Source organism: Providencia heimbachae ATCC 35613 (assembly GCF_001655055.1).
GTDB classification, from domain to species: Bacteria; Pseudomonadota; Gammaproteobacteria; order Enterobacterales; family Enterobacteriaceae; genus Providencia; species Providencia heimbachae.
The window spans coordinates 115,344-173,014 of record NZ_LXEW01000037.1 but is presented as its reverse complement, the minus strand read 5'-3'; the positions used below and the strand labels follow the sequence as shown (position 1 = coordinate 173,014).

51 protein-coding genes (1 of these 51 only partly in view) are annotated in these 57,671 nt (G+C 40.6%); 11 read left to right on the top strand and 40 right to left on the bottom strand.

What is annotated here, in order from left to right; genetic code table 11:
• The 3 genes in view from otnC to ltnD are tightly spaced (each overlapping or abutting the next) and all read right to left on the bottom strand, a layout consistent with a single transcriptional unit that may run on beyond the window.
• On the bottom strand, nucleotides 1-632 hold the 5' portion of the coding sequence (gene otnC, locus M998_RS13290; RefSeq protein ID WP_068437660.1) for a 3-oxo-tetronate 4-phosphate decarboxylase. Its footprint begins 10 nt before the window's first position; 632 of the gene's 642 nt are visible here — the first part of the coding sequence; its start codon is at nucleotides 630-632; its stop codon lies beyond the left edge, outside the window.
• Nucleotides 625-1,902: a 3-oxo-tetronate kinase gene (otnK, locus tag M998_RS13285; protein WP_068909292.1), complete on the bottom strand. Its 1,278-nt coding sequence runs from the start codon at nucleotides 1,900-1,902 to the stop codon at nucleotides 625-627. Before otnK ends, otnC begins: the two co-directional genes overlap by 8 nt.
• The gene (gene ltnD / locus M998_RS13280; protein WP_068909291.1) at nucleotides 1,899-2,807 is read right to left on the bottom strand and encodes an L-threonate dehydrogenase; all 909 of its coding nucleotides are present in this window, start codon (nucleotides 2,805-2,807) and stop codon (nucleotides 1,899-1,901) included. The genes otnK and ltnD overlap by 4 nt, the downstream gene beginning before the upstream one ends.
• Before the next feature lie 385 nt (nucleotides 2,808-3,192).
• Here ltnD and M998_RS13275 point away from each other — a divergent pair, with 385 nt between their 5' ends.
• Nucleotides 3,193-3,582, top strand: coding sequence for a YidB family protein (locus M998_RS13275; protein WP_068909288.1), 390 nt, complete (start codon nucleotides 3,193-3,195; stop codon nucleotides 3,580-3,582).
• Between the two features lie 75 nt (nucleotides 3,583-3,657).
• On the opposite strand, the gene metE is transcribed toward M998_RS13275, so the two are convergent.
• A complete protein-coding gene (gene metE, locus M998_RS13270; RefSeq protein WP_068909287.1) occupies nucleotides 3,658-5,937 on the bottom strand; it encodes a 5-methyltetrahydropteroyltriglutamate--homocysteine S-methyltransferase in 2,280 nt (759 codons plus the stop codon).
• Between the two features lie 108 nt (nucleotides 5,938-6,045).
• Here metE and metR point away from each other — a divergent pair, with 108 nt between their 5' ends.
• Complete coding sequence (gene metR, locus M998_RS13265; RefSeq protein ID WP_068909285.1) at nucleotides 6,046-7,002, top strand: HTH-type transcriptional regulator MetR; 957 nt, start codon at nucleotides 6,046-6,048, stop codon at nucleotides 7,000-7,002.
• On the opposite strand, the gene M998_RS19320 is transcribed toward metR, so the two are convergent.
• The 4 genes from M998_RS19320 to M998_RS13250 all read right to left on the bottom strand — a co-directional run bounded on the left by M998_RS19320 (nucleotide 6,887) and on the right by M998_RS13250 (nucleotide 12,692).
• Nucleotides 6,887-7,786, bottom strand: a complete 900-nt coding sequence (locus M998_RS19320; protein WP_074379440.1) for a carboxylate/amino acid/amine transporter — start codon at nucleotides 7,784-7,786, stop codon at nucleotides 6,887-6,889. The genes metR and M998_RS19320 overlap by 116 nt on opposite strands.
• Nucleotides 7,787-7,841: 55 nt before the next feature.
• On the bottom strand, nucleotides 7,842-9,491 hold the full coding sequence (locus M998_RS13260; RefSeq protein ID WP_068437645.1) for a Na+/H+ antiporter: 1,650 nt from the start codon (nucleotides 9,489-9,491) through the stop codon (nucleotides 7,842-7,844).
• Nucleotides 9,492-9,818: 327 nt separating this feature from the next.
• A complete protein-coding gene (locus M998_RS13255) occupies nucleotides 9,819-11,165 on the bottom strand; it encodes an NCS2 family permease (protein ID WP_068437643.1) in 1,347 nt (448 codons plus the stop codon).
• Between the two features lie 336 nt (nucleotides 11,166-11,501).
• Nucleotides 11,502-12,692 carry an MFS transporter gene (locus M998_RS13250; protein WP_068437638.1) on the bottom strand — a complete coding sequence of 397 codons (1,191 nt, stop codon included), beginning with the start codon at nucleotides 12,690-12,692 and terminating at the stop codon, nucleotides 11,502-11,504.
• Between the two features lie 555 nt (nucleotides 12,693-13,247).
• Here M998_RS13250 and M998_RS13245 point away from each other — a divergent pair.
• Entirely contained in the window at nucleotides 13,248-13,805 is a 558-nt protein-coding gene (locus tag M998_RS13245; RefSeq protein WP_082787496.1) for a helix-turn-helix domain-containing protein, read from the top strand.
• Here M998_RS13245 and M998_RS13240 read toward each other — a convergent pair.
• From M998_RS13240 to M998_RS13225, 5 genes are all read right to left on the bottom strand, one after another.
• The gene (locus M998_RS13240; protein ID WP_068437632.1) at nucleotides 13,802-14,464 is read right to left on the bottom strand and encodes an alanyl-tRNA editing protein; all 663 of its coding nucleotides are present in this window, start codon (nucleotides 14,462-14,464) and stop codon (nucleotides 13,802-13,804) included. The genes M998_RS13245 and M998_RS13240 overlap by 4 nt on opposite strands.
• Nucleotides 14,465-14,663: 199 nt before the next feature.
• Nucleotides 14,664-14,948, bottom strand: a complete 285-nt coding sequence (ilvN, locus tag M998_RS13235; protein WP_068437629.1) for an acetolactate synthase small subunit — start codon at nucleotides 14,946-14,948, stop codon at nucleotides 14,664-14,666.
• Between the two features lie 2 nt (nucleotides 14,949-14,950).
• Entirely contained in the window at nucleotides 14,951-16,648 is a 1,698-nt protein-coding gene (gene ilvB / locus M998_RS13230; RefSeq protein WP_068909283.1) for an acetolactate synthase large subunit, read from the bottom strand.
• Between the two features lie 102 nt (nucleotides 16,649-16,750).
• Nucleotides 16,751-16,840 carry an ilvB operon leader peptide IvbL gene (gene ivbL, locus M998_RS19580; RefSeq protein ID WP_111750921.1) on the bottom strand — a complete coding sequence of 30 codons (90 nt, stop codon included), beginning with the start codon at nucleotides 16,838-16,840 and terminating at the stop codon, nucleotides 16,751-16,753.
• Nucleotides 16,841-17,198: 358 nt separating this feature from the next.
• Nucleotides 17,199-17,789, bottom strand: coding sequence for a TetR/AcrR family transcriptional regulator (locus M998_RS13225; protein ID WP_068909281.1), 591 nt, complete (start codon nucleotides 17,787-17,789; stop codon nucleotides 17,199-17,201).
• A gap of 91 nt (nucleotides 17,790-17,880) precedes the next feature.
• On the opposite strand from M998_RS13225, the gene M998_RS13220 reads away from it, so the two are divergent.
• The 4 genes from M998_RS13220 (at nucleotide 17,881) to M998_RS13205 (ending at nucleotide 22,698) form a co-directional block, all read left to right on the top strand.
• Entirely contained in the window at nucleotides 17,881-18,534 is a 654-nt protein-coding gene (locus tag M998_RS13220; RefSeq protein ID WP_068909279.1) for a GNAT family N-acetyltransferase, read from the top strand.
• Nucleotides 18,535-18,834: 300 nt separating this feature from the next.
• The gene (locus M998_RS13215) at nucleotides 18,835-20,406 is read left to right on the top strand and encodes a PTS transporter subunit EIIC (RefSeq protein WP_068437613.1); all 1,572 of its coding nucleotides are present in this window, start codon (nucleotides 18,835-18,837) and stop codon (nucleotides 20,404-20,406) included.
• Between the two features lie 13 nt (nucleotides 20,407-20,419).
• Nucleotides 20,420-21,781 carry a 6-phospho-alpha-glucosidase gene (locus M998_RS13210; RefSeq protein WP_068437610.1) on the top strand — a complete coding sequence of 454 codons (1,362 nt, stop codon included), beginning with the start codon at nucleotides 20,420-20,422 and terminating at the stop codon, nucleotides 21,779-21,781.
• 146 nt (nucleotides 21,782-21,927) lie between these two features.
• Complete coding sequence (locus tag M998_RS13205) at nucleotides 21,928-22,698, top strand: MurR/RpiR family transcriptional regulator (RefSeq protein ID WP_068437607.1); 771 nt, start codon at nucleotides 21,928-21,930, stop codon at nucleotides 22,696-22,698.
• Between the two features lie 285 nt (nucleotides 22,699-22,983).
• Here the strand turns inward: M998_RS13205 and M998_RS13200 are convergent, their stop codons facing one another.
• The 10 genes from M998_RS13200 to M998_RS13155 form a co-directional block, all read right to left on the bottom strand.
• Nucleotides 22,984-23,997: a hypothetical protein gene (locus M998_RS13200; RefSeq protein ID WP_068909278.1), complete on the bottom strand. Its 1,014-nt coding sequence runs from the start codon at nucleotides 23,995-23,997 to the stop codon at nucleotides 22,984-22,986.
• Nucleotides 23,998-24,017: 20 nt separating this feature from the next.
• Nucleotides 24,018-24,569 (bottom strand): fimbrial protein, encoded by a 552-nt coding sequence (locus tag M998_RS13195; RefSeq protein WP_232007556.1) that lies wholly within the window; start codon nucleotides 24,567-24,569, stop codon nucleotides 24,018-24,020.
• An 8-nt stretch (nucleotides 24,570-24,577) separates the two neighbouring features.
• A complete protein-coding gene (locus M998_RS13190; RefSeq protein WP_068437598.1) occupies nucleotides 24,578-25,111 on the bottom strand; it encodes a fimbrial protein in 534 nt (177 codons plus the stop codon).
• The gene (locus M998_RS13185; protein WP_068909276.1) at nucleotides 25,104-25,532 is read right to left on the bottom strand and encodes a fimbrial protein; all 429 of its coding nucleotides are present in this window, start codon (nucleotides 25,530-25,532) and stop codon (nucleotides 25,104-25,106) included. The genes M998_RS13190 and M998_RS13185 overlap by 8 nt, the downstream gene beginning before the upstream one ends.
• A gap of 42 nt (nucleotides 25,533-25,574) precedes the next feature.
• The gene (locus M998_RS13180) at nucleotides 25,575-26,309 is read right to left on the bottom strand and encodes a fimbria/pilus periplasmic chaperone (protein WP_068909274.1); all 735 of its coding nucleotides are present in this window, start codon (nucleotides 26,307-26,309) and stop codon (nucleotides 25,575-25,577) included.
• Nucleotides 26,310-26,317: 8 nt separating this feature from the next.
• Nucleotides 26,318-28,867, bottom strand: a complete 2,550-nt coding sequence (locus M998_RS13175) for a fimbria/pilus outer membrane usher protein (RefSeq protein WP_197713318.1) — start codon at nucleotides 28,865-28,867, stop codon at nucleotides 26,318-26,320.
• A 69-nt stretch (nucleotides 28,868-28,936) separates the two neighbouring features.
• The gene (locus tag M998_RS13170) at nucleotides 28,937-29,515 is read right to left on the bottom strand and encodes a fimbrial protein (RefSeq protein ID WP_068437589.1); all 579 of its coding nucleotides are present in this window, start codon (nucleotides 29,513-29,515) and stop codon (nucleotides 28,937-28,939) included.
• 63 nt (nucleotides 29,516-29,578) lie between these two features.
• Nucleotides 29,579-30,130: a fimbrial protein gene (locus M998_RS13165; RefSeq protein WP_068437586.1), complete on the bottom strand. Its 552-nt coding sequence runs from the start codon at nucleotides 30,128-30,130 to the stop codon at nucleotides 29,579-29,581.
• A gap of 215 nt (nucleotides 30,131-30,345) precedes the next feature.
• The gene (locus tag M998_RS13160; RefSeq protein ID WP_068909273.1) at nucleotides 30,346-30,630 is read right to left on the bottom strand and encodes a helix-turn-helix domain-containing protein; all 285 of its coding nucleotides are present in this window, start codon (nucleotides 30,628-30,630) and stop codon (nucleotides 30,346-30,348) included.
• 1,025 nt (nucleotides 30,631-31,655) lie between these two features.
• Entirely contained in the window at nucleotides 31,656-32,186 is a 531-nt protein-coding gene (locus tag M998_RS13155) for a single-stranded DNA-binding protein (protein WP_068437579.1), read from the bottom strand.
• 398 nt (nucleotides 32,187-32,584) lie between these two features.
• On the opposite strand from M998_RS13155, the gene uvrA reads away from it, so the two are divergent.
• Nucleotides 32,585-35,419, top strand: a complete 2,835-nt coding sequence (uvrA, locus tag M998_RS13150) for an excinuclease ABC subunit UvrA (protein WP_068437577.1) — start codon at nucleotides 32,585-32,587, stop codon at nucleotides 35,417-35,419.
• Nucleotides 35,420-35,489: 70 nt separating this feature from the next.
• Here the strand turns inward: uvrA and M998_RS13145 are convergent, their stop codons facing one another.
• The 3 genes from M998_RS13145 to dnaB all read right to left on the bottom strand — a co-directional run bounded on the left by M998_RS13145 (nucleotide 35,490) and on the right by dnaB (nucleotide 39,448).
• Entirely contained in the window at nucleotides 35,490-36,683 is a 1,194-nt protein-coding gene (locus M998_RS13145) for an amino acid aminotransferase (protein WP_068437574.1), read from the bottom strand.
• Nucleotides 36,684-36,791: 108 nt separating this feature from the next.
• Nucleotides 36,792-37,874, bottom strand: a complete 1,083-nt coding sequence (alr, locus tag M998_RS13140; protein ID WP_068909271.1) for an alanine racemase — start codon at nucleotides 37,872-37,874, stop codon at nucleotides 36,792-36,794.
• A 164-nt stretch (nucleotides 37,875-38,038) separates the two neighbouring features.
• A complete protein-coding gene (gene dnaB / locus M998_RS13135; protein WP_068437567.1) occupies nucleotides 38,039-39,448 on the bottom strand; it encodes a replicative DNA helicase in 1,410 nt (469 codons plus the stop codon).
• Between the two features lie 209 nt (nucleotides 39,449-39,657).
• Here dnaB and M998_RS13130 point away from each other — a divergent pair, with 209 nt between their 5' ends.
• A complete protein-coding gene (locus tag M998_RS13130; protein WP_068909269.1) occupies nucleotides 39,658-40,641 on the top strand; it encodes a quinone oxidoreductase in 984 nt (327 codons plus the stop codon).
• Nucleotides 40,642-40,700: 59 nt separating this feature from the next.
• Here the strand turns inward: M998_RS13130 and M998_RS19665 are convergent, their stop codons facing one another.
• The 11 genes from M998_RS19665 to rbsK all read right to left on the bottom strand — a co-directional run bounded on the left by M998_RS19665 (nucleotide 40,701) and on the right by rbsK (nucleotide 52,710).
• Nucleotides 40,701-40,874 carry a hypothetical protein gene (locus M998_RS19665; RefSeq protein ID WP_166696035.1) on the bottom strand — a complete coding sequence of 58 codons (174 nt, stop codon included), beginning with the start codon at nucleotides 40,872-40,874 and terminating at the stop codon, nucleotides 40,701-40,703.
• A gap of 104 nt (nucleotides 40,875-40,978) precedes the next feature.
• Complete coding sequence (dusA, locus tag M998_RS13125; RefSeq protein WP_068909268.1) at nucleotides 40,979-42,007, bottom strand: tRNA dihydrouridine(20/20a) synthase DusA; 1,029 nt, start codon at nucleotides 42,005-42,007, stop codon at nucleotides 40,979-40,981.
• Nucleotides 42,008-42,288: 281 nt separating this feature from the next.
• Nucleotides 42,289-42,498 carry a YdgH/BhsA/McbA-like domain containing protein gene (locus M998_RS13120; protein ID WP_068909266.1) on the bottom strand — a complete coding sequence of 70 codons (210 nt, stop codon included), beginning with the start codon at nucleotides 42,496-42,498 and terminating at the stop codon, nucleotides 42,289-42,291.
• A gap of 235 nt (nucleotides 42,499-42,733) precedes the next feature.
• Entirely contained in the window at nucleotides 42,734-43,207 is a 474-nt protein-coding gene (locus M998_RS13115) for a DUF6882 domain-containing protein (protein WP_068437553.1), read from the bottom strand.
• 39 nt (nucleotides 43,208-43,246) lie between these two features.
• Complete coding sequence (gene uriH, locus M998_RS13110) at nucleotides 43,247-44,182, bottom strand: uridine-preferring nucleoside hydrolase UriH (protein ID WP_068909264.1); 936 nt, start codon at nucleotides 44,180-44,182, stop codon at nucleotides 43,247-43,249.
• A 385-nt stretch (nucleotides 44,183-44,567) separates the two neighbouring features.
• Complete coding sequence (locus M998_RS13105) at nucleotides 44,568-45,323, bottom strand: phosphoribosyltransferase (RefSeq protein ID WP_068909263.1); 756 nt, start codon at nucleotides 45,321-45,323, stop codon at nucleotides 44,568-44,570.
• Between the two features lie 269 nt (nucleotides 45,324-45,592).
• Entirely contained in the window at nucleotides 45,593-47,752 is a 2,160-nt protein-coding gene (locus M998_RS13100; RefSeq protein WP_068909260.1) for an ornithine decarboxylase, read from the bottom strand.
• A 272-nt stretch (nucleotides 47,753-48,024) separates the two neighbouring features.
• The gene (locus M998_RS13095) at nucleotides 48,025-49,038 is read right to left on the bottom strand and encodes a mechanosensitive ion channel family protein (RefSeq protein WP_068437541.1); all 1,014 of its coding nucleotides are present in this window, start codon (nucleotides 49,036-49,038) and stop codon (nucleotides 48,025-48,027) included.
• Nucleotides 49,039-49,308: 270 nt separating this feature from the next.
• A complete protein-coding gene (locus tag M998_RS13090) occupies nucleotides 49,309-50,325 on the bottom strand; it encodes an aldose 1-epimerase family protein (protein WP_068437755.1) in 1,017 nt (338 codons plus the stop codon).
• 56 nt (nucleotides 50,326-50,381) lie between these two features.
• A complete protein-coding gene (fucP, locus tag M998_RS13085; RefSeq protein ID WP_068909259.1) occupies nucleotides 50,382-51,689 on the bottom strand; it encodes an L-fucose:H+ symporter permease in 1,308 nt (435 codons plus the stop codon).
• Nucleotides 51,690-51,789: 100 nt separating this feature from the next.
• Nucleotides 51,790-52,710, bottom strand: coding sequence for a ribokinase (rbsK, locus tag M998_RS13080; protein ID WP_068437537.1), 921 nt, complete (start codon nucleotides 52,708-52,710; stop codon nucleotides 51,790-51,792).
• A gap of 233 nt (nucleotides 52,711-52,943) precedes the next feature.
• Between rbsK and deoC the strand changes: the two genes are divergently transcribed.
• A complete protein-coding gene (gene deoC / locus M998_RS13075; protein WP_068909257.1) occupies nucleotides 52,944-53,612 on the top strand; it encodes a deoxyribose-phosphate aldolase in 669 nt (222 codons plus the stop codon).
• Nucleotides 53,613-53,780: 168 nt separating this feature from the next.
• On the top strand, nucleotides 53,781-54,560 hold the full coding sequence (gene deoR / locus M998_RS13070; protein WP_068437531.1) for a DNA-binding transcriptional repressor DeoR: 780 nt from the start codon (nucleotides 53,781-53,783) through the stop codon (nucleotides 54,558-54,560).
• A gap of 147 nt (nucleotides 54,561-54,707) precedes the next feature.
• Here deoR and rnz read toward each other — a convergent pair whose 3' ends face one another.
• From rnz to M998_RS20105, 3 genes are all read right to left on the bottom strand, one after another.
• The gene (gene rnz / locus M998_RS13065; RefSeq protein ID WP_068909255.1) at nucleotides 54,708-55,622 is read right to left on the bottom strand and encodes a ribonuclease Z; all 915 of its coding nucleotides are present in this window, start codon (nucleotides 55,620-55,622) and stop codon (nucleotides 54,708-54,710) included.
• Between the two features lie 44 nt (nucleotides 55,623-55,666).
• Complete coding sequence (rtcR, locus tag M998_RS13060) at nucleotides 55,667-57,241, bottom strand: RNA repair transcriptional activator RtcR (RefSeq protein ID WP_068909253.1); 1,575 nt, start codon at nucleotides 57,239-57,241, stop codon at nucleotides 55,667-55,669.
• Nucleotides 57,242-57,353: 112 nt separating this feature from the next.
• The gene (locus M998_RS20105; RefSeq protein ID WP_269451643.1) at nucleotides 57,354-57,482 is read right to left on the bottom strand and encodes a hypothetical protein; all 129 of its coding nucleotides are present in this window, start codon (nucleotides 57,480-57,482) and stop codon (nucleotides 57,354-57,356) included.
• Between the last annotated feature and the right edge of the window lie 189 nt (nucleotides 57,483-57,671).

Sequence of the window (57,671 nt, the reverse complement as noted above, 5' to 3'; positions counted from 1 at the left end):
GGATAACGACTTTCGAGCTCTTGGACTTGCTCTGGCGTCAATGTGGTGAAACCGTGTGGGCGCAATGTAATGTACAAGCGTGCTGTATCTTCTAGTTCTTCAGCATTGAAAAAGGCTTGCCTTAACGTTTTCCCCCCGACAACAGGGCCATGATTGGATAACAAGACTGCATTATGATCCGGTGCTAATCTGGCTATCTCTTCACCAATACGGTCATCCCCCGGTGGCAAATATTTAATCAGCGGTAATTTACCCACCCGCATCACATAGTAAGGGGTAATCGGCGGTAAGCAATTCGCTGTATCTAACTCTGGTAAGCAAGAAAGTGCGGTTAGCCAAGGTGAATGCAAGTGAACAACCGCTTGGCAATCAGGGCGCTGGGAATACATTGCCATATGCATAGAAACTTCTTTCGTTGGCTTATCGCCATCAATCCACTTTCCTTGCGCATCTAACTTACTCAGTCGCTCGGGATCTAAATCACCAAAACTTGAATTGGTTGGCGTGACAATAATGCAGCCATCCGATAATCGTGCACTAATATTACCTGCACCACCGCTGCTATAACCACGGTTGAACATTGACTTCGCCCAATCAGCGAGTTCTTGGCGCAGTACTTTTTCATCAATCATTAAACATCTCCTGTGCAAACTGGAAGAAATTCTCCTGACCGAAATTGCCAGATTTCAGTGCCAACCAGTTACCGCTTGCTAAATCTTGTACCCATGGCACACCGGGCGCAATTGGAACGCCGATGCTTAATTGTTCTGTACCCAGGCTTTGTACCACCTTGCCTGACGTTTCACCGCCGGCAATAATAAACGTGTTGTAACCTTGCGCTTGTAATAACTCGACAACTTGACCAAACACATTCTCTACTGCTGCACTTGACTGTGATGCGCCATATTTTTCTTGAATCTGTTTTAATAATTCAGGTGGTTGCGTCGCATATAATAGCGGTGCTAATCCGGTTATTTGTTGCTCCATTACCCATGTTGCTAGTGATTGAGCGTAATGTTGATTGTGCAAACACTCACCAACATCTAACGCTTTAGCCGGGGCGATTTTTTGGTAATGTTGTACTTGTTTATTGGTCATTACCGAGCAACTGCCGGATAAAATAACACTCTTACGCCCTTGTGCTGATGGCTTTTCACCACGCCCTGCACTTGCGCCCCAAGGGCTGTTAGTCTCGATGTTAGCTAATGCGGCTCCCAATCCAGAGCCTCCCGTTAATAACGGCATGTTTTTTACAGCCGCTGCGATGGGTAATAAATCATTCATCGTTAAAGCGTCGATAACCGCATAACTCATACCTTGATTAGCGAGATCCGCTAATTGCTTTGCAATGATTTCGCTACCTTGCTGGACATCCATCAATGAAACTAACCCAGCCTTACCTTGCGACTGCTTTTCCATCACTCGCAATAAATTCGCATCGGTCATTGGTGTCACTGGGTGATGTTGCATACCACTTTCATTAAGTAGCTGACCATTCACAAATAAATGCCCATGAACAACCGTGCGTCCATTAACGGGAAGTGCGGGACACACTAATGCCAAATCAGTATCGAGTTGTTTCATCAATGCATCAGTAACAGGGCCAATATTGCCTTGCTCTGTTGAATCGAAGGTTGAACAGTACTTGAAGAAAATTTGCTGACACTGCGCTTTTTGCGTTAACCAGTTACAAGCATTGATTGATGTATCAACCGCCTCATCAACAGGGCAAGAACGGCTTTTCAAGCTGATGACGATGGCATCAATGTCTTGAGGTACTGGCGTGCTGTCATTGGGTTCATTCAGTAGTTGAACCACTCGCCAGCCATTTTGTACCATGAAACCTGCAATATCTGTGGCGCCCGTAAAATCATCCGCAATCACACCTAATTTCACCGTCATGCTTTTTTCTCCGGTAAAGAAATTCCTTTAAATGTTTTAATCACTGCGCTGTCATCCTGATGGCCAAAACCTTCATTACTTGCAGAAATAAACATCTGATGTGCCGTTGCCGCAAGTGGTAGTGGGAAATTTAACGCTTTTCCTGTTTCCATGACTAACCCTAAATCTTTAACAAAAATATCGACCGACGATTTAGGCGTATAATCACCGTCAAGCACATGCTGCATACGATTTTCAAACATCCATGAATTCCCCGCGGCATGCGTGACAACATCGTACATAACATCAAGGTCAATACCCGCCTTTGCAGCTAATGCCATACTTTCTGCCGCAACGGCAATATGTACGCCAGCAAGTAACTGATGGATAGTTTTGACGGTAGAGCCTAAACCCACCTCATCACCAACACGGTATAAGCGCTCAGAAATCGCATTAAATACCTCGGCTAGCGATTCAAATAGTACCGGTGAGCCTGATGCCATCACGGTTAATTTACCTTCAGATGCCTTAAGCGCGCCCCCTGATATTGGCGCATCAACTAACGCGAGTTGATAAGCTGAAAGTCGCTGTGCAATGTGTTTAGTCTGCTCTGCGGACAAAGTACTATGTAGAACAATTATGGTCTCAGGGCGAAGTTGCTCGACAAGAGGCGTTTCCCCTGCGAATAAAATCGATTCGACTTGACGCCCATTCACAACCACGAGTAATAGAGCATCTAATTGTTGTGCAAATTCAGCGGCATTTTGACCTGTTGCTTTTGCACCATTGGCCAATAGGCTTTCGCAAGCATCTTGGTTTAAATCAAATCCATAGGTGGGAATATTATTTTTTATAAGCGATTGCGCAATCCCCATCCCCATAGATCCAAGGCCAATAACGCCAACATTCTTAACGAATTTTCCCATAATGACCCCTGATGTTGTTAATCTTTGTGACTGATGTGAATTTTTACATAACAAAATTCACAAACACATGACTATCATCACATTACGAATAATATAAAAAATAACCAATTTAAATGCATTTAGTTGTTTTTAAATGATATTAATCTCACGCACCATTGGGAAATCATTCACACAGTAATGTGATAAAAATTGTGATGTGTATTTACCCAACATAGTGGGCTATTTATACGGTTATCATTTCGTTGCGCTATGCTTAGTTATGACTAAATCATCATTTCTCATTGACGCCCTGCTCAAATTGACCAAAATAGCCGCCTACTATTTTTAAATAATGCTCCATACTAATAATTGAGAGCATCTATTGACATATTGTTTAGGAGTCAACATGGGTCTATTCGAACAAGTAATGGGTATGGTCGCAGGTGACAAAATGCAGCAATTTCAATCCGTTATTGATTGGGTTGAAAATCAAGGCGGCTTAACTGGTGTCATCGAAAAATTTAATCAACAAGGTTTCGGTGGAATTGTTTCGTCATGGATTGGTGAAGGGGAAAACTTACCTATTGATGCTAGCCAGTTAACGCAAGTGTTTGGCAACGTCAATATCCAAGAATTAGCTCAAAGTGTGGGCCTTGATGCGCAATCAACAACAGATTTGATCGCTAAATATCTGCCACAATTAGTTGATGGTGCAACACCTGAAGGTGAAGTGCCTGAGAATGTTGATCTGGCTTCTATTGGTATGAACCTGTTGAAAGCAAAACTGTTTGGTTAAGTTTTGAAGCTGTATCAAGGTTAGCGATAAAACTAAGGCAGGAAATTCCTGCCTTAGTTTATGATGTCACTCGTTTTAATCTGACTGTTCGTTACGGAGTTTTTTCGCCGCTTCCACCATGTTAGCCAATGCTTGACGTGTTTCCGGCCAACCACGGGTTTTTAAGCCACAGTCTGGGTTAACCCATAAACGCTCAACAGGCACGCGCTTCGCCGCTTTTCTCAGCAGGGCAACAATCCATTCAACACTCGGTACGTTTGGTGAGTGAATGTCATACACACCGGGACCAATTTCATTTGGATAATCGAAATCTTCAAATGCATCCAATAAATCCATATCCGAACGCGACGTTTCGATAGTAATAACATCTGCATCCAATGCCGCGATAGAATCCATGATGTCATTGAACTCGCAATAACACATATGGGTGTGGATCTGGGTATCATCTTCGGCAATTGCGGCGCTTAATTTAAACGCATCAACTGCCCACTTCAGATATTCTGCCCACTCATCTTGGCGCAGAGGTAAGCCTTCACGCAATGCCGGTTCATCAATTTGGATGATCCCAATACCGGCTTTTTGTAAGTCATCCACTTCATCACGCAGCGCTAATGCGATTTGTTTCGCAATAGTCTCACGGCTGACATCTTCACGCGGGAATGACCAGCACAATATTGTGACAGGACCCGTTAACATTCCTTTGACCGGTTTTTCCGTTAAGGATTGTGCATATTTAGCCCACTCAACGGTGATGGCTTCAGGGCGGCTAATATCGCCGATAATGACAGGTGGTTTTACACAGCGTGAACCGTAGCTTTGAACCCAACCATTTTGTGTAAACACATAGCCATCAAAATGCTCACCAAAATACTCAACCATGTCATTACGTTCTGCTTCACCATGAACCAAAACATCAATATCCAGCAGTTCTTGTTCCTTGATAGCCTGCTTAATGTGCTCACTAATATTCGTGCGGTAATACGTTTTATCAACATTCCCTTTTTTGAAATCAAGACGGAGTGTTCTAATTTCACTGGTTTGAGGGAACGAGCCAATGGTCGTCGTTGGCCATAATGGCAAATTAAAACGGGCGCGCTGACGCTGGGCACGGCTTTCATAAGGGCTATTACGCTCGACATCACCTTCACGAATTGCAGCTAAGCGCTTAGCAACTGAGGTATTATTGACTCGAGCTGAAGTTTTACGAGCACGGATTGGGGCGCTATATTGCTCAAGTTCGGCGATATTGCGGTCATTGGGTTGGTTTAACGCTTTAGTCAGTAATGCAAGTTCCTCACATTTTTGCAGCGCAAAAGCAAACCAGCTTTTTACTTCTGCATCTAAGCGTGTTTCATCATTTAAATCGATTGGACTATGCAGTAATGAGCAAGAAGAACCAACCCAAAGCGGGCGTTTACCTAATAATGGTTTGATACGAGTAAATTTTTCACCTAAATCACCTTTCCACACATTACGACCATTAATGACTCCCAGTGACAGTACCCAATCTGTTGGCAGTACTTGATGAATTTTTTCGATATCATCAGCTCCTGCGACGACATCAACATGTAAACCTTGAACCGGTAATTGCTTAATTAAATCAAGATGATGACTGATACCATCGAAATAAGTTGTCAGTAATAATTTGGTCTTTCCTGACAAGGTTTTATAAGCTTGTTGATAAGCTTGCTGCCATTCAACAGGTAAATCTAATACCAGTGCAGGTTCATCAATTTGTACCCACTCCCCCCCTTTTTCCGCTAGGCGTGAAAGAATTTCCTGATAAACCGGCAGTAATTCATTCAGTAATGATAAGCGGTCGAATGACTCACCTTTTACTTTTCCTAACCAGAGATAAGTCAATGGACCGATCACCACAGGTTTAACCTTGTGACCTAAGGCAAGTGCTTCATCAACTTCATCAAACAATTGTGTCCATGACAGTGAGAATTTTTGGCCTTTTTGAAACTCAGGCACAATATAATGGTAATTGGTATTAAACCATTTCGTCATTTCACCGGCAGCCGCAGGTGTTCCCGTTGGCGCTCGACCTCGAGCCACTCGGAATAAAGTATCTAAATCAATAGACCCATCTTCATTTTGATGGCGTGGAGGCACGTTTCCCAGTAGTAGACTTGTGGTTAAGACTTGGTCGTACCAAGCAAAATCACCCACCGGCAGTAACTCTACACCTGCATTTTTTTGCTGCTGCCAATGGCGAACACGCAGCTCATATCCGGCCTCAAGAAGTGCAGCTTGGCTAATCTTGCCTGCCCAATAATCTTCTTGTGCGCGTTTTAACTCTCTTTTCAGACCGACACGTGGAAAACCAAGCGTATGATTTATAACAGACATATTGACCCCTTAAAATATTTAGCCGTCTAGATGTTTACACATCCATAATCAACAGGTACTGTATAAAGCACAAGCGCAAATTATTCATCGCCAACGTGAAGGTTTCTCATGATTGAATTAAAACATTTAAAAACATTGCAAGCGCTCAGCCTACACGGCTCATTAGCGGCAACTGCAACATACTTACATCAGACCCAATCGGCGCTTTCGCACCAATTTAGCGATCTTGAGCACCGTTTAGGTTTTAGGCTTTTTGTTCGTAAAAGCCAGCCATTGCGTTTCACACCGCAGGGGGAAGTTTTATTACAGTTGGCACAACAAGTGCTGCCACTGGTAAAAGATGCTATCCGCGTTTGTAATGAACCTGGGGTCTGCGCTTTACGCATTGCCATTGAATGCCACAGTTGTATTCAATGGTTAACCCCAGCATTACAACAATTCAGGCAAGCTTGGCCACAAGTCAGCGTGGATTTCAAATCAGGCGTAACCTTTGAGCCACAACCGGAGTTGCTTTCCAGAGAACTCGATATCGTCATGACATCCGATATCCTGCCTGATCAAGGCTTACACTACACACCCATGTTTGATTATGAAGTCAAATTGATTGTCTCAAATGACCACCCTTTGGCGAGAAAACCGATCATTGAACCTCAGGATTTAGCGGATGAAACCTTGCTTATCTACCCTGTTGAGCGTAATCGCTTTGATGTATGGCGCCATTTTCTGCAACCTGCCGGTGTTTCGCCAAATGTGAAAACAGTCGATAACACCTTGATTTTAATTCAAATGGTTGCAGCTAAAATGGGAATAGCCGCATTGCCGCACTGGGCAGTAGATTCCTTTGAAAAACAAGGACTCATTAAGACAAAAACCTTGGGAAGTGGGTTATGGAGCCGACTGTACGCTGCATGCCGTGAAGGGGAACAGCGCCAGCCAGCTATCGAGGCATTTACTGAGGCCGCGACCGGTCATGCGGTAGAGAATCTTTCTTATGTGAAACAGGTGAAAGGATCCAGCGCCTATGCACCCAAAGAGACGCAATTATCAGGCTCGATCCCATGGTAAAACTGAGCCAATCAGGATGTTGTTGCCAAATCGCAAAATTAACCAATAAACCCGCTGGAACCATCATGTTATTCATGATTGCAAGGGTTCCAGCATCAACTTTGGTTGCACCATAATTCCACATAAAATAGCCAATGCCAGATGCGGCAACACCAAGCCATAGCAAAACGCCCCACTGTACTTCAGTCGTTGGCATCATGGATTTATTGCCAAACAACAGCCAACCAATAAGTGCGACTAAGGTTGCGCCAATATAAAACCACGAAAATGCCTGATGCTGAGGGATTGGATGCACTTCCATCAAGCGCTTATACCCTACCTGACCGATAGCAAAGAAAATATTTGCTAACTGCACAAATAATAATCCTAGCCAAAAGGATTCACTCAGATGGTCATAACGAATAATTGCTGCGCCAATAACCGCAAGTAGCGAGCTAAATAAATAACCTTTACGCAAGCGCTGCCGCTCGAGTAAATCATAAATTAGCGTGACATACAGTGGCGTTAGTACGGTAAAGAGTAAAAACTCAGCGACAGTAAGGTATTGGTAGGCATGGAAAACAAATAAATACATAATGCCAAGCTGACATGCTCCAACCAGCATATACAGCATGATCACTTTCGCGCTAAAGTTGCGCCAACGCAGAAAGGGTAGAAAAACAAAAGCGGCCAGAGATACCCGAATTAAAACTGAAAACCAGCTATCAACCTGCCCTGCTAAATATTCCCCAATTAGACTAAAAGACGCTGCCCAAAGCAGCGTCGTAATCACTAATAACCACATGATTTAACTGGTCTCAATCACAAAAAATATTGATTAGAATACCCGTTTTTTCGCCTTAATGCTCTTTTTCAATTAGCACGGCTTCTAATAAATCGAGATCCATAAGCAGAGTCTGCAAAGTTTCATTGCTGATTTTACGTGTTGCCCGTAAGTGATAGAGCTCACCCCGTTCAGCACGTAGAGCCGTCAAACGGAAGCGACGCTCAAGATCTTCAATCTGCAAACTATGCTCAATTTCATCTTGCCCAGCAGTTCTACGCCTGAGATGCCCCGTTACCCTTGAAGCAACCTCACTAATATCCTCAGAGTCGAGCTTTTCATCCACATCTGCAGATAAACGTTCTTCCATTTTATTCAGGCTGACAATCGCCACTTCTGCCATCGCCGCTTTCGCCATACGGATCTCATTGATATCCGCCTCTTTATCGCCCACTTTAAAATTACGCAGCAACAAGGGTAAAGCGATAACCCCTGCAAAAATGGAGAGCAAAATAACCCCTGCCGCAATGAAAACGAGCTGATAACGGGCAGGGAATGGAGAACCATCCGTCAAGAAGAGCGGGACGGAGAGCACACCCGCTAAGGTAATTGCACCTCGAACCCCCGCAAATGAAGCTAGCCAAAGCTCACGTACCGTATAGTTTGCAAATTGTAATGGCTTTTTCTTCAAGAACAAACGGCTGAACCTTTTCATCAGCCACAGCCAACAAAAACGCAACAGTAGCAAGGCAAAATAGATAATGGCAACCGCAGTAAATAACATCCACGTCTCAACGCTAGGATCGAGCTCTGCTTGGATAACAGACGTTTCCCAAATACCGGGAAGTTGCAACCCTAACATAATGAAAACTAAGCCGTTAAAGACAAACTCAAGCATCGACCATACACTATCGGCACGCAACCTCATCGCCAGTGGTGCATTGCGGATCACGCCCGATTTTGTAATCGTCATACCCGCGGCAACCGCGGCTAAAATACCTGAGAATCCAATATGTTCTGCGATCATATAAGAGGCAAAAGGCAGCAATAACATGAAAACGATTTGTGTTGCAGGGTCGTCGCCACTCCAGCGGCTCATTAAGCGTAGGGATTTACTATAAAGCCATGTCACCACGATACCGGCAAGTAACCCACCAATCGCGACTTTGAAGAACTCAATCGTGACACCCGGAACGCTAAAGGCCATGGTTCCCATCGCAATTGCGACAGCAAATTTTAATGCCACCAGACCGGAAGCATCATTCATTAATGCCTCGCCCTCAAGAACGCTCATCATCCTTTTCGGAATACGCCCTTTGCCGACAATCGAGGAGAGCGCTACCGCATCGGTTGGGGAAAGCACTGCCGCAAGTGCAAACGCAGCAATTAACGGGATACCCGGCATTAACCAATAAATTAAGTAGCCAATACCAACAACCGTCACTAACACTAAAACCAGCACCAAAATGAATATTTCGCGTCCATTTTGGAAAAATTCACGTGTCGGTGTTTTCCAGCCATCAACAAATAACAAAGGCGGGATCAGTAACACCATAAAGAGTTCAGGATCAAACGTAACATGCAGCCCGAATTGAGGCCAAGCAAGCAAAGCACCGATAGCAATTTGAATTAAAGGCAGAGGAATACGGATAGGGATGACTTTGGTCACCACACCAGAGACAGAGACTGCTAAAATCAAAATAAGAATAGTAAAGAAAATTTCCATGTTGCCCTTACTGGTAGACGATATGCATACCCTAAAATAATTCAAAACGCACGTTGTTAAACACCATCAACAACCAGACATTTTAATCTTTTATGGGTAAAATCCAAATTTTGCCTGCCGCCGCATAGTAAGAGATAGCACCGTCCAGACCCTAACTTCAGTCAAGCCAGCAACTCATAGGAAATAGGCGTTTCCACTTAAATCGCCAACTTATCTCTATTCTATCCTTACCAACTATCTGATGGGAAAATAATTTTAATTTTGAGATTAATCGCAATAATACGTTAAAGGGCGGTAATGACCCCCGCCCTATCAATATTTACATCGTTAGATTGCAAGGTCAGCAGCATAAAACGCCACTAAAAGTGCTGCAATTATCACAGTTCCAATATTCAGCTTACGCCATTCACCTGCACAAATACGGCCAATCACCAAAGAAGCAAAGCCCAGCATGATACCGGTGACAATGTTGCAGGTCAGTACGATAAATACCGCACACAACAATCCAGACATCGAATCAACAAAGTCATCGAAATCAAGTTTTGAGACATTACTTAGCATCAACAAGCCAACATACATCAATGCTGGAGCCGTTGCATAAGCAGGAACTAGATAAGAAAGCGGTGATAAAAATAGGATAAATAAGAATAAAACACCGACCACAACGGCCGTTAAACCCGTACGACCACCAGCCGCGGTTCCAGCAGCAGATTCAATATAAACCGCCGCAGGTGATGCGCCGATTGCGCCAGCGAAAATGCTACTGACGGAGTCAGCGGTTAACGCCTTCCCACCATCAATAATTTGGCCATCTTTATCCAGTAAATTTGCCTGTCCAGCAACGGCACGAATAGTTCCTGTTGCATCGAATACCGCAGTCATGACTAACGCAAGTAGACTTGGCAAAACAACCGGCTGTAACGCTCCCATGATATCCATATTAAACATCAGAGAAAGGCCATCTTCACCAAAAGAAGGCAGCTTAAAGAAGCCTTGATATTTTACCGTAGGGTCAAAAATTAAACCGATAATTGAAATGGCGATAATAACCAATAAAACCCCACCCGGTACACGGCGCTTTTCTAAACCAAAAATGACCGCCAAACCGGCTAATGACATCAATACAGGGAAAGAGGTAAATTCACCAAGTGCAACGGGTAACCCAACATTTGGGTTTTTAACCACAAGCCCGACACCATTAGCCGCAATTAACAATAAAAATAAGCCGATACCAATACCCGTACCATGAGCAATTCCCATCGGCATATTACGCAAGATCCAACTACGGATCCCGGTTATGGAAATAATCGTAAACAAGCACCCCATTAAGAACACAGCACCTAAAGCAACGGGTATGCTGATTTGTTGCCCAAGGACTAAGCTAAATGCAGTAAACGCGGTTAATGAAATCGCACAACCAATGGCCATGGGTAAATTTGCCCATAACCCCATTAATAAAGAACCAAATGCGGCCACTAAACAGGTTGCGATAAACACAGCCGTTGGAGGGAAACCGGCTTGCCCCAACATTCCTGGCACAACGATGACAGAGTAAACCATCGCTAAGAACGTTGTTAACCCTGCAATGATTTCGCGACGAACGGATGAGCCACGTGCTGTTATCTTAAAATATGAATCCAATTTACAATTGGATGAAGCCTGCTGGCTTGCCATGGTATACCTCTGCTGTAGATGTCTAAGAACAACCGATTCAGTTATCTAACTGTAATTAACATATGCCTAAGCCATTTTCTCTACGTAAACGATTACGTTTTTAAAAAAGAAAATTAAATTGAGAAAAAATTCCCAATAAAAACAATAGCGCAATCGTTTGGCTTTAATGATAGAGAACGGCACATTATGAGGCGGATAATTATCGTTCGAACATGGGGGGTTAAGCAAGTGTTTTTGAGTATATAACTTCCACTACGAATAAATTTTGTTGTTATAAGGTCATTGAATAACACGATTCCTGTATACCTATACAATATCTAGGCACACAGGAAATGTTTATGCGTTATGGATAACTTGTGCACTATATTTTTCACGGGTAAACCATAAAAAGACACCAGCACTTAAAATCAATAATACAGGTAAACCTAAAGGGGAAATCGTGGTCGCGGCACCAGCCAGCAACGGTCCAGAAAGATTACCAATTCCCCAAAGCATTGCAGCTGCTGCATTGGCAATAATTAGCTCATTACCTTTGAAGTATTGCCCAATTTGTACTAATGCAATGGTATAAATAGCCCCTGCTGTAGCGCCTAAAACAAACAACAATACCCAAATTAAATAGGTATGCGTGATCACAAAAGGTAACAACATACTTGCCCCCAATGTAACAACACCACATATTCTATACAGTTTTTCCCTATTCATGTGATCAGCCAACCAACCAAACGGCATTTGCATAATCGCATCACCCGCTAATATTGCACTGATCATTAAAGCGGCAACAGCCTCTGTATGCCCCATTCCCATACCATAAATAGGAAATATAGAAAGAATGGTGCCATCAAAGAAGGCAAAAAAAAGTATTCCACCACAAATACCCGGAGCAACCTTCACAAATTGAATAATGGAAAAATTAGATTTACTGGCAGTCGCTGAAATACGATCGCCTATTTTTTGATCCATCATTAAAAATAATGCGACCGAAATAAGATGAATTAAAGTACAAATCAATAAAGGTGATTTATCTTCAACACCATAATAAGCAATAAACGAAGGTCCTAATAGCTGGCTGACCGTAAATACGGTTGTATATACCGCTAAAATTCGCCCGCGCTTATTTTCAGAAGAAAGTTCATTAATCCACGTTTCACCTAAACAAATCAATACACCACTCGCAAGACCAGTGATTAGACGTAGCGGGAACAATAGCCACAGGGGTAAGGAACTCAGCAAGGGTAACAGGCTGAGCGCCGAAACGATTGTTGCAACCAACATAGCCTTTCGCTTACCACTCCACTGCACAATACGTTGCACAACCGGTGCGATCAAAAACATACCTAAAGCTGGCGCAGCTGAAATGATACCAATATATAATTCGCTAATACCGTAACTATGTAACCTAAGCGCTACCATCGGAATACTTAGGCCAATAACGATACCAATAACAGCAATACTGGTCGTAATCGTAAAAATAGCAAAGGGAGGCGAACGTCGAAAATGTTGAAAACGCTGATTGCTAGGACTCATCTTGATATTAATCTACTTTCTTAAATAAGAAAAATAGATTTAAGCTCCATAAAAAGGATGTTTATTAAAAATAAAGTTTTTAAAATAGGCAATAAACAGGGTATTGCATCTTTTGATTATAGCATTGAACGATATTACTCACACATCATACTAAATTATTTTGTGTATTTACCTATCTCAACAGATTAATTCATTTAGTTTTTAATTTTGAATTCTTAATTTTCAAAAATAGATACAATATAATATTTCTATATTGGTGAGTTTCTGACATTTCATTTTCAAGATGGTAGAATTCACAGAATATACTCAAAATAATTCACGTTAGCTCAAGGTAACAAGAAAATAAGTCTATACCCTTATTCATTCAAACTGCAGGTTCGTTGGCCGCACTCAGCCAGCCGGGTCACATACTGATGTATGCTCCCCGTCTATCTTCCCTTGCCGCCTTCCTGCATCTTGAATGACGTTGGGTATATAACCTCTGCAAATGCGCTATTTCACACAGAGCAATTTGAAGCATGGCGAGTATAAATCAAAAATCAAAGGAAGATGACAGTGGATAAAAAAATTAATCTAAAAATTGGTCAGAAAATTCGTTTACTGAGGCAAGCTCGAAACCTTTCACTCAATGAACTATCACGGATATCCGGGATCTCAAAAGCGGCATTATCGAAATTAGAATCGGGTGGATCCAACCCAAGAATTGATACCTTAGAATCGATTGCGATTGCATTGCGCTTCCCATTAAGTGATTTGTTCACTCGTCAACATGAAGCCTATCCTTATTTTGTTCAATCAGCACCTTTAGAGAATGACTATTCACAGCAATTTAAATTTCGTATCAATATGGGAAATATTTCTGAAATTTGGCAGCTGAGTATGAAAAGAGGCGCTGTCATTAATAGCCCTGCACACATGAGCGGAACCCATGAACACATTATGATCAATTCAGGCTCTCTCATGTTACGCCTAAATGATGCTCAAACTATTATGTTAGAAGCAGGCGATTTTTATGCATTTAGCGCTGATTTCCCACACGCTTATTTGTGTATGGAAGGTGATATGCAAGCCACTGTCGTGATGACTTACTCCCACCTCAGTGACGGTGTTTAAATATCGATATGCTTAGCATCATAACTAACGCGCAAAATATTTTTCTTATATTTCATTGATTTTATAGAAAAATCATGGATTTCGCCTAATGAGTTCACATGCGTTCCTCCGCAAGGCATTTCCTCCGTTTGGTCAATATAGCTAATACGCATTTCGCCATTTTGCATAATATTCACCTCTCGCCCACTATTAAGGCTTTGGTTAACGACCGACTCTATTTGCTGGCTATCGAGCTGCTCGTAAGGTGTTGCATCATCAGAGAACATGGTAAATTCAACGCGGGATTCATCAGGAAAATGATGCCCCTTTTGTGCCATCCAACCAAAGCGGCGTAACTCCCAATTAAGTAAATGTCCTGCGGTATGTAGAGCCGCATGATAACGGCGCTTTTCGCCATCAATACGAGCATTCACTTTTTCATCACGATCCAAACTCAACGCGTTCGTAAGGTAAGCCACAATTAAACCATTCGCGTGTTTTTTAATTCGAACAGCTTGATCATTTATCCAGCCTGTATCAGCGGGTTGACCACCACCTTGAGGATGAAAAATGTTATCGGTCAGCGCAACCCAATTCCCTTCATCATCTTGCCCTTGATCTATTAAAGTTGTTTCAACATCATATTGATAGGTATCAGTAAGATAGATATTGTTTTGCATAAAATAATCTGCCTGTATTATCTGTTTTTAACTCGATGAAATAAATTTTTAAACATGTTAGTTTATTTGTTATATCATTTTTGTTCGCTTTAAGAAACAAAACAAATCAATAACGAACAAATGTAATTAAATATAGATAAAATAAAACCAGCCCACGAATATTGCAGACTGATTAAAATATAAAATTTTCAGCTAAGATTTACTGCAAATAACTTTGCATTGTCTCAAATATCCGTAAATCATCGCTGAAGCGAACTTCTCTCACGTCTTCAAGTTTTTCAACTTGATTAACCATCTGAGATAAACGCTCATCTTTTTGTACTAATAACCAAATACGGCTTTCATCTTTATCTTTTATTGGCATACAAAGAATGCCGTCAACGTTAAATGCTCGGCGAGCAAATAAGCCACAAATATGAGACATTACGCCCGGATGATTACGAACAATTAGCTCTAATGCGATTGGGTGATGTTCAAAAACCATAATTACGCTCCGATCATATCAATATTAGCGGCACCAGGTGGAACCATTGGATATACCTTCTGATTCACATCGATCAAGGCATGAATTAAGCAAGGTCCTTTTGTATTCATCACAGCTTCAAGCGCCATAGCAGGATCTGCTTCATTATTTAAATCACAGGTCTGCAAACCAAATCCCGCAGCAATTTTAATGAAGTCGGTTTGATAAGGGTAAGCGGCTGCAAATATTCTATTTTCAAAAAATAAATTTTGCTGCTGATGCACCATGCCTAAAGCTTGATTATTCATTAACACAATTTTTATATTTAAATTATGCTCTGCGGCGGTCGCAAGCTCTTGAATATTCATCATCAAACTACCATCCCCCGAAAAACAGACAATTGTTTTATCCGGAGCCGCTAATGCTGCGCCAATTGCTGCGGGTAAACCGAACCCCATCGTGCCTAAGCCCCCCGACGTTAACCACTGGCGAGGGCGCGATAATGGGTAAACTTGGGCTGCCCACATTTGATGCTGACCTACATCGGTGGTAACAATGGCCTCTTCTCCTGCGGCACGAGCCGCCGCTAAGACTAAACCGTAATGGTTTAATGGATTATCGGCATCACTAAGATTCAGTGGATAGTTTTGTTTTAATTCATTAACTTGGGATAACCACTCTTCACGGCTATTTTTCTCAACCAGTGGCAGTAACAGTGCCAAAATTTGTCCTGCATCCGCATTAATTGCAATGTCGGGGCGCTTAATTTTACTGATTTCCGCTTTATCAATATCAACATGAATGATTTTCGCATTTGGGCAAAATTTTTCCGCTTTACCGATGGCGCGATCATCAAACCGCGCACCAATCACGATTAATAAATCAGACTCTTCCATCGCCATATTAGTGCTACGAGCGGCATGCATACCTAACATGCCTAAATAAAGTGGGTGCTGCATAGGCACGGTTCCCAGAGCCATCAACGTCATTGTTGTCGGTAATGATGCCTTTTCAGCAAAAGCGACTGCCGCCGTTGTCGAGTCTGAGCTAATAACGCCCCCACCAAAATAAAGAATAGGACGTTTTGCTTCATTAATCATTTGCGCCGCTTGAATCACTTTTTCCATATCAAAAGTAGGTGCATTGTCTTTCGGTAAAACTGCAGGTAATTCCGTCAATTCTATGGTTGCTGTCTGCACATCTTTTGGAATATCAATCCAAACGGGGCCTGGACGACCTGATTCCGCTATACGGAATGCATCGCAAATAACGTGAGGTAATTCATTGATATCACGAACTAGATAATTATGTTTTGTGACCGGGATTGAAATACCATAAGTATCAACCTCCTGAAATGCATCGGTACCAATCATTGATGAAGGCACTTGCCCTGTAATGCAGACCAGTGGGATAGAGTCTAACTTGGCATCGGCAATGGCAGTCACCAGATTTGTTGCTCCGGGACCACTCGATGAAATACAAACGGCAGCTTTACCCGTTGTTCGAGCAATACCTTGGGCAATAAAGCCCGCACCTTGCTCATGACGAGCCAGAATGTGACGTATTTTTTTGCTCTGGCCTAAAGCATCGTAAAAAGGTAATGCCGCGCCACCCGGTATCCCAGACACTAGCGTAATACCATGCTTTTCTAATAAATAGACAATTAATTCTGCCCCTGTATAACAGCTTTTATGTGGTGATGTTGTTCCCGACTCGCTCATAATTTTATCCTTCACTTGCCTGCGGGTCCGAGTCAAGAGTCATAAAAAAACCCCGCTCGGTTTGCGCCGGCGGGGTTTCAAAATCTGCGTTGATTTGACCCGTTACGGCGCTAAGCCCACGACCACCACCACACGCACGACCACCGCAGCACATGGCGCGGTGAGTAGTAGGTTTGAATGATGAGAAGTCATGTTCACGAGGTCTTCCTGTTTAATTTAGTTCGGTTAAATTATTTGTTTTTGTTTTCTTCACTGCCTTTAAGAAAACATAATTTTTTTATCCTGACAATCATTTTTTTTCTATTTTTATTAATCACTAAGATTAAATGAGATATTCATCACAACCATTTAAATAGCGTAATAATCTTATATTTAATTAAATATCGATATTAATAACTAATAGTGAATAACAAATAAAAAACAGATGACCATCTAACTTATTTCCGCTTGACTTAAAGTCGACTTGAAGTTGTAGACTCCATTTATTAAACCGCATAACAGCAATATATTTTTAAAATTTATTTTTAGTTATTTTATCAAGACTCATACACTATATTTTTGGCGATAACATTTTTTTCATCATATAAATCAATGACTCTAAACTATTTTTCCAATCAAAATTAGGATCTATTAAATAGCGCCCAATAGAACCGTCTGCAATAATCATCAACCAAGATACCGTATTCGTTGCATCCAACTGGCTATCTATCTCACCAGAGGTTACGCCATCAAGGATAATTGAGGTTAGCCGATCCTTTAGCTTTTTATCATTTTCAGCAAAAATACGATTAATTTCAGGGCTGCGGCTAGCTTCTGCAAAAATTTCGATACTAATTCGCACATAAGTAGGATCATTATAGAGCTCTAGCAACCGAGTCATCACTAAAATAACTGACTCGATCGCTGAATCAGTTTCTTTTATTGAATTGAGTATCTGTTCAAAATAGCATTGGTCTTCGATTGCTATTGCTTCAATGATAGAAACTTTGCTTGGATAATAATGAAATAAATTACCTGGGCTCATACCCGCTGCCTTACAAATTTCTGCCGTTGATGTGGCATGAAAGCCTTTCTCAGCAAAGCAATTTATTGCCGCATCAATAATTTGTTTTCTTTTTGCCTTCTGCTTATCGGTCTGCACTAACCCTTCCTATATAACAAAAATAGTGGACATACAAAACTAGACTGATTACTCTATCTAATAATAAATATCGTTCAAAAGAGACTGAAATATGTTGAATAAAAAATCATCACTAGATTTTAACCATTTAAGTATTGAGCCTCTAACTGAGTATTCAATCTTAGCATCGTCAGCACTTTTTTTTCAGTCTTTTGAAAGTAAGTTTGCCAAACTCAACATACCCTCAAAAACTGAACGTCAATTATTAGTCAGCGAGTTATGGAAGTTACAATTTTATTCTCAATCTGAACAACAAGTTGTAGTGATGTACCAAGGAAATGCCATCGCTGCCTTTGGTCTTGCAATAGCCAATAATAAACAATTACCAAAATTCAAATATTGGGAAACCATGTTTAAACTAAGTCGTCAGTTTGGTGTAATTAATACGCTAAAAGCCACATGGATTTGCTCATTATTCAAATATACCCCTAAAGAGAATGAAGCCTATCTTTCCTATATCGGAGTCGACCCTCAATACCAAGGAAAAGGAATTGGTAAATATGTTATCCATTGGATAATTGAGCATGTCAAAAAAAGCAGCCAAGCTAATACCTTGTCTCTGTATGTTGCACAAGAGAACGCTGGCGCTAAAAAGCTCTATGAAAATCTTGGGTTTAACATCGAAAAATATGAAAAATCTAATTTAACTAAATTTAGTATCGGTTTTTATGGCTGGTTTTACATGAGTTATGCAATTTCGTCATAAAATAAAAACAGATTATCATCTTAAATTAATCATCTAATTTAAGATGATTTTAAAATAATCGATAAACTTCCCAATTTAAGCTGATATTCGCCTATTTCACATTTCGAATGAAAAATAATCTTATTTAATAAACAGCATTATTTCTATGGCTCCCCGTGAGCCATATCACAAGATAAAAGGTAACATGTTACCTTTAGGGTAATATATTTTTAAATCAACCAGATAGCTTGATTTTGTCTCAGTGTAAACGCAAGATGCTGCAATGGTATTGAGTGTGAAATAACAATAATGAGACACTTTATGAAAAATATTATTAATGCCTTGCAGGCCTTTGGTAAGTCACTTTATGGCCCCGTATTGATCCTACCCATTGTAGGTTTATATATTGCACTGGGAAATGTCTTTGGAAATGGCAATCTCGCTGAATATTTACCTTTTCTAAATCACCCAATTATTCAAGGAAGTGGGCAATTACTGGCAAAATCCGCTGTATCTATTCTTAGCAATCTTGCACTGATTTTTGCAGTCGGTATCCCTGTAGGATTAGCTAAAAAAGATAAAGGTTACGCTGGGCTTATCGGATTAGTCGCCTTTGTTATTTTCATTAATGCCATGAATATTGTGCTTACCCTTCAAGGCAAATTACTGCCATCCGAGACGATGAAAGCCGCAGGACATGGTTTAGTTCTTGGTGTCCAAGTGCTGGAAATGGGGGTTTTTGCAGGGATCTTAACGGGCGGGTTTTCAGGCTGGTTATATAACAAATATTCAGGCCGTCAATTTAACGGCATTATGGCCATTTATTCAGGCCATTGCTTTGTGGCTATCATTGCCATCCCTTTTATGATCGTGCTTGGCGTATTGATGAGTGAAATCTGGCCATTTATACAAGCAGGGATCACAAAATTAGCACTTGGCATCCACGGTGCGGGGGCTTTTGGCCCGATGATCTATGGCTTCCTTGAACGTATTTTAATTCCAACAGGTTTACATCATCTTGTTTATACACCCTTTCTTTATACTGAACTTGGTGGCGTGCAAGAAGTTTGTGGCACAGTTTATCAGGGCGCTCGTAATATCTACTTCGCTGAAATGGCCTGCCCATCTGTCACAAAACTGAGTGCTACCGTTGTTTGGGATGCTCGCGGTATATCCAAAATGTTTGGCTTAACCGCTGCCGCCGTTGCCATGATTATGGTGGCAAAAAAAGAGAAAAAACAGATCGCCAAAGCTATTTTGATCCCAGCAGCCGCGACATCACTGTTATTAGGTGTTACTGAGCCGCTTGAGTTCTCATTTCTGTTCGTTGCTCCCATTTTATTCTTTGCCCATGCCGTACTCACAGGAATTGGCATGATGCTGTTTTACCTATTCAATGTTCATGCGATTGGTGCAAACGGTGTGATTGATTTTGTCTTATATAACTTACCGTTAGGGACTGAAAAATCCAATTGGCCAATGTATATCCTCGTTGGTTTAATTATGGCAGTGCTCTATTTCTTCACCTTCCGGTTCTTAATCTTAAAGTTCGACCTCAAGACGCCAGGCCGCGAAGCGGATGATGAAGAAACACGCCTATATAGCAAAGCAGATTATCAACAACAACCTAAACAAACGCATCAAGCCACAGAAATAGATTCGGCACAAATAGGTGAGCAAATCATCGCAGGGCTTGGTGGGCGAGAAAATATCGATAGCGTAGACAGTTGTTACACCCGTTTACGAGTCACTGTAAAAGATGTCAATGCCATCTTAGAAGATAGCTTAAAACAGACTGGAGCCAAGGGCGTTGTGCGTCATGGTAATAATGTTCAGGTTGTTTACGGGCTACACGTCAAAAAAATGCGAGAAGCGGTTGAAGCCGTACTTTAATAGGAGAAATAACATGAAGAAACCCCCATTTATTCTGAGCATCGCGGGTGGTGGCAGTACCTACACGCCTGGAATTGTAAAAAGCCTAATGGTGCGCTTAACCGACTTTCCTATTGCTGAAATTCGCTTATACGATATTGATAGCCAGCGTCAGGATGTGATTGCTCCAGTTGTAGAAAAGGTAATCCGTGACCACAGTGATAACATTAAGTTTACCGTTACTGATGACCCTGAAACTGCGTTTAATGGTGCTCATTTTGTTTTCGCTCAAATGCGTGTTGGCCAGTATGCTATGCGTGAACAAGATGAAAAGATCCCACTTCGTCATGGCGTTGTTGGCCAAGAAACTTGTGGGCCTGGTGGGCTAGCTTATGGGTTACGCACCATATTACCAATGGTTGAACTAATTGATTTTGTAGAAAAATATTCAGATAACGCATGGATTGTGAATTATTCCAACCCTGCGGCTATTGTTGCAGAAGGTGTACGCCGTTTGCGCCCGAATGCAAAAGTACTCAATATTTGTGATATGCCCGTTGCAGCAATGCGAAATATGGCTGCTGTTTTAGGTGTGGATCGCCATGATCTAGACGTAGATTACTTTGGTTTAAACCACTTTGGTTGGTTTAGTTCAATTAGAGTCAAAGGGGAAGAAAAACTGCCCCAATTACGTGAGCATATTGCAAAATTCGGCCTATTAACTGAAGATGCTGCACAAACAGACCCACAACATTCAGACCCTTCATGGGTAAAAACTTGGCGTAATATTCAACCTTTAATGGACGCATTCCCTGAGTATATTCCTAACCCATACTTGCAATATTATTTGATGGCGAATGATATTGTCGAGCATCAAGACCCTGAATATACTCGTGCAAATGAAGTAATGGATGGTCGAGAAAAACGTTTGTTTGAAGCTGCTCGTGTCTATAAAGAAACAGGAATTTTACCTGATGCTTTCCATGTAGGTGTACACGGAGCCTTTATCGTTGATGTCGCTTGCTCGTTAGCATTTGACTTACGTCAACGCCATCTAGTTATCGTTGAAAATAAAGGCGCAATTACTGGCTTACCATTCGATGCAATGGTGGAAGTGCCGGCTTATATTACTGCGCATGGCCCAGAACCTATCCGTATTGGTGATATCCCGCGTTTTCATCAAGCGTTGTTAGAACAACAATTAGCTTCAGAGCAGTTGCTTGTTGAAGCAACCCTTGAGGGAAGTTACGAAAAGGCGCTACAAGCCTTTACTCTAAATAAAACAGTCCCATCAGTGGTTCACGCCAAGAAAATTCTTGATGATATGATTGAAGAGAATAAAGCTTATTGGCCTGAATTACGCAAGCAATATAAAAATGGTAAATTGATTGCCTAATCATTTTTGAATGTAATGGCTTAAACAGAGAAAGAACTCTTTGCTTGCACTTCATCTAAAATAGATAAAGAATGCTGGTTAACATTGATTGTAAGCCAGTATTCTTGTCATCCAATGATGAGTGATAACAAGAAGGGAGGATCATAATGTCCAATCGTTTAGCGCCTTTAGTTGCCAAAGCGGGAAATTTAACGAAAGCGGAATATCGCATACTCTCTTTTTTAACTCACCACCCTGAAAAAATAGGGCAAACGACAATTCGCGAACTTGCAGCGCAAAATTATGTTTCTACCACGACAATTATACGCCTTTGTAAGAAATTAGATTTTTCAGGGTATAGTGAACTCATCTATTATTGTAAACAGCAACTTAATACTCCAATTAAAGTCCCGCTGACTGCCATTGCTAATGAAAATTCCGACCCATTATTTACTGAATTTTTGACTAACTATCAACGTACCTTTACGTTGATCCCAGCCGCCACTAAACTTTCATTTATTAAACTAATTAATGAAAAAAATGCATTTTTTATTTATGGCGCGGGCTTTTCGCATATTTTTTCCCAGTACATAAGTAAACGCTTACAACTATTAGGCAAAGAGGCGTTTTTATCCGGTTTGAGTGACAGTAAAAATATCTTTATTAACAATGCGTCACGCTATTCAATATTTTTAGCCGTATCCCGCTCAGGAGAAACCGAGCAGGTCTTAGAAAAAGTCCGTATCGCCAAAAATATCGGTATGACAGTGATTTCCTTCACCCGTGCCAGCGCTAATAGCCTTGCAGCAATATCTGATTTGCATTTCCCTATCTATGACGATGCGGTAAATTACCACAATGACACCATTGACATATCATCATTTGAATCAAATTTGGTGATGATTTTTGATTTATTGCTGTTGCAAGCGCAGCCCTGAAGACAAGTGAGCTCTTGAAACCTACCGGATCAGTTGAAAGCCTCAGGGTATAATTAATCATTAAAGTTCAAGTACTAGAAATGCACTATAATAAAAAGGCTGTATGTCACGCAGGAATGAATTAGCCCAAACATAGACTGCCCCCTACGATTGAGCCGATTGTAGATTTATCGGCTGACCAACCGGATAATAGGTTTCCCCATTATTGGCAAAGATTGGGCATGTACAAATCTCACCTTGGACGCCACTTAAAAAAATATTATAAATTATATAGACTAACCCATATCAATGTATTGTTAATCTTAATACTCCAGCTCCTTGAAACGTCCCAGCATTTACTTTACCATTCATATGAAAAGTAGAGTTGATTATATAATCTTTACTCCCGATAACTTTGGTTTCATCTTTATATTTACCATTACTAAATTTCAACTCACACTCCCCATCGCCACATGTGGTGTAATTGCTATTTTTTCCACTCACTTTATTAGCACCTATAAGTTCCATTGTAATAGGTACCTCTGAGTCACATGAAATATTATATGTAGATAAATTACTCTCATATGTTTCTTCTTTACCTAAAATAATATCATGTTTGAGTGAAATCACATTAGTATTGAAGTTACATTTTGACCTTACCGCTATAACTAAATTAAATGAATCTATTCCACCATAGCCAGCCTTAATTAAATTTGGAATATTCGCTGATGGGCCTTTGTAAGATTCACTGGTGAATTTATTTTCCTCGAATCCATAATAAAACATTACAGGAGCTCGATAAATACCAGGAGCTAATCCACCTGAAACTACTGTTGCTTTTATTACCGCATCACTCCAATGAAAATCAACTGTAGTCACACCCCCATTAGGCCAGCACACTCCAACGGGTGTATTAACTGTTATTTGATTTACTTTAGAAACGTACCCCACATCTTGTGGCTGAGCAGGATACCGCCAACCAGATTGATTTAAAATATCCAATTTAATCAAAGAATTACCAATAACTATACTATCCCTAATAATTAACCAGGCAGTTTTTTCTTGTGTTGAATTTAAATTATTTTGATTTCCTGAACAATTTGAATATAAATTTCTTGCATTATATTCCCCTTTAAAACCTCCAGATAAGTATGATTGCCCAGAATTATTATGGTCATCATAATTTATATATATATCATTAGTTATGATCTTTTTTTCCATAGACCATAGAAAGTGTCGATACTCTTCAGAGATACTTTTTACTGGAAAAAATGAAAGACAAAACACAGTTAATACAACTGCATTTTTTTTAATGGACATATACTTTCCTTTTATTAAAATCAATTATAAGTAATTATTATTTTAGCTGTCGCATCAAATTTACCGGGTGAAAGCTTCGTCGATTTAGTTGCATAAGGCACTGCAGTAATTGTCATAATTCCATGCGACTCGCCATACCCATTTAATCCATTGATAATTTCATTTTTTTTACCATTAGTATTATCACCAATTAATATAGGATACATAGGATTAACAGAACCTCCTTGATAGAGTCCTATCCCTAATCCTGTATCTCCTTTTGTCTTTAATATATTTTCAGGAGCCCCATGAAGTTTTTCCCCCATAACACTTATATAAGGTTTTCCTTTATAGTACTCACAATAAATAGGGATACTCTTAGTAATTGAATTATTATTTCCATCAACACTATCTATTTGAACACTATTAAATGAAAAAAATATTTTTTTATTTTCATTTATAGAGCATGGCGGTATCATAATCGTACCTGATATGTTTATTGGAATATCTACCGCCAACAGTGAAAATGATGAAAAATATATTAATATGAAATTATATTTCATATTTTTAATTATTGTGTTTATTATCTTCATTGTATTCACTACTCATACTCCACATTAAAAGTCACTACTCCTGAAAAATCACCAATCTTTGCCTCTCCCGTTGCCGGTTTACGAACAACCACACCAAAATCAAACTGCTGAGCGTTATCCACTACGCTAACATCACCAAGTGTCATTGGTTTATTCCAAACAATGGGCTTATCATCATTATCAATAATTCCTAATACCACGCCACTCGCACCTTGAGTAGTTAAAAAACTATTACCACCGATATTCACCAATTGGTTGCTCTGCCAAGTTAATTTGATACTTTTCTGTAAGTCGGTAGCGCTACAGTTATCAATAGCAATGGTGAAAGGAGTGACTGCGCTAGTTTTATTTTCATTAATTTGCTGCCAGCGTAAATTATATAAAGTGATTTTTTTATTCAGTGATTCAGTGGCAACTTTACATGCCGTACTGACTAGCTCGCCACTAAACTCAACCTCAAGACCACCGGCCCCCAATGCATTTGATTGATTTAACAGAATAGATATTGGTAAAACCAAAAATAATCGTCCTATCTTATTCATAGTCCACCTCTAAACGCAGTGAGCTTCGGCTTTTCATCAATGCTGGTATGTGAACTTCGTTATTGCCATTGAGTAATGAAAGCGGGTAACCTACAACAGCTTTGCCATCTTGGGTATTATAAAACTGCAATGTGACTGGTGTATTCGCTATCCCATCCGAGAGGTTCATTTCACGGTAGTCGTTCCCTGCACCACAGCCTGTTAGTATTAGTTTTTCCTTCAAATGCAAATTACAAGGTGCAATAAAAATAGCAGCCCTAACCAATACGATGCCTTGGTGTATCGTTTCATGATCTGATTGATTTACAGGTGTGTTCGCAACAGGGCTTGCAGCCATCACCGTATGGCTAAATACGCTGCCAACAATGAGTAATACCGCCCATAAACATCCTGTTTTATCGATGACTTGTTGTTTGCTCATGACATTTACTCCCTGTTGCTTAATACGTTTTTATCAATGTGACTATTCGCCTGTCACCGTACAAGTATCAGCTTGGCAACGAAATGCTAATGTTGGTTTACCGCCATAATCATTAATATAAGTAAGGTAAGGTGTTAATAACCCTTTAGACGGAATATCTTGTGCTGACTTCGGAGCAATCATCACCACATCAAAGGCATTTTGTTCTGATGCCGTTTTGCTATTACCTAACCCAATAACGGTTAAGTGAAAAGGTGTCGTATTATTTAAACGGTAACCCTTTGCCGTTTTTGTTAATGTCACTTTATGCGCCCACTTTGTTTCAGATTCAGACAATATGCTTGTCGGACGATAAAATAGCTTCACTCGAGATTGCAGTGCAATTTGCAGTGTATTGCCATCAGCAGATTTTGGTGGTACTTCACGTAAATTAAAATAAAAAACTGATTCTCTATCTTGCGGTAATTTGCTCAGTTCAGGTGTCACACTTAAACGAACTAAACTATTACTGCTCGGCTCAACACGTTGTAACGGTGGAGTGGCTAAAATCGCCCCTTTGGTTAATTTATTACCTTGTAGATCTTCAATCCAACTTTGAGCTAGATATGCTTCTTCAGAGTTATCGTTAGTAATAGTGACATTTATCGATTTTTCAGTGCCCGGAAAAACAATGCGAGTTCTGTCTAATGTCACCGCGCTATTTGCACTTATTGATACCAACGAGGTAACGCAAAAAAGTGTGCCAAGTAACCCTTGACGTAAACGTAAATTCAACATATTTAACCTCATAAAAACTTTTTAGACGGTGTAGCGCTAACTACGGGTGTCGTTGCTGTTGTAATTGGTGAACATGGCAGTAATAACATGCTCGATAATGATTCTAGTTTTTCAGGTAACAACAATTCACACTGCTTATCGCCGCCCCAAAAAACAGATAAGGTTTCTTTTGGTGAAATCCCGACAAGCCATGTCACACCATCTTCCCCGACAATTCCTAATTCGCGATTATTCGCATTACGTACGCTGGCACCAAATGGCGGAGTTTTCCCACTGGCTAATGATAAAATAGCGAACAGTTTTTCCCCTTTCATCACTGGCAAACTACGATAGCCAATCGCCCCTTTTGTCAGTGTGATATCCGTTGTAGACTCAAGAGTTTCCAAATTATCGGGCAGTTGGCTGGTATTAATTGACGCGATCGATTTGCGGTAGCTATTCACATTTGGAATTACCGCTAAGCCAAAGCGATTTGTTTTAGTCACGCCATTGTCCAGTGGCACGCCACCAATACCTGGAGTTTCAATCATTAAACGGGTATCGCCATTTGCAGAACGGTGTAACGCCACGCCATGAGAAGTTGCCGTAATTCCACTATTAATTGATGCACCTATACTGCGATATTGCTGTGGGACATAACTCGCATTCGCAGAAAGGTTAGCTTGCGATAAATCGCGTGAATAATAACCACTGAGACTTGATTGGCTATCCATATGCTGCCCATGGTTGTAGCCTATATTGAGGCTATAGTTATCACGCTCGTTATAACCGCTATATCCCACATTGTGGTTATAACGAGTGCTTCCAGCAGATCGCGCATACAGTTCTGAGAACGTAATATTGTGTCCGCTATAAAGTGGAACACTTAAATATAAATTGACGGCATCATCTTTATAACCATTCTCACGTTCCGTTCTTGTTGCCGAGATAGAAATATTGGCATCTTGCTGGGACAACCCTGGAATGCTGAGGTTGGTACTGGCATACAGACCATATTGTGTTTGTGGCTTATCCTGCCAATAGGTACTGTATTGGTAATTCAAAGACATATTGAATTTATCAAAGTACTTATTAAGATAAATTTGATAGTTCTCTTTTGGTGCGCGCGTGACATAACCGGTGCGGTCTTCATCCATAAACTGCGTTAGTGTTCGATAATCTTTATCGGCAAAACGGTATCCCGCAAAAGTGACATCAGTGCGTATTTCATCAAACGATTTTGAATAATTGAGGCGGTAAGAACGCCCTTGTAATGTTTGCTTAGTAAAGTGAGCAACAGACTGGGTAATATCTAGAGACAGTGCCCCAAAAGCAAATAAATCTCGTCCAATACCGACTGCAACTGTTTGGTAATCGCCATTGAGTTGTGAACCACCATACAATGACCACGCATTGGATAAACCATAAGATAACTCACCACCAATAACAGGCTTACCTGTCGTATCATGGCCGCTATAGCGTGTTTTACCTGCAACCATTTTATAAACAATTCGCCCAGGACGCGTTAAGTAAGGTAATGATGCCGTATTGAGGCTAAATTTTTTCTCTTCACCATTTTCTTCACGCACAGTTACATCTAGCACACCACGAATACCACTATCCAGTGTTTGAATACGGAAAGGTCCCGGCGGTACTGTTGTTTCTAAAATAACGCGCTCTTGGCTACGGACAATAACCGTTGCATTTGTGTTAGCAACACCAATAATTTCAGGTGCATAACCAACTAATTTAGGCGGTAACATACGATCATCACTCTCAAGTGAAATACCGCTGTATTGCCATGATTCAAAGACATCTGAATAGAAATAGTTCTCCCCTACCGTTAAAATAGAGGCGATTGCCTTTAATGACGTAAATGCATAAAGTCGGCTAAAATCAAAATTATGGGTTTCTTGAGATTGTCCACCACCCTGCTGCTTTTGGTAAGTAGCACTATAATCACCGCGAATACGCCAAGCGCCAAGATTGATACCAGCAGTACCATTAGTCGATAAATAAGAACGTTTACTTCCGCTATTTTCTTCTGTAATAGACGCATTAGCATTGTAATCAATAAAAGCACCTACTAACCCGTCTTCCCATAAAGCCGGCGGCGTCCAGTTAGGATCACGATATTCCATCCAAGTCTGCGGAATAGTAACTTTCAGTGATAATGTTGGTAGTTCTACTTTAACCTGTGATCCTTTAAGCTGGGATAAATCTAAGCACTGACCTTCATTTACGGTAGTGACTTTTTTTATTGCTGATTCTTTCAGACCTAATAAATCAAGAAGTGCTGTTGGAATACAGATTGTTTGAGCTATTTCTTGTTCTGATTGGTTTTGTTCAAAGACAGTAATATCACGAGGCGCACCAAGACGCTGACCGTTAACAAAAACCGTTAACACATAGTGCCCCGGAGGTACATAACCCGCAACGGAAAATTGGCTCATATCAACGTTTTGAATATCTTCTGCATCCAGTACATCAGTATTAAATTCAGCGGCATAAACAGTGCATGCACTGAAGCTAAACGCCAATACGAGGGCCATCCTTATTTTGCTAAGTTTGAACATCATGCTCTGTATCACCCCAAGACCACAAAATGTCACTTCGATATTGTCCTATCGAAAATACCCATTTCTGCTTTATTGATAATCGATAAAAAAACGAACCAACCCTTGATAACGACCTGATTGCAAAGGTTTCCCTGTCAACTCCAGCTGCACAAAATAACGTAAAAAAAGTGTTTGACCTGATTTGCCTTGTCGTAACACACTGTCAAATAACGGATAGGCTTTTCCAGGTATTAATGTATTTTTTGTATTATCCAGAACTGAAACGCCTAAGCCTTGCGAAGGCCCTTCTAATACAAATGCATCAATATTTTCGGCACGCTTCCCATCAAAGCGGATTGTCCATGTCTTACTGTCTATGGAGGTATACACACTGCCGCAATCACGAAGCTCAATGTCAAATGGACGAGCTTCTTGCTCCCTTACCATTGCTGTCGATAACTTCGTCAATGTTAAAGAAGAAAAATCTACAGTTTGATATCGATTCGACATAACAATAGAGCACGGTGTTGAAATTACACTGCCGACAAGCTGGGTAACCCCTTCATGACGCATACCTATCTCTTTTGCGCCTAACCCAGATGCCATGCTAAAGATAAATAAGAGCAGGACCCCTGTTATTTGAAGACTAAAACGTTGAAAAACGGCCACCAGTTTCTCCTTCACTAACGCAAAGAAAACCGCTAGTAATTAACTAGCGGTTTATCAGAGTGCTTACTGATATGTAATACGGAAGTTAGAGATTGCACTGAATTTACCTTCAGCAACATCTTTAGATGCATCAACAGCTTTAGCTAATGCTTTGAATGTTAAGGTATTATCGCCTTTCTGATTAATTACGCGAGGTAAAACATCTTGTTTTTTACCAAACTCAAAACCGTCAATTGCAACACCTAGGTTGTTAGTATTACCAGTAGAGGTAGACAGTAGTGTACTCGCTGGATCTGCATAGTTTTGGCCAGTGAAAACCAATTCCATCGATTTAACTGCAACTGGGTCACCATTAACGTCTTGGCTAAAGCTAGTGAAATCACAACCTGTAAATTTGATGTCAAACTCTGCTTCAGCCGCTTTACCACTTTCGAGTGCTTTACGAGATAACTGGCCAAAATCAACTGTTTGGTTAACTGAAGATTGCACGATATTACAAGGTGTATTTACAACTGAACCAATAAAGTTAATAGTACCTGTATTATCAGCCATTGCGCCAAATGGGATAACAGATGCAGCAAATACAGTTGCAATAGCTACTTGAGATAATTTCATTTATTATTCCTTTATAATAAAAAGATAAATAGAAATCAACCACCATAATATGGATGGCGTTAATTTCATTTTTTGTTGACAATTCAACGTTACACTTCGAATAAAAGTATCATCCGTGACAACATGACTAAATTCCTTATATAAATTCAGACATAACTTTAAGACAATACGGTTAAATAGGCTTAATGCCTAAATTCAAACTTAGATCATTTATTTCATGATAGAAATCTATTGTTTTTTGTTTCATTCATTTCAGCTATATCCTCAGAGTAATTAGCCATAACTGAAAAAAAGAAATCCGACCAATTCTTCCCTAAAACACCTAACATCATATCAAGCGTTTCGATATTAATTCCTGTTTCACCGCGTTCATAACGCGATATTTGCTGCTGGCTAATCTTTATTAATCGGCCAAATTGATATCCTGTTAGCGACTGAGCTATTCTGGCTTCTTTTAGAAAAAGGCCAATATCTCTTCGCATTTTTTTATTTTTTGTCATATTAGAAACCAACACTAAAGTAGTTCACTTACACATCCTAATCACACTAGCTAAAATAGTTTCTTAGGAATAGTAATAGGTAAAAATAATTATTTAAAATTAAAAATACACCTAGATGGTGTAGAATATAGAATTAACATCTTTTGGAGTAAATGCGTTTATATCGATTAAACTGACACATTCAACAGTTAATACCTATTAAAAACAAATTTTTAATTGATATTAATATTCCTTAAACCTTTATAATTTAATTATATCAATCGATTAAAAATATTAACCAATAATTAGGGTATATTAAAAACCAATAATTAGAGTGAGTAAATCATAGATTATATTAATATAATCTATCTTATTTTCACTTTGTTACAATTATTATTAAAATTAAATAACATTTAAATTAAATAATAATATTTAAATTTAACTTAATTAGTAAGCCATCGACTAAATTTATGATGAGAATATTCTTATGCTTGCTATTTTTTAGTTTAAAAAATAAAGCTTTCAATTAAAACCGAAAATAAATACTATTTTTAAAAAATAATTTTTTGTTTTTTAATTATATTTACCTATTCTCTAAATAAAACCACTCACCAATCACAATTAAATGAGAGCATTCTTATTACAAATAAAATCACTTATTGATAAATACAAATACCGAAAGAGTAGGTTGTGTCTGATTGAATAGGGTACATTATTTTTTCCGTATTATTTCATTCCATGTATCCAATAAAAGACAGCCTTTATCTCTAATACCCATCAACATGATAAGCCCCATACTCTATAAAAGAATATGAAATATCTAGCGCATACAGGTTCACTCTATTTATACAAAGAGGTACAACACAATGTGGTTTATGCCATTCTCTCGTCAAAGCAATAAGTCTTGATAGAAGCTATTAAAGATTCAAAAATTAAATGGATTCAGACCTTACCGCCTTCACATATTACCTTTATTAAGATCAAAAAAAGCCCCGACTCTGCGGGGCTTCCAAGAATAATTTGTATATTCTACTCTTTGCTATTCCTTAGAACGGAATATCGTCATCAAAATCGATTGGTGGTTCATTAGATTGTGTCGCTGGTGCAGGTGCTTGTGAGCGAGCTGGTGCGCCACCGCCACTGAATTGCTGAGCTGCAGCTTGAGGTTGCTGAGGTTGTCCCCAACCGCCTTGACCACCACCTTGACCTTGTGAAGGTGCATCACCGCCACGGCCACCAAGCATTTGCATTGAACCGCCAATGTTAACTACAACTTCTGTTGTATAGCGATCTTGACCGCTTTGATCTTGCCATTTACGTGTCTGCAAAGAACCTTCAATGTAAACTTGCGAGCCTTTTTTCAGGTATTCACCCGCGATTTCAGCTAATTTGCCAAAAATAGCAACACGGTGCCACTCTGTTTTTTCACGCATTTCATTCGTTTGCTTATCGCGCCAACTTTCAGAAGTTGCCAGAGTCAGGTTAGCCACCGCGCCGCCGTTAGGCATATAACGGATTTCGGGATCTTGTCCTAGGTTACCGATAAGAATTACTTTGTTTACGCCTCTGCTGGCCATTTATTACTCCTGATGCATTAAATTTTGTCTCTGGATTTAGCCGTGAAGTTTACCACGACCTACCTGTTTTGCACCACGAAATTGAAACCACTCAACGAACTTGCGAAGCCTTTTCCAAAATTCAGTGAAATTCGCAGCACTAATTTTCAGTATAGACCCTAACTAATTCAACTTGTAAACAATCGAGTAACGAATAACAGTTCATGTAAAAGTTTCCCCTCTATATATGTATTGTGCTCAATCTGTATTGTGCTCAAAATAGTGCAAATTGCAGCTAGGCGGCAAACGAAGATATCGCGGGGAGCACACAATACTGTATATCCATTCAGGAAAAACTATGAGATAATATTCGCTTATGCTTAGAATTGTTCACTATCAAATCATCCGGGAAGTGGTAAATGGATAATATAGAAGTACGCGGTGCCCGCACTCACAACCTGAAAAACATCAATATCATCATCCCTCGCGACAAACTTATTGTTATTACAGGTTTATCTGGATCAGGAAAATCATCTCTCGCCTTTGATACCCTGTATGCAGAAGGTCAGCGACGTTATGTTGAGTCTCTTTCAGCTTATGCACGGCAGTTTTTGTCCTTAATGGAGAAACCGGATGTAGACCACATTGAAGGGCTATCTCCTGCGATTTCGATAGAACAAAAATCCACTTCTCATAACCCGCGCTCAACGGTGGGAACCATTACCGAAATACATGATTATCTGCGCTTATTGTTTGCCCGTGTTGGTGAGCCTCGCTGCCCTGATCATGATATTCCGCTTGCCGCACAAACGGTTAGCCAAATGGTGGATAATGTCTTAGCACAGCCTACTGAACGCCGAATGATGCTACTCGCCCCTGTGGTGAAAGATCGTAAAGGTGAACATGTTAAGTTACTGGATAACTTAGCGACTCAAGGCTATATCCGCGCCAGAATTGATGGTGAGGTTTGTGATCTTTCTGATCCTCCACCGCTCGAATTACAAAAAAAACATACCATTGAAGTCGTTGTCGACCGTTTTAAAATTCGTGACGATATCGCTCAACGCTTAGCGGAATCATTCGAGACTGCTCTTGAACTTTCTGGCGGTACCGCGGTTGTTGCCGATATGGATGATCCTAACGCTGAAGAACTCGTTTTCTCCGCTAACTTTGCCTGCTCCATTTGTGGTTATAGCATGATGGAGTTGGAACCGCGTTTGTTCTCCTTTAATAACCCAGCAGGTGCTTGCCCTAGCTGTGATGGCTTAGGCGTACAACAATTTTTCGACCCGGAAAGAGTGATCCAAAATCCTGAAATCTCCCTTGCTGGGGGCGCTATTCGCGGTTGGGATCGCCGTAATTTCTATTACTTCCAAATGCTGATGTCATTGGCAGAACATTATAAATTTGATGTTGAAATACCTTACAATTCCTTGGACCCGGCAATTCAAAAAATTATTCTCTATGGTTCAGGTAAAGAGAGTATTGAATTTAAATATCGTAATGATAGAGGTGATATCACCGTTCGCCGCCACCCATTCGAAGGGGTGCTCAATAATATGGATCGCCGTTATAAAGAAACTGAATCAACGGCAGTTCGTGAAGAATTAGCAAAATATATTAGTAGTCGCCCTTGTATTTCCTGTAATGGAACACGCTTACGTAAAGAAGCACGCTTTGTTTTTGTAGAAAATACGACACTACCTGAAATTGCTGATTACAGTATTGGTCATGCGATGACCTTTTTCCAAAATCTGAAATTAAGCGGACAACGAGCTCAAATTGCGGAAAAAATATTAAAAGAAATTGGCGACCGCCTGAAGTTTTTAGTTAACGTAGGGCTAAATTATTTATCCCTTTCACGTTCAGCAGAAACCTTATCTGGTGGTGAAGCACAACGTATTCGCCTTGCTAGCCAAATTGGCGCTGGGCTGGTTGGTGTAATGTATGTCCTCGATGAACCATCGATTGGTCTACATCAACGCGATAATGATCGTTTGCTCGAAACATTAGTCCACCTTCGAGATCTCGGTAACACCGTCATTGTGGTTGAACATGACGAAGATGCTATTCGTTCCGCCGATCATGTGATTGATATTGGCCCTGGCGCAGGGGTTCATGGCGGGCAAATTGTAGCTCAAGGGACATTAGAAGATATTCTTTCTAACCCCGATTCGCTGACGGGTAAATTCCTCAGTGGCGAACGTAAAATCGAAATCCCGAAACAGCGCGTTCCTTTTAATAAAGAGAAAGTGCTGACCGTGTTTGGTGCTAAAGGTAATAACCTTAAAAATGTTACTTTAAATATCCCAGTTGGCTTATTTACCTGTATTACCGGGGTTTCTGGTTCTGGGAAATCAACCTTAATCAATGATACTTTATTCCCAATTGCTCAACGTCAATTAAATGGTGCTACGGTGATAACACCTGCGCCTTATTTAGATGTTGAAGGGCTAGAGAATTTCGATAAAGTTATCGATATCGACCAAAGCCCTATTGGCCGAACTCCACGTTCAAACCCAGCAACTTATACCGGCATCTTTACCCCTATTCGTGAGCTCTTTTCCGGTGTTCCTGAATCGCGTACCCGTGGTTATAATCCGGGACGATTTAGCTTTAACGTAAAAGGTGGGCGCTGTGAAGCTTGTCAGGGTGACGGGGTAATTAAAGTTGAAATGCACTTCTTACCCGATGTTTATGTCCCGTGCGACCAATGTAAGGGCAAACGTTATAACCGTGAAACATTAGAAATTAAGTACAAGGGTAAAAGTATTCATGAGGTGCTCGATATGACTATCGAAGAGGCTCGTGAGTTCTTCGATGCCGTACCTGCACTTGCTCGCAAGTTACAAACATTAATGGATGTCGGTCTTTCTTATATTCGATTAGGCCAATCAGCTACAACACTCTCTGGCGGTGAAGCTCAGCGAGTCAAATTATCTCGCGAACTCTCTAAGCGCGGAACAGGGCAAACCATCTATATTCTTGATGAGCCAACAACCGGCTTACATTTCGCTGATATCCAACAGCTTTTAGTCGTTCTGCATCAGCTACGTGATCAAGGAAATACCATTGTGGTCATCGAACATAACCTTGATGTGATTAAAACAGCTGACTGGATTGTCGATTTAGGTCCAGAGGGTGGTAGCGGTGGTGGTGAAATTTTAATTGCTGGTACACCAGAAGAGGTTGCCGAGTGTGAGAAATCACATACCGCACGTTTCTTGAAATCAATTTTAGAACGCGGATATTAATATTTTTTCGCCAATGAGAAACAAAAAAACGCAGGGAAGCCCTGCGTTTTTTATGTGTTTTTTTAAATCATTAGTTCACAGCGGCAAATGCTTCGACAATACGTGGAACATTATGACGATTAACGCCCGCCATACAGACACGGCCTGTACCCACCAAGTAAACCGCAAATTCATCTTTTAAACGTGTGACCTGCTCTTGAGTAAAGCCGGTATAACTGAACATACCGCGCTGTTTTAACAGATGCTCAAAGTTTTTCTCTGGTAATGCTTTTTTCAATTCATCCACCAGCACTGTACGCATCTCTAAGATACGCAGTCTCATTTCTTCAACTTCTGCCAACCATTTAGTTTTTTCTTCACTGTTAGTGAGTACTGCTGCAACAATCTTTGAGCCATTTGATGGTGGGCTTGAATATAAACGACGAACACCCGCTTTCAACTGGCCTAATACTCGGTCGCGTTCATCAGTATTTTTACAGATAACCGATAATCCACCCGCTCTTTCACCATAAATCCCAAAGATTTTAGAGAATGAGTTGCTGACGAACACAGGTAAACCCGCTTTAACCATCGCTCGGATAGCATAAGCATCTTCATCAATACCTTCAGCAAAACCTTGGTAAGCAATGTCAAGAAATGGGATCAGTTTGTGCTCAAGTGCGACTTTTGTCACTTCATCCCATTGCGCCGGTGTTAAATCTGAACCCGTTGGGTTGTGACAGCAAGGGTGCATTAAAATGATGCTATCTGCCGGTAATTTCCTAAAAGTTGCCAGCATCTCTTCAAATTTTACCCCTTTGGTTTTTTCATCAAAATAAGGGTAATAATTTACTTTAGTGCCTGCGCCTGAAAAAATTGATGCATGGTTTTCCCATGTTGGGTCACTGCACCAAACTTCGGAATTCGGAAAATAAATACTTAAAAAATCAGCACCAATCTTCAGTGCGCCAGAACCACCGATTGTTTGAATAGTCGCGATACGCTCTTGGGCGATTAAAGGGCAATCCTCACCAAATACCAGTTTTTGTAGCTCGGTTCGATAATCTTTTAAGCCTTCCATGGGTAAATAGAGTGAAGCACCTGCTGGTAGCTTATTTAGCTTGGCTTTCGCTGTACCTACCGTACCAAGCTCAGGGGTTTTACCCTCTCCATCATAATAAAGGCCGATACTTAGATTGATTTTGTTTTCACGGGTGTCTTTATTAAATTCATCCATCAGCGACAAAATTGGGTCGCCCGGGTAAGCATCAACATGTTGGAACACAGGACATCTCCTAATCATTTTTTTGTACCCAAAATAATTCGAGTAACGGCTTGAAGTATGACGGGTATCTTTTTTTGGCTTTGTAACTTGAAAGTAACCCTTTATAACCTATTCGTCTACATATTCCATTGCAACACGTGATGTCAGCTTAGTCAGTAGTTCATAGTTGATGATCCCTGTTTGTGCGGCAATTTCCTCAACAGGCAAATCATTCCCCCACAAGATAACGTCATCCCCCACTTTATCTGCCGCATTTGGCCCTAAATCCACGACAGTCATATCCATGGAAATTCGGCCAATAATAGGCACTTTTCGTCCATTGACTAACACCGGAGTTCCCGATGGAACATTGCGTGGATAGCCATCGCCATAGCCTATCGCAACAACACCAAGACGAGTATCTCGTGCGCTGCACCATGTTTCACCATAACCCACACACTGACCAGCGGAATGCTCTCTTACCGCAATAAGCGTGGATTTCAGTGTCATTACAGGCAATAAACCGAAGTCTTTGGCACTTTTGCCTTCTTGAGGCGATGCGCCATACATCATAATTCCCGGTCGAACCCAGTCATAATGCGCTTCTGGCCAGAGTAAAATCCCCGCTGAGGCAGCAATTGATTTTTCACCTATTTTGCCTGCAATAAATTGCTTAAAGCATGCCAATTGATTGGCGGTTGTCGATAACTCAGGGGCATCAGCCTGACAGAAGTGACTAACAATATTGATGGGGAGTTCAACGTTTTTACAGGCTTGTAAGCGTTGATAAAAAGCTTCTGCATCTTTCGGTAATACACCAAGACGATGCATGCCAGTATCGAGCTTCATCCACACTTTTAATCTACAAGACAACTCAGCAGATTCGAACATTTCAAGCTGTTCAATACAATGGATCACAGTATCAATCTGGTATTCCACCATAAGCGGTAAGTCGTCTTGTTCAAAAAAACCTTCTAGCAACACAATGGGTTTAGTCACACCATGTTCCCGCAATAAAATAGCTTCTTTGAGGCGTGCAACACCAAACCCATCCGCCAACGCTTGAACCGTTGTGCCAACTCCAACTAACCCATGACCATAAGCGTTTGCTTTAACAACTGCAATCAGACGGCTATTTGGCGCCAATTCTCTAACTCGTTGCAGATTGTGTCGCAGAGCGCGGCGGTTTATTAATGCGGTTGCCGCTTTCATTTTTTCCTCGTTCGGTTTTTAATTTAACTCGCCTTTATCCTCTAAATAATTTGAGTTGTAGCAAGGCAGCAAGTGAACTAATCCCGAGGAGCATACGCAAGTATGTGACTAGGGTTAGAGAATGAAGCTAACACCGCTACAGCTCAAAATATGATGAGGATAGATTATTCGTCGCTGTAGGCAGGCCCAGCGTAGTTATCAAACCTCGACCACTGACCATTAAACGTCAGCCTCACACTACCAATCGGCCCATTACGCTGCTTACCCAGAATAATTTCTGCGACACCTTTGAATTCACTATTTTCGTGATAAACCTCATCACGATAGATAAACATAATTAAGTCCGCATCTTGCTCTATCGACCCTGATTCACGCAAGTCGGAGTTTACTGGGCGTTTATCGGCTCGCTGCTCAAGACTTCGGTTCAGCTGTGAAAGTGCGACCACCGGGACATTAAGCTCTTTTGCGAGTGCTTTAAGAGAACGTGAAATTTCTGCAATTTCTAAGGTACGGTTATCAGACAGTGACGGAACTCGCATTAGCTGCAAGTAGTCAATCATGATAAGACTCAACCCCCCATGCTCACGATAAATACGCCGAGCACGAGAACGCACTTCCGTCGGGGTCAATCCTGATGAGTCATCGATGTACATATTGCGTTTTTCCATCAATATTCCCATCGTACTCGAAATACGTGCCCAATCTTCGTCATCTAGCTGACCGGTACGAATACGCGTTTGGTCTACCCGTGATAACGAGGCCAACATACGCATCATGATTTGGTTTCCGGGCATCTCTAAACTGAAGATAAGCACCGGTTTTTCCTCGGTCATCGCCGCGTTTTCACACAAGTTCATCGCAAAAGTTGTTTTACCCATGGATGGACGTGCTGCTACGATAATTAAGTCAGAACCTTGTAACCCTGCTGTTTTTTTATCAAGGTCTTGATAACCTGTTGAAACCCCCGTCACACCATCATGAGGTTGCTGATAAAGCTGTTCAATTCGCTCAACGGTTTCAGACAAAATAGCTTCAATGCCTTTTGGCCCTTCGTCTTTATTTGTCCGTGATTCAGCAATTTGGAAAACTTTGCTTTCAGCCAGATCGAGTAAATCTTCGCTGCTACGCCCTTGCGGATCATACCCTGCATCAGCGATTTCATTTGCTACTGAAATCATATCGCGAACAATGGCACGTTCGCGGACAATATCTGCATAGGCATTGATATTCGCCGCACTTGGCGTATTTTTTGATAATTCGGCAAGATAAGCAAAACCACCAACACTGTCTAATTCACCTTGCTGTTCTAACGATTCAGAAAGGGTGATCAAGTCAATGGGCTTACCTTGCTCAAGCAAAAATTGCATTTGCGAGAAAATAGTACGGTGAGGACGACTAAAAAAATCAGCCTGAGTGACACGCTCGGAAACCGTATCCCAACGCTCATTATCCAGCATCAACCCCCCTAAGACAGACTGCTCCGCTTCAAGAGAATGAGGTGGAAGTTTTAGTCCTTCCATTTGATGGTCTCGAGGGGCTTTTGCCTTGAAATCTGATGAGGGTTTTTTAGCCATTCTATATTATCCACGTCTATAATTAACCAGCCGCTAGTATACGCCAAACTTGCACTCGTTGTGATTTTCTTTCTCATGTCTGAGTCGTCATCTTATGCGTAAGATGACCAATCTAACCCGCAAATATATAATTCTTGTGATGCAAACATGGCGTTATGATGGAACGATTGATATTGTTAATAAAACGAACATATCTATTGGAGAGTATCATGGCAAAACGTATTGAATTCACACAACATGGCGGCCCTGAAGTTCTAAGCGTTGTAGATTATTCCCCTAACAACCCTGCCGATAATGAAATACAAATTGAAAATCATGCTATTGGTATCAACTTTATCGACACTTATGTGCGTGGCGGGTTATATCCTGTTGCTAAGTTACCCAGTGGTCTAGGAACAGAAGCCGCAGGTGTTGTAGTCAAAATAGGAGCCCATGTAACAGGCTTCAAGCCAGGCGACCGAGTTGTCTATGCCCAAGGCCCTTTAGGGGCTTATAGTGAAGTGCATAATGTCCCTGAAAGTGCAGTAGCACATCTACCCGATGGTATTTCGTTTGAACAAGCAGCGGCCTGCTCACTAAAAGGTATGACGGTTTACTATTTACTCAATCAAACCTATCAAGTTAAGCGTAACGAAATCTTTTTATTCCATGCCGCGGCTGGTGGCGTAGGGCTTATTGCTTGTCAGTGGGCAAAAGCGTTAGGTGCGAAAATGATAGGGACAGTTGGCTCACCTGAAAAAGCATCACGAGCCAAACAGGCCGGTGCATGGGACGTGATCAACTACCAAACTGAAGATATTGCAGCACGAGTAAAAGAGATCACCAATGGCGAAAAAGTCAATGTTGTGTATGATTCTGTAGGGGAATCAACATGGCTACCATCCCTTGATTCACTGAAACGCAGAGGGCTGATGGTCAGTTTTGGTAACGCTTCCGGTCCTGTGACAGGTGTCAATTTAGGGATCCTAAACCAAAAAGGCTGTTTGTACGTTACCAGACCGTCCCTTGGTGGCTATGTGACTAATAGAGAAGAACTAGATCAAGCCAGTAACGCTTTGTTTGATATGATTTTAAGCGGAAAATTAAACGTTGATGTGCCGAAAGAACAGATCTTTGCACTTAAAGATGCACAAATAGCCCATACCACTATTGAGTCAAGAAAAACCCAAGGCTCAAGCCTGTTAGTGCCTTAATCTATAAAAAACGCCAGTTATCAAATTCAATTGAACTGGCGTTTTTTTGACTCATAGGCTTAGTAAATCCCTTTTTGAGCCTGTTGTTGTTTGTATATCTGCTGGTTTTCTTTGATCGTGTTCAAAACACTTCCCTCATAGGGGTCTTGTTTCGGCGGGATTCTTCCTTTTTCGCCCGAACTTGAACATCCGGCAACCAATAGAACTAAAGTCATTGTCAGTAATAATTTCATCTATCACCTTTATATAATCAATCGAATGTTACTTTAATCATAATATACAGATTATCTTACTGTGAAAAATGGAGACAAAAACCAACAGTTAATTTATGTTTTGTTTACTCACCACGAGTGACTAATGCGAGTGCTTGCTCAACAACCGCTAAGTCTGCACCTTTTTTATGTGCGTTTTCACTTAAATAACGACGCCATTGACGTGCACCTGGGATCCCCTGAAAAATACCTAACATATGACGTGTCATATGACCAAGATAAGCACCTTTAGAGAGCTCATTTTCAATATAGGGGTACATTTGACGAACCGCTTCGATAGCATCGACTATTGGGTATTGTTCACCAAATAGTTGGTTATCTACCGCCGTTAAAATGGATGGATTTTGATAAGCTTCCCGCCCTACCATCACCCCATCAAGATGTTTTAAGTGTTCTTTGGCTTCATCTAATGTTTTAACACCCCCATTAATTGCCATGGTGAGGTGCGAAAAATCACGTTTGAGCTGATAGACCCTTGGGTAATCTAAAGGCGGAATTTCTCGGTTTTCTTTTGGGCTAAGACCTGACAACCATGCTTTTCGGGCATGGATGATAAACATTTCACAGCCACCTTTGGTCGAAACTGTATCAATGAAATCACACAAAAACTCATAACTATCTTGCTCATCAATACCAATACGGGTTTTTACGGTGACAGGAATTGAAACCACGTCCTGCATGGCTTTAATACAATCAGCAACTAATTGAGCATCACCCATTAGGCAAGCACCAAAACGACCATTTTGCACTCGGTCTGATGGGCAACCTACATTAAGGTTTATCTCATCATAACCGCGCTCTTGAGCCAATTTTGCACATTGTGCCAGCGCAGCAGGATCACTACCGCCAAGCTGTAACGCAACTGGATGCTCTTCTTCGCTATAAGCCAGATAATCGCCTTTACCATAAATAATCGCCCCCGTTGTTACCATTTCGGTATAGAGCAGAGTATTTTTACTCAGCAAACGGTGAAAATAACGGCAATGACGGTCAGTCCAATCGAGCATCGGCGCAACGGAGAAGCGGTTTAAATTTTGATAGCCTTGCGTTGACGTATTGCCAGCAAGTTTTGAACCTGATGTATTTTGGTGCATGGTGATCTTTTGTGTTGATTTCGATTATTCGGCTCCAATAATAAAGAACCAAAAAAATAAGGATGAGCATTATAGCATAGAGGTACAGCAGTGCGATGTATTACCAATTAATGAATTTAATTGCATCGTCGAAATGATTAGCCACTGATATAAATATTTATATCAGTGGCTAATTTAGCATTCTAATTACATGTAAATGACCAATTCTTATAATCACACGAATTAATATTTACACCTTATTTTAGAGAAAAAATTTCAATAAAATAATAAGAATATTTTTATTACTTAGTTTCTGCGCTCATGGTTACTGTATTACCCATGCGAGCACTCGTAATCGTATAGCTATCAGCACCAACAGCTTTCGCTTTCGCTGCAATAATCGCTTCGGCAGAATCAAGTGTATCGCTAGTTGCTGTTAATGTTGCAGCAGATGCGCCAAATGCCATCATGGATAATACAGAAGCAGTTATCAGTGTTTTGATCATATTCATTATGTTATTCCTTCATCGTTTATTCAGTGAGGCAACCCGTGTTGCCTTCGATGAAAGTATCATACACTTGAATTGAATTTAGATTAAAGCGGATAAAATCGCTTATCATTATCAAATAATTTGAATTAAATATAGACATAATACTGATTTGCTATTTAAAAAAAATTATGAAAAAACTGATACGTAAAATGCATAGCGTGCTTTACCCATATTTGAGTAAAGCACGCTACTAGGACTACTTTTTATTGAGAGAAACCTGACCAAATGTCATAAAAATCAAGGTATTTCCGGCAATCCCACGGTAAGCACCTTGCTGATTTCTGAGCTCACAAGCTAAAGCGGTTAGCTGCCATGCATCGTATTCTTCAATATGGCTGATACGCCCCGTTAATAGTGAGTTATTACTACGTTCACCATAGGCTTTAACCGCAACCGCATCTTGAGTTAACTTAGCTTCAATCGATGAATTCGCCCAGCCCCACATCCAACTCCCTTGGTTTTGATCGTAAGTTCCAACAATTTGCACGGGCGCTGTCGCAACAATATTATCTGGCGCATGAAAAATAATGGTTCCTTCATCTTGATCAACCGACCAATCTGCTTCATCCAATTTCCAACTATCACAATGAAATTGGTTTTTAGCTTGCAGAGAGCTCATGCTGCGTTCAATTAATGTCTCATAAGGCATTTGTTCGAGGTTATCATTCATCACGTTCTCCCTATTAATTAAACTCCAGTAAATCTATGCCTAGCCGATGTTTTTCAATGCGTTGATCACCAACAGCCAAAACTTATCATGATCGAGCTTCATAGCAACCTGTGTATGGCAATCTTCAGGGGCTGGATGGCGGAAATCGGCGACTGTCATACCCAATGTTAGTGCCCCACTTAGTTCAATATCGACGGGGACTTTTTGAGTTGTCATTACCGATGAATCAATCACATAGGCCACTGCGCAGGGGTCATGGACTGGCGGGGAATCGAAACCTTGAGCTTGCTTATACATCTTGCCAAAAAAGTCTAATAACTCGACGACAAACTGTGAACATTGAGTGCCAATATCTGCAATTTTGGCGACCACTTCAGGAGTGGCAAGCGCTTGATGCGTGAGATCCAGCCCAACCATTGTCAGCGGCCATTTTTCATTAAAAACAATATGGGCGGCCTCTGGATCTATCTTAATATTAAATTCAGCGACAGGGCTCCAGTTGCCAACATGATAACCGCCTCCCATCAACACCACTTCTTTGACTCGCTCGACAATACGGGGCTCAAGTCGTGCTGCTAAAGCAATATTGGTCAACGCACCAGTAGGTACTAACGTAATTGTTTTTGGTGGATGAGACATAATGGTGTCGATAATTAACGAAACCGCATGTCGTTTATCTAACGCTAGCGTCGGTTTCGGCAGTTCAGGGCCATCAAGCCCTGACTCCCCATGGATATCGGGAGCAACTTCAATATCACGAACTAATGGGCGTGCTGAACCCGCAGCAAATGGGATATTGCGAATTTTCGCCATTTCAGCAATAGCGAGTGCGTTGTAGGTGACTTTTTCAAGAGTTTGATTGCCTGCAACAGTGGTTACCGCTAGCAAATCAATTTCAGGGTTTCCGTAGGCCAGTAGAAGTGCAATTGCATCATCATGACCCGGATCGCAGTCGAGGATAATTTTTTTTGTCATTACCTTACCTTCTTTGTTAAACCGGAATCAGCTATTTCTAGTCTGACTCCAATTTAACTATCTGGTAAAGCAAAAGCTAGGCATTGTGTCTGAATACGAAAAAATGACCTAAACCTAAAAGTGGGGTGAGCATTCAATTGGTTATTAATTTTGAAATGAAAAAAGAAGCCAATGGCTTCTTTTTTCATTTCAAATAATGTTGCTTGTTTTGCTTTGTAATACTTGACTATATTGATTTGCTGCTCTCAAATCAGAGGCTATTTGCTCTTATCGCTGGCCATCTCGGGCGCTTCACAGATCCCTTTACATGATTATAGACAGGGGGGACTCATTCCCGGTCTCACAAGAAGATAACAAAACCCAGCAATATCGTCAAATAAACATACTACTTTTTAATGCGTCCATTAAGAGGACTAAATAGGCATAATCCATCGACTTTCAAAACGTCGCTAGCACTATGAATATAATTTTTGGCAGAAATAATCGTTGAACCCGTCGCAAATAAATCATCAATGAGTAGAACCTTTTTGTCATGAAAATTCCCTCCCTTGAAAGCCAGAGGAGACACATATTTTCTAAATTTTGTGTTTACATCACCGATTGAAAAATTAGAGCCTGATTTTTTAGCTGAATTAATCGCGTTGATAATATTCACCTTAGCATTATGAGGCGTGCCCTGATCAGTATTGATTTGTTTTAATACATCTTCACATGATGCTTTTCTAAAAAAATCACTCACCACACAACTATTAGTAAACAGTTCACTGATTCTTTTTGCTAAGTAATACGATATTTTATGACTCGACGGCATAGGTATAATTAAATCGTAAAGAGTTCCTTCACTTAATCGTCCTTTAAAAAATAACATCATAATTTCATATATATGCAAACAAAGGCTACCGATAGAATCCTTAGTAACATAAAGCCCTCGTTTTCTTTTTAGTGCATAAATTAAAGGACAATTATCACCTAAATTAGCGGTATATGATTTTTGCCTTAAAAAAATGGAATAAATCTTCATAGGATTATGATAGCAACGCGTTATTGATTCCGTGGGATTCCCCTTTATAAGGGTATTTCCAAAATTTTTCACATTATGATCAACCTCAACCAGACCCTCTTTACTAATTAAAAACCCCATAATAACTCCACAAATAAGTGACTCAATTAAGTAAATATTAAAAATAAAAGTCATATATTACAGAACATTATGAATATAATTTAATTTTCAGACCATCTTTTATTAATATTAAATAGATCAGAGAGGAAATAAAGAGAGTTAATGGAAGGGAAGACTTGAAATGATATCGTGAAAGTTTAAATTAAACCGGAATCAGCTATTTCTAGTCTGACTCCAATTTAACTATCTGGTAAAGCAAAAGCTAGGCATTGTGTCTGAATACGAAAAAATTATTTTAAAACATGGGCATAGACACGTTTTTTCTCACCTTCATTTTTCGAAACATAAACCCCTTGCAACTCAGGTGCAAAGCCCGGCAGTGCATTAATACCCGCTTCTAATGCCTTAAAGTAGCGTAAGACGGGCCCTGACCACACTTCACCAGGAACTACACATAACACGCCTGGTGGATATGGTAGTGCGCCTTCAACCGCAATGCGCCCTTCGAGTTCATCGAGTGGTAATAACTCACAATTTCCGCGAATGAACGCCAAATGTGCTTGTTGCGGGTTCATTTTCACTTCAGGAAAATGTTTTTTGCGAAACATTTCTTTCTGTAGCTGTTTAATGTTGTCATCAACACTGAGTTGGTGCATTTCTTGGCACAAGCGACGTAAGGTATAGCCTTGATAATGTGCTTGATAACGCTGATACACTGACGGTAGTACATCTTCAAATAATGCATCTTCATCCAGTAATTGTTCAAAGCGCACAAGGTGAGAAACCAATAACTCTAATTTTTCGCTTGTCTCTGCCGGCGTTAACAAAAATAGGATAGAATTCAAATCACATTTTTCAGGGATCACCCCATGTTCACGCAAAAAATGCGCCAAAATGGTCGCAGGTACACCGAAAGACTCATACTCACCACTTTCCACATCAATGCCCGGCGTTGTCAGCATTAACTTACAGGGATCGACGAAGTATTGGTCTTGTGCATACCCATCAAAAGCATGCCAACGTTCTTTGGGAATAAAGTTAAAGAAGCGCTGTTCTGATGCGATTTGTTCGGTTGGATATTCATGCCATGGCAATCCATCAACAAGTTCAGGAAGAAAAGGCCTGAAATAACGGCAATGTTTAATGATCGATTTTCGTACCTCAATGCCTTGTTTAACACATTCCATCCACATCATTTCACCCGCTTCACCTTGGTGCATCCGCGCATTCACATCTAACGAAGCAAATAATGGATAAAAAGGGCTAGTTGAAGCATGCATCATAAAAGCATTATTCAGTTTTTTATGAGAAACAAAACGAGCCTGTCCTTTGATGTGATTATCTTTTTTATGAATTTGAGAGGCTTGTGAAAACCCGGATAACTGTTTATGTACCGATTGCGTGACCATAATACCGGGATCATTTTCATTCAATTCCAGTAGCAATGGCGAGCATTGACGCATCATTGGTATGAATTGCTCATAACCAACCCAAGCAGAATCAAATAGAATGTAGTCACATAAGTGACCTATTTTATCAACCACTTGCCTTGCGTTATAGACAGTCCCATCATAAGTACCGAGTTGGATTACCGCTAAACGAAACGGTCGGGTCGCTTGTGCTTTTTCGGGCATCACATCAGTAATTAATTGACGTAAATAGTGTTCTTCAAAACAGTGCGCATCAATCCCACCGATAAAACCAAAGGGATTGCGTGCCGTTTCCAGATAAACAGTAGTTGCCCCCGCTTGAATTAGCGCACCATGATGATTTGATTTATGGTTATTTCTATCAAATAAAACTAAATCACCGGGTGTTAGCAGCGCATTAAGCACCACTTTATTCGATGATGAGGTGCCATTTAATACGAAGTAGGTTTTATCTGCATTGAAGACTTTAGCTGCAAATTTTTGCGCTTCTTTCGCAGCCCCTTCATGGATAAGCAAATCCCCCATTGCTACGTCAGCATTACACAAGTCGGTGCGAAAAAGGTTTTCGCCGTAAAATTGATAAAATTGTTCACCTGTTGGATGGCGGCGAAAAAATTGCCCACCTTGGTGCCCCGGACAAGCAAAAGTCACATTGTGACCAGAGGCATAATCTACCATTCGGGCAAAAAATGGCGGTAATAACTGCTCAAGGTAACCGTTGGCAGCATCAAGCAACTGACGACTGTTTTCATCTCGAGCAGCCGGTGCTGGTGGTAATAATGCGGTCAAATAAGGACGATTTTTTCCATCATCAGGTAGCTGTTTATCGCTAATGATAAACAGCGGAATACTGAGCTTACTATCAGCAACCCTTTTCCACAGCCCTTGGTTGGCATCTTGTTCAGATAGTACCACCGCGGCAATATTGTTTAACTGCGCATCGCGAATATCTACCCACTGGAATTGACCCGTGAAATAGATAGCGACCCCCTGGCTACATGCCACATTGATTTTTTTCATGACAGTCTGGCTCTTGGTTAGCTGAGGAAAAGAGGCGGTCAATATACTTGATAGATAAGGCGATTGGAATGACTCACTCAGCCTCAAAAATAGAAAGAGGCGGATAAGTTAATTATTTTTTATAAGCCACTGGTTAATAGCATAAAAATTTTAATTATTTTTTTGCAGATGACAGAACATACACAATGAATAAGAATATATTTAAAGAATAAGCAACTAATACACTTAAATTAAAAAGTGTATTAGTTGGTCAATTTATGCTGATTGGGACGTTAGTTGTTTTTTTCCATATAAAGTGTTTGCGTTGGATAAGCAAAGTCCGCACCGTGACGTTTTACTATCTCAATTATTTTTAAATACACGTCTTGTTGAGCGGCTAGCCACTCTGCCCAAACAGTTGTTTTAGTAAAGCAATACACCATAATATTCAAAGAAGAATCTGCAAATGCATCAAAATAAACTAACATGGTTTGCCCAGTATCAATGTTCTCATCTTGCTGTAACATAGTTCGGATATCACTGACGATCGCACTGACTTTATCCGCATCTTCGTAGCGTAAACCAATTTCTGTTTTAATCCGCCGATTGGTCATACGACCTGGATTTTCTACACTGATCGATGAGAATACGGAGTTAGGTATATAAAGAGGACGATGATCAAAGGTGATAATTTTGGTAATCCGCCAGCCGATCTCAACAACGGTTCCTTCTATATTTCGGTCTGGTGAACTCACCCAATCGCCGATATTAAACGGACGATCAAAATAAAGCATAATTCCTGAAAAAAAGTTGCTCAGAATATCTTTACCCGCCATACCAATGGCAATACCACCTATGCCACCAAATGCCATCAGCCCTGATAAGCTCATACCAAAATGTTCGCCAAATAACAAAATAATGACGACAAACACTGTGGTCTTAAATATTCTGGCAATAATCCGAGCGGATGTGGGGTCGCTGCCTTTTTTAATTTGCTGCTTCTCTAAGCGGTTAGCGAGTTGAAACAATTTTCGCATCAAAATTAAGGCAATAAGTGCAACAGTAATAAAGTTGATCAGTGGCGTGGAAATAAACGTCAAATTGAAATCGCTGGCGGCCATATCTAAGTATTGTGCGGCAACAATAACAACGCCACACAAAACGATTGTTTGTATTACATGCACTAAAATGCTTTTTCGCTTGTGCTTATGTTTTTTACTTATGGCCTCGAAAATCACAAATAATGCAAGACAAACAGCAATAATCGTCATGCCGATGGCATACTTTTCGAGTAATAATTCAATCATATCAAACCGCCCTGAGACTTCATTCTAAGTTGTTATTTTTAGTAAATTTACTGGCTAAGGGCTGTTGCTGCGTATCGTTTTACCCTTAGCGCGGCACTCTAAGTTAAGAGTGAAATTAAGACTAAGATAACAATTATAGATATAATTTTCCCAATAATTATCAAGTACTTTTTCACATTATCTAATTATGATGACTTGTCTGTTTTTTAAATAAAAAAATAGGCAGCTCCATTGGCCGCCTATCTATTTATTTTTACTCACTACTAATAGCTACTTTTCAACACCCGTCGTGACCGTAAATTGACGCGTCTCTCCTGCCTCTAACCAAATTAAGGTTTGGTTATTTTTAGCGGCAATAAAACCTTCAGGTCGGCAAGTGGCAGGGAGAACAAATGCACCCACTTTTTGATCGCCATTATATAAAATCCAACGAGTAGCATAATTAAGCTCCGCGGAGTTAAAGCGAGTAATAAATGTATTTCCTGATGGAGATGTCATCCTAAATTCAGGTTTAGCGGTGTATTGAGCTAAATCATCCATAAAGAATACAATTTCAGGATCACACATTTGTGGCTGGTTAAGTTGATTCAGTTTTATTTCACCGGACTTCAATGACTGATTAAATTCCAGCCATTGCTCAGTAGGATGTACATGTCCGGGAATAGATTCGCGTAATCTAATCGCATTCTCAGGAATGTTTTGGCTCAGTGATGCGTTATCAACATAGGCATAATTCATATGGCACATATATTGAAGCGGCATAGGAACTGAGGCCAAATTAGTGACTGACATACGGATATCAAACAATGCGCTATTCGCATTGAGTTGCACAGACGGCGAAGCACGATAATGATGACCAAAGCCCATCACATATTCATATTCCCCTCCAATACGTAAACTCTCTTCCGTCAACTCAAGCCAAGCTTGGTTCATTGGCGCACAGGGCATTTCGCCGTGTAATGGATGGTTATCCTCTGGTGATGGGCAGCCATTACTAATAAGACCTGAATGAAAAGCAAAACAACCATAGGTTTCAATAACGGTTGGCACGCGTTTAGGTTCTGAAAACATATTTTCCATTTTCAGATTTTGGCCATAAAATTCCGCATCCCAAATCATTTGCCCTAAAAATGGCAAAATAGTTAAATAACCGTGCTGATTTTCAATTCTTAATCCTTCAACGCCAGAGCTATAACAAAAAGCCGTCGCTGAGAATTGGTCATTTTTCAAAACTAAAGTCGGTTTTTCCGTAAATAAGCTTTTGTGAAGTGGAATTATTGTGTTCATTTTCATACTCACGGTTTGATGAGAAAAATGGGATAGGCGTATGCCTACCCACGGTTTTATTTTGCGCTTTGCTTTGCTTTAAAGCGGCGTTCACCGATAAAGTAAATACCAACATAGATAAAGCAGAACATAGAAACTAAGAATGAAAGTTGTAGAGAATGTAATGCGTCAGCAACATAACCTTGAATTGCAGGGACAAATGCCGCACCGACGATAGCCATCACTATCACCGCACCCGCCATTTCAGTATGTTCGTTATCAACAGTTTCGAGTGTGCCTGCATAAATAGTTGCCCAGCAAGGCCCAAATAGAATACTGACCATCACTGCTGCATACACCGCGGTAAAGCTTGGTGTAAATGCAACATAAGCAAGGAATAGCGCTCCGATGACAGAATAGATAATTAAAACTTTGTCTGCGTTGAAGCGAGTCATTAGGATATTGGCGATAAACTTACCAATAAAGAAACATCCAAAGCTATACACCATAAAATTCGATGCTTCACGCTCATTAATATCACCCATTTCTAACGCTAAGCGGATGGTGAATGACCACACTGCGACTTGCATACCAACATACAAGAATTGTGCAATAATCCCTTTTCTAAAGCGGCTATTTTTTGCTAAATATTTTAAGGTATCAACCGCCGATGGGCGTTTATGATCTTTCGTTTCAGCAACTTTACATTTTGGGAATTTAGTGATTAAAAACAATATCATCACTACAACTAAAACCATGATCATATAACGATATGGTTCTAGTGTATTTTCTAACATAGCAAGGCGAAATTGGTGCAATTGCTCTGGATTCATACCTGCCATTTGGCTTTGTAGGCTATCACCTTCAGAGAAAACCAAGTATTTACCCAGTAAGATACCGCCTGCCGCACCAATAGGATAAAAAGTCTGGCTGATGTTAAGGCGTAGAGTCGCATATTCTTTTGGACCAATCATCGAACTATAGGTATTCGCTGCCGTTTCAAGGAAGCTTAAACCAATCGCTATCGCAAAAATTGCCGCTAAAAACATGGTGTAGGTTGCCATGTGTGAAGCAGGAAAAAACATCGAACAGCCCGCGATATACAGGATAAGCCCAACCATAATGGCATATTTATAACTGGTTTTTTTGATCACTAATGAAGCTGGAATAGCGATCAAAAAGTAACCGCCATAAAAGGCACTTTGGACTAAAGCTGATGCAAAGTTACTGAGCTCGAAGACACTTTTAAACTGTGTGATTAAAATATCATTCAACGCCGCCGCACATCCCCAGAGCGGGAAAAGGCAAGAGAGTAGGATAAATTGGAATAGAGGGGTCTTACTCAGGTAACCATCCGGTAACTGAGTGATGTTTTTAATGTTCATAGGTAACCCTTATAATTATAATATTTACTCGTCATATTCCAAGTTTTAGGAAGATTTTCGGGTACAGCCAGTCCATCTTCCCCTTGGAAAATAACGTATATTAGCTATTAATCTGAACAAACTCCGTAAATTGCTCAATACTTGGGTAAGATGATTGAGTCCCTTTTCCTGTCACACTAAATGCAGAAAACATAACGGCTTTTTTCAATGCTTCTTCGATATTTCCTGTGTGTACATAGTAGTGAGAGAAACAGCCAATAAAGGCATCCCCTGCTCCACTGGTGTCGATAGCATTCACTTTAATTGCAGGGATAAAGAGTTCGCTATCACGCGTCATCCACAACGCCCCTTTCTCACCTAAAGTGACAATAAGGTTTTTCAAACCTTTATCTAAAAGAGACTGTGCAGCACGACGGATGTTGTCCATGGTATCAACTGGCATGTTGGTGAGAATTTCAAGCTCAGTTTCATTTGGTACAAAGAAATCACAACGACACGCAAAGTCGAGGTCAAGCGTGCGCAGTGCCGGTGCAGGATTTAACAGTACGGGGATGCCATTTTTATTACCGAACGCAATAGCGTGGTAAACGGTTTCCAGTTGCACTTCAAGTTGTAAAACGATCAACTTACATTTTTTGAGATCTTCTGCCGCACGCTCAATATCTTCAGGAGAAAGAAATTTATTCGCGCCTTTCACAATTAAAATGCTATTTGATGAGCTTTGATTCACAAAAATAGGAGCGACACCGCTAGAAGTACAAGGTACTTTTTCCACATAACGGGTATTGATGCCGTAAGATTCAAGATTACGGATCGTGTTATCAGCAAAAATGTCATCACCGACTTTTGTTAACATAATCACTTTTGAGTTAAGCTTAGCAGCAGCAACAGCCTGATTTGCGCCTTTACCGCCGCAACCAATTTTGAACGCTGGCGCTTCTAGCGTCTCACCTTCTTTTGGCATTTGATCGATGTAAGTGATCAAATCGACCATGTTTGAACCTATAACTGCTATATCCATAATGTCCCTCGTGTTAAATAAATCACATAATGATATGATAGTAACATTATCATGTTGCAAAAATATCATTTGTGATTAGGATCTCGAATAACGAATGATCAAGTGTTATATCTGCCACATTTCCTCATTCATTGTTACCTAGGGATAATGGATGTTTCAGGCTCAATTGTTGTTCGAATTAAAAGCATGAAGCTTCTACAGCCCTAAATCACATTTATATAGGAAGGTTTAAAATGCAAGATTTAGCAAAATATATTGACCACACACTGCTTGCTGCTGATGCTACCGTGAATGATATCAAACAGCTATGTGCTGAAGCTGCAGAGTATCATTTTGCCTCTGTTTGTGTGAATACCGCTAACGTTCCTTTAGCCAGTGAATCTCTGAAAAACAGCGACGTTAAAGTTTGCTGTGTGGTAGGATTTCCTTTAGGTGCTTGTTTAACAGAAGCAAAAGCATTTGAAGCGGCTGAAGCTGTTCGCCATGGCGCTGATGAAGTTGATATGGTTATCAACGTGGGTCGCCTGAAAAGTGGTGATTTAGATTTTGTTCGCAAAGATATCGAAGCGGTATTTGCTGCTTGCGGTAATGCGACATTAAAGGTTATTTTAGAAAATTGCCTGTTAACTGATGAAGAAATTACCCAAGTTTGTGAAATTTGCCGCACATTGAAAGTCGGTTTTGTGAAAACTTCAACAGGATTCAGTACAATGGGCGCTACCGAGCATCATGTTGCGTTAATGCGCAAAGTAGTTGGTGATGACGTTGGCGTTAAAGCATCCGGTGGTGTTCGTGATCGTGAAACCGCGATCAAAATGATAGAAGCCGGTGCTAACCGTGTTGGCGCGAGTGCAAGTATCTCGATTGTTACCGGAGAAAAAGCAGCTCCAAGTAAATACTAAATGATGAGGCGCGGTAACTCCGCGCCAATTAACCAACCATTCATTAAGTTAGCTGAATGTGATTACACTCAACTAGCCGTATTAGATAAACGGTATGATCATCAAATAGCTTTGCTTGATACTCGCCTATAATGCGAATTATTTTGTGTATCAAAAAAGGATGGAAGGGTGATAGAAACCAAACAAAAAGAGCGTCTTCGCCGCTTAAGTGAATGCCTGAAACGCTCAGGTCGTATTCATCTTAAAGAAGCCGCGAGGATACTTGAAGTGTCAGAAATGACGATCCGTCGTGATTTAAGTGCTGATACTGAAGGCCCAATCCCGATGTCACTTCTCGGTGGCTACATTGTTTCTGTCACACAACCCGCAGTCCTTGCCACACAAGATCAACAAGCAGATGTTTTCACTCCCGATCAAACCGAAGAGATCTACATCCCTAACCTTGCCGCCAGTATGGTCACTGAAGATGATGTGATCTTTTTTGATAATGGCATCGAGATGGCAACCTTGATCTCGTTGATCCCTGATGAAATTAATTTCACAGGAATTTGTTACTCACATAACGTTTTTCTTGCACTGAGTCAGAAAAAAAATGCTACCGCCCTGTTATGTGGCGGAGAGTACCGAGCCAAGAGTGACTCTTTCTATAGTCCAACCTTGCCATCACTTCTCGACTCAATAAACCCTAAAAAAGCGTTTATTTCAGCTGCTGGTGTGCATAGCTCCTATGGGGTTACTTGCTATAACATCGACGATTTGCCGATGAAGAAAAAAGCCATGGAAAAATCGATTCGCAAGATTTTACTGTCGCAATACAATTTATTTGACGAGGTCGCCACCGCGAATATGGGGGAACTATCCCAGTTCGACGTTATAATTACCAATCGACAACTCTCTGATGAATATGAAAGTTATTGCCGAAATAGCTTTGTAAAAGTAATTTTCTAAGCCGACATGTACATTTTTATACTCATTTTCGACACGTTTTGCTGATGTGTCGATTCAATCAACACATTCCCACGACATGTACATTTTCATGCTCATTTTCGACACGTTTTACTGACGTGTCGATTTCACCTTTCTAACTGCGCTTGATTAAACCTTTATCGTTAAATAATCTTCAGCCATTTCAGTGTTCGGGAACTCAGCTTGGCATTCGGCTAGCAGCATCGGAATATCGTTGGTGCTATAACGCCCACTTAAGTGCGTTGCAACAAAACGTTTAACCCCTGCTTCACGTGCCAGTTTTGCCGCCTGACGGGTCGTTGAATGCCCTCTTTCATTGGCTTTGGTTTCAAATGCCGTTTCTAAGGTGGTTTCATGGACCATTAAATCGGCATCTTTAGCTAATAACAATGCTTGTTCAGTCGGCTCTGTATCACCAAAAATCGCGATCACTTTCCCTGCGATAGGCTCACCTAAATAATCAGCCCCATTGATAACTCGCCCCTCTTCAAGGGTAATCGTTTCACCCGCTTTTAGCGCTTGCATCCACGGGCCTCGAGGAATGTTATCTTGCGCTAATTTATCTGCATCTAGTGAACCGGACTTAGCATGCTCTTCAATACGGTAACCATAGCACTCCACACGATGCTCAAGGGAGTAAGCCGTGACAATCAACTCACCATCATCAAATAGCTGTCCTGCCTCGATTTCAATAATTTCAAGTGGATAAGTCATATACGATGCACTCACCGACAAGGTTGTCTCGATATATTGCTTCAATCCCTTTGGCCCATACAGCGTTAATAAATCAGTAGAACCACCCATTGAACGGCTACAAAGCAAACCGGGTAAGCCAAAAATATGATCGCCGTGTAAATGCGTAATAAAGATTTTTTCTATTTTTGATGCTTTAAATGGGCTGTTTAAAATACGATGCTGGGTGCCTTCGCCACAATCAAATAACCAATAACTTTTACGGATACCAACTAAATTCAATATCATACTGGTCACATTGCGTTCTTTTGTCGGCACACCCGCACTGGTACCTAAGAATGTTAATTCCATTTTATCTCCTAACTTTTGTTATTATTAGTATTGTATTGTTATTCTTAACGAATTGTTTCCCAATCCAAGTCAAATTTAGCTAAATATTTTCTCAATCTATCCGCATCATTAGGCTGTTTTTTCTGCTGCCTAGAGACGGAGAATAACGCTCGCCCCGCTTCAGATAGCGACGCTGAACGGCGGCATACGCCCAGTACGGTTATTAGCTGTTGCTGATCAAATAAATCAATATCACCAATTTGTGCAGGTAATTTATTACTCTGTTTTGTTTGCCATTGGGCTTGTAAACGCGCAATTTCCTCTTCGACAACCGATAAGGTTATCCGTCCACGTTCTGCGAAAGTCGCCATACGATTAATCGACGCCCCTAACTCACGAAAATTACCTCGCCAAAGTGCTTGAGGTGAGCAAGCAAATTTCACATAAACTTTGCGAGCTTCGCTATCAAAACGAATTTGGCTTTGCTCATTTTGGCAAAATCGGGTTAATTCATAATCAATATTTGGCTCGATATCTTCGCGGCGCTGGGCAAGCCCCGGCAAAATGAAAGTCCACATGTTAATACGAGCGTATAAATCTTCGCGAAATTTTCCCTCTTCCACCCACTGCGCTAAATTGCGATGAGTGCCTGCAATTAACTGAAAATCACTTTGTACTTCGTTGTCAGACCCAAATGGGAAGAAACGTTTTTCTTCAATCGCTTTAAGTAACATCGCTTGTTCATCGAGGCCTAATTCAGCTATCTCGTCTAAAAATAAGATGCCACCATCGGCTTCTTTTAATAAGCCACCCCGCGCCGTTAATGCGCCCGTAAATGCCCCTTTTATATGACCAAATAGTGTCGACATGGCATTATCACCGCGTAAAGTGGCACAGTTCACTTCGATAAATCGACCTTTTACTTGGTGCTTACTCTGGCGTAATTGATAAATTCGCTTTGCGAGGAAGGATTTACCTGCCCCTGTGGGCCCATTCAACAATATTGGCGCTTTAGAGCGCAGCGCAACACGCTCGATTTGCTCAATCATGGTGTTAAAAGCGGCATTGCGTGTGGCAATACCGGATTTGAGAAAAGACACTTGCTGCTGCTGTTCTTTTTGGAAACGACTCGTGATATTCGTGTATCGACTCAAATCAAGATCAATCACCGCATGAATGCCAGTCGGGTCTTTTTCTCTATCGCCCTGCGTCGGTGAAGTTTGGATTAGCTTGGCAGGTAAGTAATGAGCTTCGGTGAGTAAAAACCAACAAATTTGAACTACATGCGTTCCCGTGGTGATATGCACCAGATACTCTTCATTTTCAGTATCGAATTGATAATCTGATGAAAAATCGAGTAATGCGGTATAAACCTCTTCAAAATCCCATGGATCAGCGATGTCGACTTCACGAAGTACCACTTCAGTCTGCGGTGATGCCTGCTCAATATCCTCTTTTACCCGACACGCCAACGTATAATCGTTAACCTGATGAATTAATTCAAAACGATGAATATCAAAATCCGGCTGCTGACATAACCCTACCGTTGGTCGCCATTTAGTCCAGCGATTGGCTCTTTTGCCACGCCTATCTAAAACAGTCCCCAGAACACCAATCACAACTTTGCGTTTTTCATTCATGATAATTTTATAAATATTTATAAATTACGATATAAAAAGATATGAATTAGCATAATTCATTTCTATCCAAAAAGTAACGCAAGAATACCGAAAAACAATTAATAATTATAAATCAATGCAATACGATTGCTTTTAATTTATTTTTCAAAGTTGGCACGCTTCTGGCAATACTATAAACATCCACTGCCGGGAATGGTGTGAACTTAGGTTCAACCGGTGCAGACATGGTGGCATTAGTCATTGCATGGTCTGTATTCCGCCGTCGGTAAGATACCTTTGGTAATAGCCTCGCTATCGGGTTCGAATCCTGAAACTTACATCTCAAAATGTATAAAAGGTGGCTGATGTTAGGTCACAAAACGTTATCCGTGCAACTGTACCGGGTCACGAGCAGAAGAATCGACAGCCAAACTGGCACTCCATTTTTCCC

Coding starts and splice junctions, on each gene's coding strand:
- otnK (WP_068909292.1), bottom strand. CDS start 1,902: ATGACGGTGAAATTAGGTGTGATTGCGGATGATTTTACGGGCGCCACA.
- ltnD (WP_068909291.1), bottom strand. CDS start 2,807: ATGGGAAAATTCGTTAAGAATGTTGGCGTTATTGGCCTTGGATCTATG.
- M998_RS13275 (WP_068909288.1), top strand. CDS start 3,193: ATGGGTCTATTCGAACAAGTAATGGGTATGGTCGCAGGTGACAAAATG.
- metE (WP_068909287.1), bottom strand. CDS start 5,937: ATGTCTGTTATAAATCATACGCTTGGTTTTCCACGTGTCGGTCTGAAA.
- metR (WP_068909285.1), top strand. CDS start 6,046: ATGATTGAATTAAAACATTTAAAAACATTGCAAGCGCTCAGCCTACAC.
- M998_RS19320 (WP_074379440.1), bottom strand. CDS start 7,786: ATGTGGTTATTAGTGATTACGACGCTGCTTTGGGCAGCGTCTTTTAGT.
- M998_RS13260 (WP_068437645.1), bottom strand. CDS start 9,491: ATGGAAATTTTCTTTACTATTCTTATTTTGATTTTAGCAGTCTCTGTC.
- M998_RS13255 (WP_068437643.1), bottom strand. CDS start 11,165: ATGGCAAGCCAGCAGGCTTCATCCAATTGTAAATTGGATTCATATTTT.
- M998_RS13250 (WP_068437638.1), bottom strand. CDS start 12,692: ATGAGTCCTAGCAATCAGCGTTTTCAACATTTTCGACGTTCGCCTCCC.
- M998_RS13240 (WP_068437632.1), bottom strand. CDS start 14,464: ATGCAAAACAATATCTATCTTACTGATACCTATCAATATGATGTTGAA.
- ilvN (WP_068437629.1), bottom strand. CDS start 14,948: ATGGTTTTTGAACATCACCCAATCGCATTAGAGCTAATTGTTCGTAAT.
- ilvB (WP_068909283.1), bottom strand. CDS start 16,648: ATGAGCGAGTCGGGAACAACATCACCACATAAAAGCTGTTATACAGGG.
- ivbL (WP_111750921.1), bottom strand. CDS start 16,840: ATGACTTCTCATCATTCAAACCTACTACTCACCGCGCCATGTGCTGCG.
- M998_RS13220 (WP_068909279.1), top strand. CDS start 17,881: ATGTTGAATAAAAAATCATCACTAGATTTTAACCATTTAAGTATTGAG.
- M998_RS13215 (WP_068437613.1), top strand. CDS start 18,835: ATGAAAAATATTATTAATGCCTTGCAGGCCTTTGGTAAGTCACTTTAT.
- M998_RS13210 (WP_068437610.1), top strand. CDS start 20,420: ATGAAGAAACCCCCATTTATTCTGAGCATCGCGGGTGGTGGCAGTACC.
- M998_RS13205 (WP_068437607.1), top strand. CDS start 21,928: ATGTCCAATCGTTTAGCGCCTTTAGTTGCCAAAGCGGGAAATTTAACG.
- M998_RS13200 (WP_068909278.1), bottom strand. CDS start 23,997: ATGTCCATTAAAAAAAATGCAGTTGTATTAACTGTGTTTTGTCTTTCA.
- M998_RS13195 (WP_232007556.1), bottom strand. CDS start 24,569: ATGAAGATAATAAACACAATAATTAAAAATATGAAATATAATTTCATA.
- M998_RS13190 (WP_068437598.1), bottom strand. CDS start 25,111: ATGAATAAGATAGGACGATTATTTTTGGTTTTACCAATATCTATTCTG.
- M998_RS13185 (WP_068909276.1), bottom strand. CDS start 25,532: ATGAGCAAACAACAAGTCATCGATAAAACAGGATGTTTATGGGCGGTA.
- M998_RS13180 (WP_068909274.1), bottom strand. CDS start 26,309: ATGTTGAATTTACGTTTACGTCAAGGGTTACTTGGCACACTTTTTTGC.
- M998_RS13175 (WP_197713318.1), bottom strand. CDS start 28,867: ATGATGTTCAAACTTAGCAAAATAAGGATGGCCCTCGTATTGGCGTTT.
- M998_RS13165 (WP_068437586.1), bottom strand. CDS start 30,130: ATGAAATTATCTCAAGTAGCTATTGCAACTGTATTTGCTGCATCTGTT.
- M998_RS13160 (WP_068909273.1), bottom strand. CDS start 30,630: ATGACAAAAAATAAAAAAATGCGAAGAGATATTGGCCTTTTTCTAAAA.
- M998_RS13155 (WP_068437579.1), bottom strand. CDS start 32,186: ATGGCCAGCAGAGGCGTAAACAAAGTAATTCTTATCGGTAACCTAGGA.
- uvrA (WP_068437577.1), top strand. CDS start 32,585: ATGGATAATATAGAAGTACGCGGTGCCCGCACTCACAACCTGAAAAAC.
- alr (WP_068909271.1), bottom strand. CDS start 37,874: ATGAAAGCGGCAACCGCATTAATAAACCGCCGCGCTCTGCGACACAAT.
- dnaB (WP_068437567.1), bottom strand. CDS start 39,448: ATGGCTAAAAAACCCTCATCAGATTTCAAGGCAAAAGCCCCTCGAGAC.
- M998_RS13130 (WP_068909269.1), top strand. CDS start 39,658: ATGGCAAAACGTATTGAATTCACACAACATGGCGGCCCTGAAGTTCTA.
- M998_RS19665 (WP_166696035.1), bottom strand. CDS start 40,874: ATGAAATTATTACTGACAATGACTTTAGTTCTATTGGTTGCCGGATGT.
- dusA (WP_068909268.1), bottom strand. CDS start 42,007: ATGCACCAAAATACATCAGGTTCAAAACTTGCTGGCAATACGTCAACG.
- M998_RS13120 (WP_068909266.1), bottom strand. CDS start 42,498: ATGAATATGATCAAAACACTGATAACTGCTTCTGTATTATCCATGATG.
- M998_RS13115 (WP_068437553.1), bottom strand. CDS start 43,207: ATGAATGATAACCTCGAACAAATGCCTTATGAGACATTAATTGAACGC.
- uriH (WP_068909264.1), bottom strand. CDS start 44,182: ATGACAAAAAAAATTATCCTCGACTGCGATCCGGGTCATGATGATGCA.
- M998_RS13105 (WP_068909263.1), bottom strand. CDS start 45,323: ATGGGGTTTTTAATTAGTAAAGAGGGTCTGGTTGAGGTTGATCATAAT.
- M998_RS13100 (WP_068909260.1), bottom strand. CDS start 47,752: ATGAAAAAAATCAATGTGGCATGTAGCCAGGGGGTCGCTATCTATTTC.
- M998_RS13095 (WP_068437541.1), bottom strand. CDS start 49,038: ATGATTGAATTATTACTCGAAAAGTATGCCATCGGCATGACGATTATT.
- M998_RS13090 (WP_068437755.1), bottom strand. CDS start 50,325: ATGAACACAATAATTCCACTTCACAAAAGCTTATTTACGGAAAAACCG.
- fucP (WP_068909259.1), bottom strand. CDS start 51,689: ATGAACATTAAAAACATCACTCAGTTACCGGATGGTTACCTGAGTAAG.
- rbsK (WP_068437537.1), bottom strand. CDS start 52,710: ATGGATATAGCAGTTATAGGTTCAAACATGGTCGATTTGATCACTTAC.
- deoC (WP_068909257.1), top strand. CDS start 52,944: ATGCAAGATTTAGCAAAATATATTGACCACACACTGCTTGCTGCTGAT.
- rnz (WP_068909255.1), bottom strand. CDS start 55,622: ATGGAATTAACATTCTTAGGTACCAGTGCGGGTGTGCCGACAAAAGAA.
- rtcR (WP_068909253.1), bottom strand. CDS start 57,241: ATGAATGAAAAACGCAAAGTTGTGATTGGTGTTCTGGGGACTGTTTTA.
- M998_RS20105 (WP_269451643.1), bottom strand. CDS start 57,482: ATGACTAATGCCACCATGTCTGCACCGGTTGAACCTAAGTTCACACCA.